This is a genomic window from Spirillospora sp. NPDC029432 (genome assembly GCF_040703975.1).
In the GTDB taxonomy this organism is placed as follows: Bacteria; Actinomycetota; Actinomycetes; order Streptosporangiales; family Streptosporangiaceae; genus Spirillospora.
Map to the genome: position 1 here is coordinate 57,070 of NZ_JBEZWH010000026.1, position 43,844 is coordinate 100,913.

Annotated in this window: 44 protein-coding genes and 1 tRNA gene (1 of these 45 running past the window's edge); 24 read left to right on the forward strand and 21 right to left on the reverse strand. The window is 71.3% G+C overall.

The window, feature by feature from the left end:
• From folP to dacB, 7 genes are all read right to left on the reverse strand, one after another.
• Positions 1-214 carry the 5' portion of a dihydropteroate synthase gene (gene folP, locus AB0881_RS21520; protein WP_366619210.1) on the reverse strand. 614 nt of this gene lie to the left of the window's left edge, so only the first 214 of its 828 coding nucleotides appear in the window; it begins with the start codon at positions 212-214; the stop codon falls past the left edge of the window.
• A gap of 128 nt (positions 215-342) precedes the next feature.
• A complete protein-coding gene (folE, locus tag AB0881_RS21525; RefSeq protein WP_366619126.1) occupies positions 343-978 on the reverse strand; it encodes a GTP cyclohydrolase I FolE in 636 nt (211 codons plus the stop codon).
• Between the two features lie 5 nt (positions 979-983).
• Positions 984-2,990, reverse strand: coding sequence for an ATP-dependent zinc metalloprotease FtsH (gene ftsH / locus AB0881_RS21530; protein WP_366619128.1), 2,007 nt, complete (start codon positions 2,988-2,990; stop codon positions 984-986).
• Positions 2,991-3,474: 484 nt separating this feature from the next.
• Positions 3,475-4,029 carry a hypoxanthine phosphoribosyltransferase gene (hpt, locus tag AB0881_RS21535; protein ID WP_366619130.1) on the reverse strand — a complete coding sequence of 185 codons (555 nt, stop codon included), beginning with the start codon at positions 4,027-4,029 and terminating at the stop codon, positions 3,475-3,477.
• Between the two features lie 36 nt (positions 4,030-4,065).
• Positions 4,066-5,076: a tRNA lysidine(34) synthetase TilS gene (tilS, locus tag AB0881_RS21540; RefSeq protein ID WP_366619132.1), complete on the reverse strand. Its 1,011-nt coding sequence runs from the start codon at positions 5,074-5,076 to the stop codon at positions 4,066-4,068.
• A gap of 77 nt (positions 5,077-5,153) precedes the next feature.
• A complete protein-coding gene (locus AB0881_RS21545; RefSeq protein WP_366619212.1) occupies positions 5,154-6,269 on the reverse strand; it encodes a zinc-dependent metalloprotease in 1,116 nt (371 codons plus the stop codon).
• Positions 6,270-6,452: 183 nt separating this feature from the next.
• Positions 6,453-7,859 carry a D-alanyl-D-alanine carboxypeptidase/D-alanyl-D-alanine-endopeptidase gene (dacB, locus tag AB0881_RS21550; protein ID WP_366619133.1) on the reverse strand — a complete coding sequence of 469 codons (1,407 nt, stop codon included), beginning with the start codon at positions 7,857-7,859 and terminating at the stop codon, positions 6,453-6,455.
• Between the two features lie 138 nt (positions 7,860-7,997).
• On the opposite strand from dacB, the gene AB0881_RS21555 reads away from it, so the two are divergent.
• Positions 7,998-8,489 carry an inorganic diphosphatase gene (locus tag AB0881_RS21555; protein WP_366619135.1) on the forward strand — a complete coding sequence of 164 codons (492 nt, stop codon included), beginning with the start codon at positions 7,998-8,000 and terminating at the stop codon, positions 8,487-8,489.
• Between the two features lie 96 nt (positions 8,490-8,585).
• Here the strand turns inward: AB0881_RS21555 and AB0881_RS21560 are convergent, their stop codons facing one another.
• The 3 genes from AB0881_RS21560 to AB0881_RS21570 all read right to left on the reverse strand — a co-directional run bounded on the left by AB0881_RS21560 (position 8,586) and on the right by AB0881_RS21570 (position 12,540).
• A complete protein-coding gene (locus AB0881_RS21560; protein WP_366619137.1) occupies positions 8,586-9,839 on the reverse strand; it encodes an NlpC/P60 family protein in 1,254 nt (417 codons plus the stop codon).
• A gap of 108 nt (positions 9,840-9,947) precedes the next feature.
• On the reverse strand, positions 9,948-11,636 hold the full coding sequence (locus AB0881_RS21565; protein WP_366619139.1) for a sigma-70 family RNA polymerase sigma factor: 1,689 nt from the start codon (positions 11,634-11,636) through the stop codon (positions 9,948-9,950).
• A gap of 169 nt (positions 11,637-11,805) precedes the next feature.
• Positions 11,806-12,540, reverse strand: a complete 735-nt coding sequence (locus AB0881_RS21570) for a nuclease-related domain-containing protein (RefSeq protein WP_366619141.1) — start codon at positions 12,538-12,540, stop codon at positions 11,806-11,808.
• A 141-nt stretch (positions 12,541-12,681) separates the two neighbouring features.
• Between AB0881_RS21570 and AB0881_RS21575 the strand changes: the two genes are divergently transcribed.
• Complete coding sequence (locus tag AB0881_RS21575; RefSeq protein ID WP_366619143.1) at positions 12,682-13,335, forward strand: MerR family transcriptional regulator; 654 nt, start codon at positions 12,682-12,684, stop codon at positions 13,333-13,335.
• The gene (locus AB0881_RS21580; protein ID WP_366619145.1) at positions 13,332-15,830 is read left to right on the forward strand and encodes a VIT domain-containing protein; all 2,499 of its coding nucleotides are present in this window, start codon (positions 13,332-13,334) and stop codon (positions 15,828-15,830) included. The genes AB0881_RS21575 and AB0881_RS21580 overlap by 4 nt, the downstream gene beginning before the upstream one ends.
• A gap of 55 nt (positions 15,831-15,885) precedes the next feature.
• On the opposite strand, the gene AB0881_RS21585 is transcribed toward AB0881_RS21580, so the two are convergent.
• On the reverse strand, positions 15,886-17,343 hold the full coding sequence (locus tag AB0881_RS21585; protein ID WP_366619147.1) for an MFS transporter: 1,458 nt from the start codon (positions 17,341-17,343) through the stop codon (positions 15,886-15,888).
• Between the two features lie 87 nt (positions 17,344-17,430).
• On the opposite strand from AB0881_RS21585, the gene AB0881_RS21590 reads away from it, so the two are divergent.
• Positions 17,431-17,808 (forward strand): MarR family transcriptional regulator, encoded by a 378-nt coding sequence (locus tag AB0881_RS21590; protein WP_366619149.1) that lies wholly within the window; start codon positions 17,431-17,433, stop codon positions 17,806-17,808.
• Between the two features lie 67 nt (positions 17,809-17,875).
• On the opposite strand, the gene AB0881_RS21595 is transcribed toward AB0881_RS21590, so the two are convergent.
• The gene (locus AB0881_RS21595) at positions 17,876-19,576 is read right to left on the reverse strand and encodes a hypothetical protein (RefSeq protein ID WP_366619150.1); all 1,701 of its coding nucleotides are present in this window, start codon (positions 19,574-19,576) and stop codon (positions 17,876-17,878) included.
• 68 nt (positions 19,577-19,644) lie between these two features.
• Here AB0881_RS21595 and AB0881_RS21600 point away from each other — a divergent pair, with 68 nt between their 5' ends.
• The gene (locus AB0881_RS21600; protein ID WP_366619152.1) at positions 19,645-20,289 is read left to right on the forward strand and encodes a TetR/AcrR family transcriptional regulator; all 645 of its coding nucleotides are present in this window, start codon (positions 19,645-19,647) and stop codon (positions 20,287-20,289) included.
• Here AB0881_RS21600 and AB0881_RS21605 read toward each other — a convergent pair.
• The 3 genes from AB0881_RS21605 to AB0881_RS21615 form a co-directional block, all read right to left on the reverse strand.
• Positions 20,269-20,607, reverse strand: coding sequence for a DUF4326 domain-containing protein (locus AB0881_RS21605; protein WP_366619154.1), 339 nt, complete (start codon positions 20,605-20,607; stop codon positions 20,269-20,271). The two genes, AB0881_RS21600 and AB0881_RS21605, sit on opposite strands and share 21 nt — an antisense overlap.
• 75 nt (positions 20,608-20,682) lie before the next feature.
• Positions 20,683-21,108: a hypothetical protein gene (locus tag AB0881_RS21610; RefSeq protein ID WP_366619156.1), complete on the reverse strand. Its 426-nt coding sequence runs from the start codon at positions 21,106-21,108 to the stop codon at positions 20,683-20,685.
• 56 nt (positions 21,109-21,164) lie between these two features.
• The gene (locus AB0881_RS21615; RefSeq protein WP_366619158.1) at positions 21,165-21,728 is read right to left on the reverse strand and encodes a TetR/AcrR family transcriptional regulator; all 564 of its coding nucleotides are present in this window, start codon (positions 21,726-21,728) and stop codon (positions 21,165-21,167) included.
• A 103-nt stretch (positions 21,729-21,831) separates the two neighbouring features.
• On the opposite strand from AB0881_RS21615, the gene AB0881_RS21620 reads away from it, so the two are divergent.
• From AB0881_RS21620 to AB0881_RS21630, 3 genes are all read left to right on the forward strand, one after another.
• Positions 21,832-22,440, forward strand: coding sequence for a DUF2867 domain-containing protein (locus AB0881_RS21620; RefSeq protein WP_366619160.1), 609 nt, complete (start codon positions 21,832-21,834; stop codon positions 22,438-22,440).
• 598 nt (positions 22,441-23,038) lie between these two features.
• A complete protein-coding gene (locus tag AB0881_RS21625; protein ID WP_366619162.1) occupies positions 23,039-23,563 on the forward strand; it encodes a hypothetical protein in 525 nt (174 codons plus the stop codon).
• 311 nt (positions 23,564-23,874) lie between these two features.
• Positions 23,875-24,867: a DUF6602 domain-containing protein gene (locus AB0881_RS21630; protein WP_366619164.1), complete on the forward strand. Its 993-nt coding sequence runs from the start codon at positions 23,875-23,877 to the stop codon at positions 24,865-24,867.
• Between the two features lie 195 nt (positions 24,868-25,062).
• Here AB0881_RS21630 and AB0881_RS21635 read toward each other — a convergent pair whose 3' ends face one another.
• Positions 25,063-25,995 carry an AAA family ATPase gene (locus AB0881_RS21635; RefSeq protein ID WP_366619165.1) on the reverse strand — a complete coding sequence of 311 codons (933 nt, stop codon included), beginning with the start codon at positions 25,993-25,995 and terminating at the stop codon, positions 25,063-25,065.
• A 157-nt stretch (positions 25,996-26,152) separates the two neighbouring features.
• On the opposite strand from AB0881_RS21635, the gene AB0881_RS21640 reads away from it, so the two are divergent.
• Together AB0881_RS21640 and AB0881_RS21645 are read left to right on the forward strand one after the other, a co-directional pair.
• Entirely contained in the window at positions 26,153-26,389 is a 237-nt protein-coding gene (locus tag AB0881_RS21640) for a hypothetical protein (RefSeq protein ID WP_366619167.1), read from the forward strand.
• A 475-nt stretch (positions 26,390-26,864) separates the two neighbouring features.
• Positions 26,865-27,044 carry a hypothetical protein gene (locus AB0881_RS21645; protein WP_366619169.1) on the forward strand — a complete coding sequence of 60 codons (180 nt, stop codon included), beginning with the start codon at positions 26,865-26,867 and terminating at the stop codon, positions 27,042-27,044.
• Positions 27,045-27,051: 7 nt separating this feature from the next.
• On the opposite strand, the gene AB0881_RS21650 is transcribed toward AB0881_RS21645, so the two are convergent.
• The 3 genes from AB0881_RS21650 to AB0881_RS21660 all read right to left on the reverse strand — a co-directional run bounded on the left by AB0881_RS21650 (position 27,052) and on the right by AB0881_RS21660 (position 29,306).
• Positions 27,052-27,603, reverse strand: coding sequence for a guanylate kinase (locus AB0881_RS21650; protein ID WP_366619171.1), 552 nt, complete (start codon positions 27,601-27,603; stop codon positions 27,052-27,054).
• A complete protein-coding gene (locus AB0881_RS21655; protein ID WP_366619173.1) occupies positions 27,600-28,640 on the reverse strand; it encodes an AAA family ATPase in 1,041 nt (346 codons plus the stop codon). The genes AB0881_RS21650 and AB0881_RS21655 overlap by 4 nt, the downstream gene beginning before the upstream one ends.
• 270 nt (positions 28,641-28,910) lie before the next feature.
• Complete coding sequence (locus tag AB0881_RS21660) at positions 28,911-29,306, reverse strand: winged helix-turn-helix domain-containing protein (RefSeq protein WP_366619175.1); 396 nt, start codon at positions 29,304-29,306, stop codon at positions 28,911-28,913.
• Between the two features lie 134 nt (positions 29,307-29,440).
• On the opposite strand from AB0881_RS21660, the gene AB0881_RS21665 reads away from it, so the two are divergent.
• The 9 genes from AB0881_RS21665 to AB0881_RS21705 all read left to right on the forward strand — a co-directional run bounded on the left by AB0881_RS21665 (position 29,441) and on the right by AB0881_RS21705 (position 36,032).
• Positions 29,441-29,803, forward strand: coding sequence for a hypothetical protein (locus tag AB0881_RS21665; protein WP_366619176.1), 363 nt, complete (start codon positions 29,441-29,443; stop codon positions 29,801-29,803).
• Between the two features lie 14 nt (positions 29,804-29,817).
• Positions 29,818-31,158, forward strand: coding sequence for an FtsK/SpoIIIE domain-containing protein (locus AB0881_RS21670; RefSeq protein WP_366619178.1), 1,341 nt, complete (start codon positions 29,818-29,820; stop codon positions 31,156-31,158).
• 104 nt (positions 31,159-31,262) lie between these two features.
• Positions 31,263-31,541 (forward strand): hypothetical protein, encoded by a 279-nt coding sequence (locus AB0881_RS21675; RefSeq protein WP_366619180.1) that lies wholly within the window; start codon positions 31,263-31,265, stop codon positions 31,539-31,541.
• Positions 31,541-32,356, forward strand: a complete 816-nt coding sequence (locus AB0881_RS21680; protein WP_366619182.1) for a DUF2637 domain-containing protein — start codon at positions 31,541-31,543, stop codon at positions 32,354-32,356. Before AB0881_RS21675 ends, AB0881_RS21680 begins: the two co-directional genes overlap by 1 nt.
• A gap of 28 nt (positions 32,357-32,384) precedes the next feature.
• On the forward strand, positions 32,385-32,789 hold the full coding sequence (locus AB0881_RS21685) for a hypothetical protein (protein ID WP_366619183.1): 405 nt from the start codon (positions 32,385-32,387) through the stop codon (positions 32,787-32,789).
• A 175-nt stretch (positions 32,790-32,964) separates the two neighbouring features.
• Positions 32,965-33,120 carry a hypothetical protein gene (locus AB0881_RS21690; protein ID WP_366619185.1) on the forward strand — a complete coding sequence of 52 codons (156 nt, stop codon included), beginning with the start codon at positions 32,965-32,967 and terminating at the stop codon, positions 33,118-33,120.
• A 118-nt stretch (positions 33,121-33,238) separates the two neighbouring features.
• The gene (locus AB0881_RS21695) at positions 33,239-34,612 is read left to right on the forward strand and encodes a replication initiator (RefSeq protein ID WP_366619187.1); all 1,374 of its coding nucleotides are present in this window, start codon (positions 33,239-33,241) and stop codon (positions 34,610-34,612) included.
• Positions 34,609-34,794, forward strand: coding sequence for a helix-turn-helix domain-containing protein (locus AB0881_RS21700; RefSeq protein WP_366619189.1), 186 nt, complete (start codon positions 34,609-34,611; stop codon positions 34,792-34,794). Before AB0881_RS21695 ends, AB0881_RS21700 begins: the two co-directional genes overlap by 4 nt.
• Positions 34,794-36,032 (forward strand): tyrosine-type recombinase/integrase, encoded by a 1,239-nt coding sequence (locus tag AB0881_RS21705; RefSeq protein WP_366619191.1) that lies wholly within the window; start codon positions 34,794-34,796, stop codon positions 36,030-36,032. Before AB0881_RS21700 ends, AB0881_RS21705 begins: the two co-directional genes overlap by 1 nt.
• Positions 36,033-36,096: 64 nt before the next feature.
• Here the strand turns inward: AB0881_RS21705 and AB0881_RS21710 are convergent.
• Positions 36,097-36,172 (reverse strand) — tRNA-Thr (locus tag AB0881_RS21710).
• Between the two features lie 56 nt (positions 36,173-36,228).
• Positions 36,229-37,746, reverse strand: a complete 1,518-nt coding sequence (locus AB0881_RS21715; protein WP_366619193.1) for an alpha/beta hydrolase — start codon at positions 37,744-37,746, stop codon at positions 36,229-36,231.
• 347 nt (positions 37,747-38,093) lie between these two features.
• Between AB0881_RS21715 and AB0881_RS21720 the strand changes: the two genes are divergently transcribed.
• The 5 genes from AB0881_RS21720 to AB0881_RS21740 all read left to right on the forward strand — a co-directional run.
• On the forward strand, positions 38,094-39,716 hold the full coding sequence (locus AB0881_RS21720) for a TlrC/CarA/OleB/SrmB family ABC-F type ribosomal protection protein (protein WP_366619195.1): 1,623 nt from the start codon (positions 38,094-38,096) through the stop codon (positions 39,714-39,716).
• 61 nt (positions 39,717-39,777) lie between these two features.
• Positions 39,778-40,473 carry a DUF427 domain-containing protein gene (locus AB0881_RS21725; protein ID WP_366619197.1) on the forward strand — a complete coding sequence of 232 codons (696 nt, stop codon included), beginning with the start codon at positions 39,778-39,780 and terminating at the stop codon, positions 40,471-40,473.
• A gap of 179 nt (positions 40,474-40,652) precedes the next feature.
• Positions 40,653-41,702, forward strand: coding sequence for a ferredoxin reductase (locus AB0881_RS21730; protein ID WP_366619198.1), 1,050 nt, complete (start codon positions 40,653-40,655; stop codon positions 41,700-41,702).
• A 14-nt stretch (positions 41,703-41,716) separates the two neighbouring features.
• On the forward strand, positions 41,717-42,826 hold the full coding sequence (locus AB0881_RS21735; RefSeq protein WP_366619200.1) for an acyl-CoA desaturase: 1,110 nt from the start codon (positions 41,717-41,719) through the stop codon (positions 42,824-42,826).
• A gap of 165 nt (positions 42,827-42,991) precedes the next feature.
• Positions 42,992-43,844: AfsR/SARP family transcriptional regulator (locus AB0881_RS21740; protein WP_366619202.1), on the forward strand; the 853-nt coding region annotated here is incomplete at its 3' end.

A 43,844-nucleotide genomic window follows, 5' to 3' on the forward strand; every position in this document is an offset into this window, starting at 1 on the left:
CGCCGGCCGCCAGCGCCTCGATCACCGGGACGACCCGCCGCAGCTCCTCCTCGCGGGAGACGCGCTGCGCGCCGGGACGGGTGGACTCGCCGCCCACGTCCACGATGTCGGCGCCCTCGGCGACCAGATCGAACCCGTGCCGGATCGCCTTCTCCTGGTCGAACCAGGCGCCCCCGTCGGAGAACGAGTCGGGCGTCACGTTCACCACGCCCATCACCAGGCAGCGCCCGGCCGCGGGCAGCCCGGGAACGGGCTGCGGCGGGAGCGGGCGCCGGACGGTCATGCACTCAAGCCTATGCCCCGCCCGCAACCGTCCCGCGCCCCGCCCCGGGCCCGCCGCGCTCAGCCGCGGCCCAGGATGAGGCCCATGGCCTCGGCCCGGGTCTCTGCGTAGTCGCGGAAGTCGCCGCGGACGGCCGAGGTCACGGTCTTGGCGCCGGGCTTGCGCACGCCGCGCATGGTCATGCACAGGTGCTCGGCCTCGATCACCACGATGACGCCGCGCGGTTCGAGGATGTTCATCACCGCGTCGGCCACCTGGCTGGTCAGCCGCTCCTGCACCTGCGGGCGCCGCGCGTACACGTCGACCAGCCGCGCCAGCTTGGACAGCCCGGTGATCTGCCCCTTCTTGTTGGGCGTGTACCCGACGTGCGCCAGGCCGTGGAACGGGACGAGGTGATGCTCGCAGGTGCTGTAGACCTCGATGTCCTTGACCAGGACCATCTCGTCGTGGTCAGCCTCGAACACCTTGTTGAGGGCGTCCTCGGGGGTCTGCCGCAGGCCGGCGAACTGCTCGGCGTACGCGCGGGCCACCCGGGACGGCGTGTCGCGGAGCCCGTCGCGGTCGGGGTCCTCGCCGATGGCGAACAGGATCTCGCGTACCGCCCGCTCGATGCGGGCGTTGTCGAAACCGGAACCGCCCGCGGGGGAGGGCTGGACGCCCTCCCCCGCGGCCGGCTCGTCGAACGAGTCGGTCAACGTGGTCAGCTTTCGCCCTTGGACACGTCGGGCGACTGCTCGGGAGCGGTCGACCCCTGCCCGTTGTTCTTGGTCAGGTCGGTGACGTCCTGCGGGCCCATCAGGGCCAGCTCCTTGGGCGTCAGCACCGGCGGGCGGTCGGACGGGAGCCGCTTGCCGTAGCCGGTGTAGGAGTTCTGGTGCGGCCGCTTGGTGATCGGCGCGAAGATCTCCAGCACCTGGTCCTTGGACAGGGTCTCCTTGTCCATGAGGTTGACCACGAGGTCGTCCAGGACGTCCCGGTACTCGACCAGGATCTCCCAGGCGGTGTCGTGCGCGGACTCGATGTAGCGGCGGACCTCGTCGTCGATCGCGGAGGCGATGTCCTCGGAGTAGTCGCGCTCGTGGCCCATGTCGCGGCCGAGGAACACCTCGCCGGCGCCGGTGCCGAACTTGCGCGCGCCCAGCCGCTCGCTCATGCCGTACTCGGTGACCATGTTGCGGGCGATCGAGGTGGCCTTCTCGATGTCGTTGGCCGCACCGGTGGTCGGCTCGTGGAAGACCAGCTCCTCGGCGGTACGGCCGCCCAGCAGCATCGCCAGCTGGTCGGACATCTCCGAACGGGTGGTGAGGAACTTGTCCTCCATCGGCAGCGTCATGGTGTAGCCCAGGGCGCGGCCGCGCGGCAGGATCGTCACCTTGTGCACGGGGTCGGAGTTCGGCAGCGCGTGCGCCACCAGCGCGTGCCCGCCCTCGTGGTAGGCGATGATCTTCTTTTCCTTCTCCGACATCACCCGGGTCTTGCGCTCCGGCCCGGCCATGACGCGGTCGATGGACTCCTCCAGGGTGTCCATGTCGATCAGCTTCTGGTCGAACCGGGCGGTCAGCAGCGCCGCCTCGTTGATCACGTTGGCCAGGTCGGCGCCGGTGAAGCCGGGGGTACGGCGGGCGATCACGTCCAGGTCGACGTCCGGCGCGAACGGCTTGCCGCGGCCGTGGACCCGCAGGATGCCCTTGCGGCCCTCCAGGTCGGGACGGTCCACGGTGACCTGCCGGTCGAACCGGCCCGGGCGCAGCAGCGCCGGGTCGAGGATGTCGGGACGGTTGGTCGCCGCGATCAGGATCACGCCGCCCTTGACGTCGAAGCCGTCCATCTCGACCAGCAGCTGGTTGAGGGTCTGCTCGCGCTCGTCGTGGCCGCCGCCGAGCCCGGCGCCGCGGTGCCGGCCGACAGCGTCGATCTCGTCGATGAAGATGATCGAGGGGGCGTTGGCCTTGGCCTGCTCGAACAGGTCGCGGACGCGGGACGCGCCGACGCCGACGAACATCTCGACGAAGTCCGAACCGGAGATCGAGTAGAAGGGGACCCCGGCCTCGCCGGCGACCGCGCGGGCCAGCAGCGTCTTGCCGGTGCCGGGCGGGCCGTACAGCAGCACGCCCTTGGGGATCTTGGCGCCGATGGACTGGAACTTGGCCGGGTTCTGCAGGAAGTCCTTGATCTCTTCCAGTTCCTCCAGGGCCTCGTCGGCCCCGGCCACGTCGGCGAAGGTGGTCTTGGGGGTGTCCTTGGTGATCAGCTTGGCCTTGGACTTGCCGAAGTTCATCACCCGCGAGCCGCCGCCCTGCATCTGGTTCATGATGAACAGGAAGATCAGCACGATGACGACGATGGGCAGCAGGCTGAACAGCAGGTTCAGGAAAACGCTCTGCTTGGGGACCTCGACGTTGTAGCCGCCGGGCAGCTTGCCCTGCTGGGCCTGCTGCTGCAGCTGCTCCTGCAGGCGGACTCCCTGGCCGTCGACCCAGGACGCCTGCTGCTGCTTGCCGTCCTTGAGGGTGACCTCGATCCGCTGGTCCTTGTCAATGATCTTGGCGGACTTCACCTGGCCCGCGGCGATCGACTGGACCACCTTGGAGGTGTCGGTCTTCTCGTAGGAACGGCCGGGGTTGACGCCCCACATGATGAGGGCGACCAAGAGGCCGAACAGCAGGATCCACAGCAGCGGCCCGCGAAAATAGCGCTTCACGTCCATTTATCCGGTTACCCCTTCGGGGCCCGTCCCTCCTGACCTTGCGATTCGCCCGTCCCGAGGGACGCGCGCCACTGTGAACCGGGTCCTTGCTCCGCGGGCTCCGCGGCCGGCTCGCCCGGCCGTCCGCGTGGATTCGTAAAGGTCCACCGTGACGGCCTCCTTAATGGCCTCCCGACACGAAGCCCGGGATATCGACGGTACACCGCAGGGCGCAGCGGACGCAGCCAGGCGGCTGGGCCCTGCTCGCCTTCGATGTACACGCATCTGATGTTCCCGCCGACGTTCCATGCAACGATCCGGTACGTCCCGTTGTTCCCTGAGGGTCACGTTCCCACGCTCCTGCCCCTTGCCAAACGGGACCAGGCCGCGCTAAGGGACGGTAGGCCCACGGTAGGGGACTGCGTCAAGTGCCCGGATCAGGCCGGAATGGGCGGCACCGGCCCGGGTGGGATCGGGCGGGGCCGGGAGCGGCCGGGGCGGCGGGTCAGCCGCCGTACACGTGCGGGGCCAGCGTGCCCACGAACGGCAGGTTCCGGTACTTCTCGGAGTAGTCGAGGCCGTACCCGACGACGAACTCGTTCGGGATGTCGAAACCGAGGTAGCGGCACTCGATCTCGGTCTTGACCGCCTCCGGCTTGCGCAGCAGCGCGCAGATCTCCAGCGACGCGGGCTTGCGCGAGAGCAGGTTGCTGACCAGCCAGGACAGCGTGAGGCCGGAGTCGATGATGTCCTCGACGATCAGCACGTGCCGGTCGAGGATGTCGGTGTCGAGGTCCTTGAGGATCCGCACCACGCCGGACGACTTGGTGCCCGAGCCGTACGACGACACGGCCATCCAGTCCATCGAGGCCGGGGTGTGCAGGTCCCGCGCCAGATCGGCCATGATCATGACGGCGCCCTTGAGGACGCCCACCAGCAGCAGGTCCTTGCCGGCGTAGTCGGCGTCGATCTGCTCGGCCAGCTCGCGCACCTTGGCCCGCAGCCGGTCCTCGGGGATCAGTACCTTCGCCAGGTCGGCGCCCAGGTCCTTCTCGTCCACGAATCCCACCCTCTTGTGACGGTCGCGGCCCGCGGATCACGCCGGGCCGAAGAGCAGCCTGCCATATCGCCGGAATGCCCTGACGCTCCCGGGCAGGTCGACGTGCCGCTGCCCCCGCCACGCCGTGACCAGCCGGTCCACTTCCTCCACATGGACCGCGGCGAGGGTACCCGGAGGGCTGCCCGCCTTGATCGCCGCCATGCGCAGCACCCGCGTGCGGACGGCGCGCGGCAGTGCGGCGAGGCGCTCCACGTCGAGCTCGCCGGGCGCGGTGGACGCCTCGGCGTAGGCGCCGGCGGCGAGGTCGTCCAGCGCGTCGGCGTCGTCGCGCAGCATCCTGCCCGTACGGGCGAGTGCCTCGGCGATGCCGGGTCCGAGGGCCTTCTCCAGGGCGGGCAGGGCCTCGTGTCGTACGCGCACGCGCGCGTAGGTCCGATCGTCGTTGTGGGGGTCGTCCCAGGGCTCCAGCCCCATCGCCTCGCACGCGCGCCGCGTCGTCGCCCTGTCGAGGTCGAGCAGCGGCCGCGCGTAGCGGACCTCCGCCCCCTCCTTGGCGGACCTCCGCACGAACGAGGGCGGCATCCCCGCCAGCGAGCGCGCCCCGGATCCCCTAGCGAGCCCCAGCAGGACGGTCTCGGCCTGGTCGTCCCGCGTGTGCCCGAGGAGGACGGCGGCGGCCCGCAGCCGTACGGCGGCGTCGTCCAGCGCCCCGTAGCGGGCCTCGCGCGCCGCGTTCTCCGGCCCGCCGCGTTCCCCGACGGTCACCGCGACCGAGCCGGCCGGGTCGAGCCCGAGGTCGGCCAGCGTCCGGACGACCCGGGCGGCGCGCGCGTCCGAGCCCTCCTGGAGTCCGTGGTCGACGGTGACGGCGCCGGCGGGCCGCCCGTCCGGGCCCGAGCGCGGCGCCTCGAACGCCAGCGCGCCCGCGAGCGCCAGCGAGTCGGCGCCGCCGCTGCACGCCGCGAGCACCATGGCGCCCGGCGGCAGCCCGTCCAGCACCCGCCGCACCGCACTCCGTACAAGGGCGACGGCCGGATCAGGCCCCATGGGCCCCCTCCGCCCGCGCCAGCCGCATGCCGTCGATCACCCGTCCATGCTGCCGTACCGGTGGGGGCGCGGGAAGGTCAGGCCTCCCCGGCGGCGGGCGGCGCGTCGATGGCGGGCGGGACGACGACCCGCGCGATCCACCGGGCGGGCTCCTTGATCTCGGCGTGGCTGGGGAGGCTCTCGGGCGACTCCCAGACCTTGTTGAAGCCGTCCATGCCGACCTCGGCGACGACGCGGCGGACGAAGCGCGAGCCCTCGGCGTACTGCTTCATCTTCAGGTCGATGCCGAGGAGCCGGCGGATGGTCTTGTCCATCCGGCCGCCGCCCTCACGGCGCCCCTGGAAGCGGGAGCGGATCTCCTGGACGGACGGGACGACCTCCGGGCCGACCGCGTCCATCACGTAGTCGCCGTGCCCCTCGACCAGCGTCATCACGGCGGTGAGGCGGTCGAGGATCTCGCGCTGCTCGGGTGACTGGATCGCGTCGATCAGGTTGCTGTCGCCGCCCCGGACGGCGTCCACGACGGCGTCGGCGGCCTCCTTGATCCGGTCGAGCATCGCTCCCGGGTCGAGGTCGGACGCCAGCAGGAACTGCGTCATCTGGTCCTGGACGTACTCGCGCAGCCACGGCACCGCGGTGAACTGGGTGCGGTGCGTCTCCTCGTGCAGGCAGACCCACAGGCGGAAGTCGCGGGCGTCCACGCCGAGCTCCTGCTCCACCTGGACGATGTTGGGCGCCACCAGCGTGAGCCGGCCGGTGGGGTTGCGGCCGGACGGGTCCGGCGGCAGGAACAGCTCGTACTGGCCGAGGACGCGCCCCGCCATGTACGCCAGCAGCGCGCCCACCTGCACGCCCGTCACGCGGGAGCCGACCGCCTGGACGACCACGCCGCCCGCGCCGCCGCCGAGCCCGCCGGAGCCGCGGCGGTCCTGCATCTGCTCCATCAGCGGTTCGAGCACCACGCGGAAGCCGTCCACGTTCGCGCGGATCCAGCCGGGCCGGTCGACGATCGTCGCCGGGGCCGGATCCTCCTCCGCCGACCGCATCCCGGTGAAGTCGCGGACGTGCCCCTGCGCGATCCGGGACAGCTCGCGGAGCTGCTCCACCACCGCGCGGGCCTCGTCCTGGGCGACCTGCGGACCGGGCCGGAGCAGCCGGGTGCCGGTCTGGACGGCCAGGTTCCAGTCGATCATTGAGGCGCTCATGTACTCCACCGTACGTTCGGGTCCCGGCGCCGGAGCGCCCGTGCTCGATCGTTCAACGAACGACTGTTCTGGTTATCTCCCGTACGGCGTTCGCCACACGCGGAGACGGGGCCGAACCAGCCCGAAGCAGCGATATCGCATATATGCGCAGGCGCCCCGCGCGGTGCGGTGTCAGCAGCCGCAGGAGGCGACCGCGGCGGCGAGCCGGTCGAGGTGCCCGGGGTCCACCGCGCCCTTGCCGTCGCCCATCATGAACGCGAACGCCAGCAGCCGGCCGTCGGCGTCGTACGCGACCCCGGCGAGCGTGCTCACCCCGGCCAGCGTCCCGGTCTTGGCCCGGACGACGCCGGCCCCGGCCCGGCTGGACGGGGACGTGTAGCGCGGCATGTTCAGCGTCCCGGAGAACCCGGCGACCGGCATCCCGGTGATCGCGGCGCGCAGCTCCGGTCGCGCGGCCGAGGCGGCCACGGAGATCACCTGGGCCAGCGCGGCCGGGGTGATCCGGTTGGCGGTCGACAGGCCGCTGCCGTCGTTCACCTGGATCCCGGACCGGACGCCGAGCCCGGCCAGCACCTCCATCACCGCCCGGGACGCACCGTCGAACGAGGCCGGCCGGCCCATCTTGATCGCGACCTGCCGGGCCATCGCCTCGGCCACGTCGTTGTCGCTCTCGGTCATCAGGTGCTCGACCAGCTCGGCGGCCGTCGGCGACCGCACCGCGCCCAGCTGCGCGGCCCCCTCCGGGGCCGTGACCTGGCGCCCCGCCTTCGCCTTCACGCCATTGCGAGAGAGCAGCCGCGCGAACGCGGCCGTCGCGGCCGCGGGCGGGTTCGCGACGCGCGTCGGGACCGTCGGGTCGCCCGGACTGACCCGGCCCTCGTCCACGGTCAGCGCGGACGGCGGCGCCAGCTCCCCGTCCGGCAGGTAGTTGGGCTTCCAGCCGGCGGCCGTGCGGGGGCCCTGGTACGCCGACACGTCGAAGTCCACCCGGGCCTCCCGGACGCCGGCCGCCTTCAGCGCCGCGGCGGTCTGCCGCGCCAGGTCGGGGAGGGAGGCGTACACCGGGCGTTCACCGTCCGTACCGTCGCCCGGTGCGGGCGCGGGGGACGCGGTCACGGTAGGATCCCCGCCGCCGACCAGCACCACGGCGCCGTCGCCGCCCCGGACCGTGCGGGTCGCGATCCGGTGGGCGGGACCGAGCATGGCCAGCGCCGCCACCGACGTGATCAGCTTGGTGGTGGAGGCGGGGGTCGCGGGCCGGCCGGCGTCCGCCGCGAACAGCGTGCGCCGGGTCTCGACGTCGGTCACCACCGCGCCGATCCGGGTGCGCGCGTCCCGTACCAGCGGGGTCAGCCGCCCGGCGAGCGTGCCGGGGTCGGGCATCGGCGCGCCGGCGGTGTACGGCGCGAGGCCGGTCGCCGCGGCGGCCCGTACCGGCTCCCGCCCGGCGACGGACGGGGGCTGCGGCGACAGATGCCGCGCCGGTGTGAGTTTCGCCACTGCCACCCCGGCGGAGGCGGTGAAGACGATGAGGAGGGACAGCGTGATCGTCAGCAGGCGGGTGGCCTGTTCCGGCACCTGACCGCCCCTCTCCCACTCACCACTCACCAACGTGCGACATCCTTATATATGGGAACACCCACCGTGAGGGTCGGCCTCACCCGCACGGACCCCGAAAGACTATGCACTGCGACCGCGCAGGGAGCGGAGGACACCTTGGATTTCGACGTCACCATTGAGATCCCGAAGGGCCAGCGGAACAAGTACGAGGTGGACCACGAGTCCGGTCGCATCCGGCTCGACCGGATGCTCTTCACCGCGACCCAGTATCCGGCCGACTACGGGTTCGTGGAGAACACCCTCGGCGAGGACGGCGACCCGCTGGACGCCCTGGTGCTGCTCCAGGAGCCGACGTTCCCCGGCTGCCTCATCCGCTGCCGCGCGGTCGGCATGTTCCGGATGACCGACGAGGCCGGCGGCGACGACAAGGTGCTGTGCGTCCCCGCGACCGACCCGCGCCAGGAGCACCTGCGCGACATCCACCACGTGCCGGAGTTCGACCGGCTGGAGATCCAGCACTTCTTCGAGGTCTACAAGGACCTGGAGCCCGGCAAGTCCGTCGAGGGCGCCAGCTGGGTCGGCCGCGTCGAGGCCGAGCTGGAGATCGAGCGCTCCCTCAAGCGAGCCGCCGAGCAGGGCGGCCACTGAGGCGTCCGGCGCGCTCCCCGCTCCCTGCCGTCCGGTGGGCCGGAACACTTCCGTACAGCATGGCCGTACGGAAGTGTTTCGCTTCCCGGGGCCGTTTCAGCCCGCCGGGCGGACGGCGCCGATGAGCCCGTCGCGCCAGATGCTCGACACGCGCACCCGCGCGCCCGTGTACGGCGCCTCGACCATGCGCCCCTTGCCGATGAAGATGCCGACGTGGTGGATCGTCGCCGGGTCCGCGGTGTTGCGGGCGAAGAAGACCAGGTCGCCCTTGCGGAGCCGGTTCAGCGGGACGCGCGGCCCGGACGTCCACTGCGTTCCCGTCCAGTGGTCCAGGCGTACGCCGGCCTTCGCCCACGCGTAGAGGGCCAGGCCGGAGCAGTCGAAGCCGTGGATGCGCGCGCCGTGCGCGATCCCGTAGCTGGGGCCGCTCGCGTTGCCGCCGCCCCAGGAGTAGGGCGTGCCGAGCCATCGGAGCGCGGCCCGTACGACGATCGAGCCGCGGCGCGTCGCCGCCACCGGACGGCTCGCGGTCCCGGAACCGGCCGCGGCCGCGGCCCCCGCTCCCTTGGACGCCTCCTGCGCGCGCCGGATCTCGGCCTTTTCGAGTGCCGCCTGGCGTTCCCGCTGTAGCCGCAGCGCGCGTGCCTGCGCCTTGCCCAGGCTCGCTTGCAGGCTCCGCTGCTCGGCTCCGATGCGCCGCACCGCGTCCCGCTGCTGCGAGACGGCGCGTTCGGCGGCCTTCCGGGCCTCGGCGGCGCGGATCGCGGCATCGCGGCGCTCGTCGAACGCCGCCCGCGCCTGCCGCTGGAAGAGGCCGGCGACGTTGCGGGCCGCCTCGGCCCGCTCGATGATCCCGGTCCGCTGCCGCGCGAGCGCCCGCACCATCCCGGCGCGGTCCATGAAGCCCTGCGGGCCGCCCGTACCCGCCACGACCGCGGGCAGGGACGGGCCGCCGATCCGGTACGCGTCGGCGGCGAACACGGCCAGTTCGGACCGGGCCTCCTCGGCGCGCCGCAGCGCCTCCTCCTGGCGGAGCCGGGCCTGCTCGTAGTCTGCCAGCGCCCGGCGCATCATGATGAGCTCGCCGTTGTAGCGCTCGACGGCCTGCGCGGTCGACGCGGCGAGGCGTTCCAGCTCGGCGCTCGCCTGCGCCAGCCGCGCCTTGGTACGGCCGACCTCGGCGGCCCGCTCCTGGACGCGTTCCTTACTCGCTGCCACGTCGCGGGCGCTGGGCGCCGGCTCCGCCGCCACCGGAGCCGCGGGCGCCGCGGGCGCCGCGGCGGTCAGCGCCGCCAGGCCCAGCGTGAGGGCGGCCAGGCGTGCCCCGGCGCCGGTTGTCCTCAGGACCACGGTCCCCCCTACCGCGTCGCACCGTACGCGAATGATCAAGTACTCAGAGTAGTCATCGCTCTACCCTGACCGCGGTCGAGGCACACCGCTTGATCGACTCGTGTTCGGTCAACCCGATCCGGAGGGGGCCGGCGTGCCGCCGGATCCGGGCGGGGGCGCCGGCTCGGACGCGTCCGGCGGCGTGGAGGGCGGCGGGCTCGACGGTTCCGCCGGCGGCCGGGTGGGCGAGGGAGTGGGTGTCGGCGTGGGCGTCGGCTCCGGCGCGGGAGTCGTCGGCGTCGGGTCGGGCGAGGGCCCCGGGCCGGGAGCGGGCCGCCAGGTGACGCGGACCTCCGCGCCGCCCGGCGTGAACGCGATCCCGCCCTCCCCCTGGGAACGGGCCGAACGGGACACGCGCACGGCGATCCTGGCCGTCTCGCCGGCCTCCAGGCGCCCGGACGTGCGGCTCGCCCGTACCGGACCCCAGGTCCTGGCCCGCCAGTCGACCGGGCCGCCGCCGGCGCGCAGCTCGACCGTGCCGTCCGAGCCGCCCGCGAGGTCGAGGAAGAGCGGGGAGACCGCGAGCGCGCCCTCGCCGGGAGGCGGCGCGTGCTCCCCACCGCCGGTGCCGCCGCCGGGCGGCGGTGACGGCAGCGCGGTCGGCGGCGCGGACGGGACCAGCGCCCCGAGCGGGAACGTCGCCGAGACCGGGACGCCCGGCCCCCCGGCGGACCGGCCGGGCCGGGCCGAGGACCCGCCGTCCGGCGGCCTCAGGTCGCCGGTGACGACCGCCTGGGGGTGCCCGGTCCCGCGCCCGTCCAGCCGGAGCAGGGCCGCGCCCGAGCTGAGCAGCAGCGCGGCCGCGACCGCTCCCACCGCCAGCCACGCGACCGAGCGGCGCCGCCCGGAGTCGTCCGGGAGCGGCACCTCGGGCCGCCGGCCGGGATCCCGGCGCCTGGAGCGCCGGTCCCGGCGGGACCTCTCCGTGGCCGCGGCGGCCCTTCCCCGGCGGGGGCGCAGGGGGAAGCCGCTCGGGCCCAGCCCGTCCACGCGCGTCGCCACGAACAGCCGGTAGCCGACCAGGTCGGGGTCCATGAACGCGCTCATCACGCGCACCCGCAGCTCGGGCGGCAGGTCCGCGCACGGCAGCAGCCCGAACACCTTGGCCGCCGAGACGGTGCGGGGCAGCAGCTCCGCGCACGTGCCGCAGTCGCGCGCGTGCCCGGCCAGCCGCTCGCGCAGCTCCCGGTCGAGCTCGCCGCGCCGCTCGCGCAGGAGCCGGCCGCGCTCGTCGCAGCCGTACGGGCCGCTGTGCGCGACGATCTCGGCGGTCAGCGCCGTCTCCAGCGCGGCGTGCGCGGCGTCGAGCGCGTCCTGCGCGTCCTTGACGGGCAGGTCCTGGACGGCCGCCAGGTCGGGCACCGACAGCTGGTGCCGGACCCGCAGCTCCAGCAGCTCCCGCTCGTCGGGGGCCAGGCCGAGCACCGCCTGCCAGGCCATCATCCGCTGGTCGACGTCGTCCTGGTCGTGGCTGGCGACGGGCAGGTCGGGCTCCTGGCCGGGGCGCGGCGGCCGCCGGGCGCACTCCAGCCGGGCCAGCGCGTACAGCCACGGCCCGAACCGGTCGGGATCGCGCAGCTTTCCGGCGTGCGCCTCGGCCACGATGAACGTGTCGCGCAGGGCCACCTGGGCCGCGTCCCGGCAGCGCAGCTGGAACCAGCAGTACGCGTACAGCCGGTCGGCGTAGGCGTCGTAGACGGCACCCGCCGCGCCGGGGTCGCGGGCACGCAGGGCCTCGACCAGTAGGTGGTCGTCCATGGAAAGAAAACTAAAGGGTCGACGGCCGCTTGACAGCCAATTTCACAGATTCGAACTCAAGACGCCGTGCCGTTATGAGGCCGTTCCCGGAAACGGATTGTGGATTGTGCTATTTATTCGCTCTTGTCGTACTACGTCCGGCCGTGTCCACGCCCACAATTACCCGGAGTCAGAAAGGGATCATGGGCGGCAGCGCCCGCTCGGCGGCGGCAGCGATGGTCGTGACCTGGGCACTCGTGAAGATCACCGGACGTCCTGCGATACCGCCCGGAAGGGAACGGGCCGAACGCAATTCCACTTCTCCGTGCCGGAGCCCTTCCCGCGGCACCCGCGCCCCATGGACGGCCACGACCGCCTCGACCGCGACCGCATGGCCGAGTTCGTCCGCCAGGAGTTTCTCCACCAGGGTCGCGGCGTGCGCCGCCACGTCCACGCCCGCCGCGGGCCTGCCCCCGGCCCACAACCGCCCCTGCTCCGACCGCAGCCGGACGCCCCGGCGCCACCGCCGACTGGCGATCGCGTACACCCCGGTGAGCCCGATGACGAGATGGTCGAGATTGCTCCTGGAGTCGGGCAGCACCCGGTCGTGCAGGACGTGGAAGGCCGCCGGGTCCAGGCGGGCCAGCCGGCGGCCCGTACGGCGCTCGGCCTGCGCGCCCCGCCGCCACTCGGTCGCCGCACCCGGCCGCACCCGCCCGTACACCACCTGCCCGGCGAAGACCGCGGCGGCGACGGCGATCCCCGCCCACCACACCGCGACCCCGGCCGCCACGACCCCGGCCCCGGCCGCCAGCACGGACCGGACGACCAACCGCTCGCGCCGGTCCCGGCCGGCGAGCGCGCGGTAGCGCGACCAAGCGGAGTCGCCGGCGCCGGACGTGCCGCCACCCGCGTCGCTGCGCACCGAAAGCCCCTTCCCTCCCACCACTCCCGGCCACCGCACATCCCGGCCCCTGCAAGCGTGCGCCGATGCTCCGCCGCGTTCAAGGGCTTCGCTAGAGTTGCGACGTTGACACTGTCATCATGACAGTGTCACTATCGGGGCATGGAGAGCACGTGGACCATCGCGGAACTGGCGGAGCGGGCCGTCGAGGCCCTCTCGGCCGGCGATCCCGTGCAGGTCAACGGCCGGGTGCGGGACATGCCGAACGAACGGCTGATCCGCTGGTACACCACCATCGGGCTCGTCGACCCGCCCCTGGGCCGCCGCGGCCGCACCGCCCTGTACGGCCCGCGCCACCTCCGCCAGCTCGTCGCCGTCAAGCGCCGCCAGGCCGAGGGCCGCACCATCGCCCAGATCCAGGCGGAGCTGGCGGGGGCGACCGACACCCATCTGAGCCGGATAGCCGACCTTCCCGCGCCCGCACCCGCGCCAGCCGCGGCGCCCGCCGCGCGTTCCCGCTTCTGGGCCCCCGCGACGGCCGCCGCCGCACCGGCGCCCGACGGCGGCGGTGCCGTACCCCGGCCGCCGGTCGTCCAAGGGGTGCGGCTCGCAAACGGGCTCACGCTCCTGCTGGACGTCCCCGCGCTCGGCGACGACGACCTCACCGCCATCGCGGCGGCCGCCGGGCCGCTGCTGGAGGAGCTGCGGCGGCGCGGCCTGATCGAGCGCGTTCCTCCCGCACCGACCGACAGCCCGTCCCCTGACGGCCCGCCCCTCGACACAACGCCCGCCGACCCATCCGGGAGGTCCCAGTGACCGTTCGCATCGACCCTCTTCCCGAGACCGCCGTGCCGCCGGGCCCCGACGAGGGCGGGCTGGGCGCGCTGAGCACCGGGCGGGGCAACCTGCCCCTCGACAGCGTCGACGTCCGCGCCTCCATCGCCGGCCTAGCCGCCGGGATCGAGGTGGAGCAGGGGTTCCGCAACCCGTACGACGAGCCGCTGGAGGCGACCTACATCTTCCCGCTGCCGGACCGCGCGGCCGTGACCGCGCTCCGGATGGAGGCGGCCGACCGGGTGATCGACGGCGTCCTGAAGGAGCGCGGCCAGGCCCGCCAGGACTACGACACCGCCATCGCCGCCGGGCGGCGGGCCGCCATCGCCGAGGAGGACCGGCCCGACGTCTTCACGATGCGGGTGGGCAACATCCTGCCGGGCGAGCGGGTGACGGTACGGCTCACGCTGAACCAGCCGCTGCCGTACGAGGACGGCGCGGCCACGTTCCGGTTCCCGCTGGTCGTGGCGCCGCGCTACGTACCGGGCGCGCTGATCGACGGCGAGCAGGCCGGGGCGGGCGTGCAGGCCGACACCGACGCGGTGCCGGACGCCTCGCGGATCAGCCCGCCGGTGCTGCTGCCGGGGTTCCCCGACCCGGTACGGCTGTCGATCGCCGTGGACGTCGACCCGGCGGGCCTGGAGCTCACCGGGATCCGGTCGGCCCTCCACGTCGTGGCCGAGGACGCCAAGGAGACCGGGGGCGGGCGCACGACCATCCGGCTGCACCCCGGCGAGCGGCTGAACCGCGACTTCATCCTGCGGCTCGCGTACGCCTCCCCGGACGCTCCCGCCCTGGCCGTCACCCCGGACGCGGAAGGGGACGAGGGAACGTTCACCCTGACCCTCCTCCCCGGCGGCGAGAGCCGCCCCGCCCCGCGCGACGTCGTGCTGATCCTCGACCGCTCCGGCAGCATGCACGGCTGGAAGATGGTCGCGGCGCGGCGGGCCGCCGGGCGGATCGTCGACACGCTGACCGGCGCGGACCGGTTCGCGGTGCTGTCGTTCGACACCGTCGTCGAGCGCCCCCGCGACCTCGGGCACGGGCTCGCCGAGGGCACCGACCGCAACCGGTTCCGGGCGGTCGAGCACCTCGCCGGGCTGGGCGCGCGCGGCGGCACCGAGATGCTCGCGCCGCTGGAGGAGGCGTGCGGGCTGCTCGCCGACCCCGGCCGCGACCGGGTGCTCGTACTGATCACCGACGGCCAGGTCGCGAACGAGGACCACATCCTGTCCCGCCTCCAGCCGCGCCTGCACGGCGTGCGCGTGCACACGGTAGGCATCGACCGCGCCGTGAACGCCGGGTTCCTGCGCCGCCTGGCCGAGGCCGGGAACGGGCGCTGCGAGCTGGTCGAGTCCGAGGACCGGCTGGACGAGGCCATGGAGGCCATCCACCACCGCATCGGGTCCCCGCTGGTCACCGGGCTGCGGCTGGCACCGGCGGGGCTGGAGATCGTTCCGGACACGGTGGCGCCGCGCCGCATCGGCGCCCTGTACCCGGGCGTTCCGCTCGTCGTCTCCGGCCGCTACCGCGGCGCCCCGTCCGGCGGCGTCGTCGTCCAGGGATCCGCCGGTGGCACCGGCTGGGAGCGGCAGGCCACCGCCACGCGGACGGACTCCCCCGCCGCGGGCGCCGTCTGGGCCCGCGCGCACCTCCGCGACCTGGAGGACCGGTACGCGACCGGCGGCCCGGCCGACCTGGAGCAGCGGATCGTCGACACCTCGCTGCGCTTCGGCGTCCTGTGCCGCTTCACCGCGTTCGTCGCCGTGGACAGCCGGGTCGTCGCCGAGGGCGGGCGGCCCCACCAGGTCGTCCAGCCGGTCGAGACCCCGGACGGCTGGGGCGCGGCCCCCGCCTCCGCCGCGGCCCCGGCCGGCGGCTACGGCGCCGCGCCCGCGGCGATGCCGATGGCGGCCCGCGCCGCGTCCTTCCCCGCGCCCGCCGCCTACGGTGCCCGGCCGCCGGAGCCGGGCGGCGCGGCGGACGACCTCGACGTCCCGGACTTCCTGGGCGGCCCGCCGGAGCGCGCCGCCGCGCCCCGGGGCACCGCCCGTCCCGGCGGTCCCGGCGGCAGGCCGGGCGGCCCGGTGCGGCGGCGCCGCCCGCGGCCCGCGCCGCAGGACGATCCCCGCGACGCGCTGCGCGTCCTCCTCCAGGACCTTCAGGCCGGACGCCTGGGACGGCACCGCGACCGTGTCGACTTCCTGACCGCGTCGGCACTGCCCACCCTGACCGAGGCCCTCCGCAGCCTGGAGTCCGCCGGCACCGCCGCCTCGGCGCTCGTTCCGCTCCGCGCCCTGACGCAGGAGCTCCAGGAACTGCGCGAAACGATCGGCACCGCCGTCGCCCGTCCCGCCGACCGGGCCGACGACCTGTGGGAGCGCGCGATCCAGGTGCTGGCCACGTTCCTGGGCGACGGCACCGGCCCCGAGCAGCAGAGGGGAACGACTCGGCGAGCGTTCTGGAAGCGCTCCTAGGAAAACGGCGAGGGCGCCCTTCCACGGCGGAAGGGCGCCCTCGTTCAGGTTGCGGTCAGGCGGCGTGCTGCGGGCGGCGACGGCGGCCCAGGAGCGGGACGACGTTCAGCGCCAGGCCGACCACGGCGATGGCGGTGACCAGGTTGACGCCGGGGTGGAACGGGCCGAAGTCCGTCCCGCCGCCCGTGCCGGTGTGGGAGCCGCCCGCGACCAGGGCCGTGACCAGGGCCAGCACCAGCGCGGCGCCGGCCTGGGCGGAGGTGTGCACCAGCCCGGAGGCCAGGCCCTGCTCGGAGTCGTCGATACCGTCGGTGGCCTGCGCCATGATGGAGCTGAACCCGAACGCGAACCCGCCGCCGAGCAGCAGCATCGCGGGCAGGATCGTGACCGTGTAGTCCGGCGTGTTCCCGGCGGTGGCGAGGAACCACACGTACCCGAGGCTCAGCGACGCCATCGAGGCGAGGATCAGGCGCGGCGTCCCGTACCGGTCGATCAGCCGGCCGACGAACGGGGACGCGAACGCCACCAGCAGCCCGGCCGGGAGCAGGCCGAGGGCCATCTTCAGCGGCGACCAGTGCAGGACGTCCTGCAGGTAGAGGGTCATCATGAACTGGAAGCTGAGGTACGACCCGAACAGCGCGATGATGCTCAGGTTGGCCCGGACGATCGAGCCCGCCCGCAGGATGCCGAGGCGGACCAGCGGGTGCGCGACCCGCTTCTCGGTGGCGACGAAACCGGCGAGCAGCGCGACGGCCAGCACCATCGAGCCCACGGTGAGCGGGTCGAGCCAGCCGCGTTCGGGCGCGGAGACGACGGTGTAGACGGCCAGCAGCATGCCGCCGGTGAGGGTGACGGCGCCGACCAGGTCGTGGCCGCCACCGGCGGCGGGACGGTCCCGCGGGATCAGCGCGTAGCCCGCGACCAGCGCGAGGATCGCCAGCGGCACGGGGGTGAGGAACGTCCAGCGCCAGCCGAAGCTGGTGAGCAGCCCGCCCAGGATCAGCCCGGACGAGTAGCCGCTGGCGCCGAAGACGGAGAAGACCGAGAGCGCCCGGTTGCGGGCCGGTCCCTCGTGGAACGTGGTGGTCAGGATGGACAGGGCGGTCGGCGCGGTGAACGCGGCGGCCAGTCCCTTGATGAAACGGGTGGCGATGAGCAGCGGGCCGTTGTCGACCAGCCCTCCGATGAGGGAGGCGATCGCGAACACGGCCAAGGCGATCAGGAAGACGCGGCGCCGCCCGAGCAGGTCGGCGGTGCGGCCGCCGAGGAGCAGCAGGCCGCCGTACCCGAGGACGTAGCCGTTCACGATCCACTGCAGCGCGGTGGTCGACAGGCCGAGTTCGGCGCCGATGGACGGCAGCGCGACGCCCACCATGGACACGTCGAGCCCGTCCAGGAACAGCACGGCGCACAGCACGGCCAGGACGCCCCAGAGGCGCGGCGTCCACGTCTGCTCGTGCTTTCCGGTCGGCTGGGCGATCGCTGAGGCGGGTGGGGTCTCGGTGATAGTCACGGCGGAGGACATTACATGCACACGCATCCAATGTCCACGCACTTAATGCAGATGCATCTAATGCTGGCGCATGTTAGAATCCGCGCCATGGAGTTGGTGGACCGGTGGCGGTCGCTGCTGACCTGCTACAACGAGATCGCGTGCCATCTGGACCGCGAGCTTCAGGCGGCCTACGGCATCACGATGAGCGAGTTCGAGACCCTCGACCGGCTCGTCGAGACCGACTGCGACGACTGCCGCATGCAGGACCTCCAGTCCGGCATGTACCTCAGCCAGAGCGCCCTCTCCCGCACGGTCGCCCGCCTGGAGAAGCACGGGCTGGCCGAGCGCACGATGTGCGCGGCCGACCGGCGCGGCGTGTTCGTCAAGATCACCGAGGCGGGCCGCGACCTGCACGCGCGGGCCCGCGTGACCCACCACGCCATCCTCGCCGAGCACCTCGACAAGGCACCGGCCGAAGTCTGAGCGGAAGTGCGGAGGGCGCGAGCGACGGGGCCGCACGCGGGCTCGCGCCCTCCGCACGCCGTGCCGGTCAGCCGGCGGCGAAGGCCGCCAGCTCGACCGAGATCCGTTCCGGCCGCCCGCCGTTCTGGACGGCCGCGGCGGTCAGCACGTCGAGGTGCTGGTAACCGGGCGCGACCACCTGCTTCACGCCCTCCTGGGGCTCCGGCGGCGGCAGCACGCCCTCCCCGGCCAGCAGCAGGATCGTCGGGTTCGCCGCGATCCCCCCGGCGTGCACCGCGTCCTCGTGATCACCGAGGGCGATGTCGGTGACCAGCCGGGTCGGGAAGTAGTCCTCGGTGAAGTCCAGCGGATGCTCCGCGAGGCTCCGCGCCAGCTGGCCGATGTCGGTCACCTCGTCGGAAGCCGTCGTGAACGGCTTCCCGTCCCTGCCCTTGTGGACCGGATCGTCCGGGGCGCCCACGCGGTCGTAGTTGCGCCACGTGTAGAGCGGCCCGCCCGGCTCGTCCGGGATCGCCTTCTTGCCGGTGCCGACCAGGCGCTTCAGCGGCTCCAGCGGCGGCAGCCCGGCCAGGTCGTTCGGCAGCGGGAAGTCCTTGTCGGTGATCCGCCCGCCGTCGAAGAACCCCACGCTCGTCTGGACGAACCCCAGCGGCACCGAGTTGTCGTCCATCAGCCCGCCCAGCGCCGCCTCGTTGCTGAACCGGAAGTCGCGCACGGTCGGCGTCCCCCTGAGGAACGTCGCGTAGTCCTTGGAGAACAGCAGCCGGTACGTGGTGTCCTGGTTGAAGCCCGCCGGGATGTACGAGGACAGGCGGGACTCCCCGTCCGGATCGTTGCGCGCCGCCAGGCCGGCGATGGCCAGCAGGTTCATGGTCTCCGCGTTGATCACCGCGGGCGCCGAGAGGGTCCGCGGGATGATCCCCAGCTCCAGCCCGAGCCGGATCAGGTCCGGGGTCGTCCCCTCCTCGGGGAGCACATTGGACGGCACGAGCCGTTCCAGCCCGATCCCGCCCGCCTGGATCCGGCTGTCGAGCGCGAAATACCCCGAGCACTGGTTGTAGCCCGCGTCGGCCGTCGTCGAATGGTTCCCGTCGAAATCCCAGACGGCGAAATACCCGGTCACCATGCCGCCCAGGGAATGGCCGCCGCACAGTACCTTCTCCCTGCGGACGGCCGGGTCGGGGAGTTCCCTGCGCATCAACTCGTACTGGTCGCGGACGGTCCGTTCGATCCCGACGTCCTGCAGGAAACGGACCTGATCGTTGCTGAGGTAACCGGCGAACGTCCGTCCGCCCACCGCCTTCTTCCGATAGTAGTAATCGACCGCCAGATGGGCGTCGCGGGCCGCGAGTCCCGCCCGTACACCGGTGTTGTCCTCCAGGCAGTTGGAACGGCGGTCCAGCGCCCAGAACTCCACGTACCGGCCCTTCCCGGCCGCCTCCACGATCGTGTTGCGCGCGACGCCGTCGAACGCCGCGGCGCCTTCCAGCACGCCGGGCTGCGCGATGAGGATCCGGTCCGCGCGGGCGGACTCCGCGGGCCCGTTCCGATGCCGGAACCGGAGGTAGGAGACCCAGTCGCACTCCGGCGGGTGGCCGGTCCCCGGGAGCGGCAGCCTCAGCCGCACGACCGACTCCACCACCTCCCGGACCGGTGAGGTGGTGGCGACCGGCGCCTCCACCCGCGTCGCCGCGTGCCCGGGCACCGCCAGGCCCGCGACGGTCAGCACGACCGCGCCGGCCAGGATGATCCATCTTCGAGGGGCCATGGCCGTCCCTCCCGCTCGACGGAGCTTTACCGAGAAGTAAAGCTGGTCCGGCCCCTAGGGTTAACCGCGTGGGTGACAAACTTCAGGCCCGTACTCCACGGCGAAGCACACGTTCGCGACCCACCGACGGGCAACTCCTGGACGCGGCCCGCGCCGTCTTCGCCGAGCACGGGTACCAGCGCGCCACCATGGGCACGATCGCCGCGCGCGCCGACTCCACCAAACCCACCCTGTACGCGCATTTCGGCGACAAGGCCGCCCTGTACCGCGCCACCCTGGCCCGCGAAGGCGACCGCCTCCGCACCTGGGTCACCGGCGCCTACGCCTCAGCCGCCGGCCGGCCCGTGAACCGGCGCGTCCACACCTACGTGATGGCACTGTTCACGTTCGCCGCCGCCCACCCCGAGGGCTTCCGGATCCTCTTCGACGACCACGCCCCCGGCGACCTCGGCCCCGTACGGGAGCAGATCGCCGGCACCATCACCGAGGCCGTCGCCGGCCAGATCCGCGACCACCTCGCCGCCGAGGGCCGCCCGCCCGGCCCCAGCGCCGGCCTCCTCGCCGCCATGCTCGTCGGCATGACCGGCAAGGCCGCCGCCCACGCCCTCCGCGCGGACCTCGACCCGCTCGCGTCCGGCGAGCTCACCGCCCGCGTCGTCATGGCCGCCCTCCAGCACCTCGACCCCGGCGCCCTAGACCTCGTCGACACCTGACGCGATCTTCAGCAGCACCGCCGCGTGGCAGACGTCCGGCCGCCCCTCCTCCGGCAGCGGGCACCAGCACGCCAGATCCCGGCCCTTCAGCTCGCGCCGGATCTCCTCGTCCGCCGGATAGCCGATCTTGTCGGTCCAGCCGTCCGGCGGATCCCGCCGCACCCGGATGTACTCCGTGAACCGCGCGACCGACTCCTCCCGCGTCATCCCCTTGCCGATCCGCCACGGGTTGCCCCACCGGGACGGCCGCGCCACCACGACGGCCCCTTCGGGCTTGCGCCAGCCCTTCTTCCGCTGCAGCCGGATCCGCTCAGCCACCGCACACCTCCCCGAACCCCCTCGTACCCACCGACCCCGGGAAGCTCACGCCGTGACGACCAGCGAAACCATCCCCTACTTACCCTCCGCCAGCAGACCCCGGGCTTCCGAGACGATCTGCCCCGCCAGCTCCCCCCTCTGAGCCGGAAACTCCGCATACAGATTCGCCAGGTAGTCGAACACAGCGAGCTCTCCCGGCCATCCGAGCCCACCACCATGCCGGACGATCCCCAACACGCCCTCGTACGGCGCGATCGAGCCGTCCGCAATGCGCCCGGCCAACACCCGAACCCGCTCCCACAGGACCTCGTCCGCGTCGGGTATCTCCAGCCCCAGTTCCTCCATGGCGGCGAGATAGAGGTCCTGGACCTCCCGGGCATCCGAACCATCGCACCCGGCCAGCTCCCGCAGTGCCGACGAATCCACCCCACGCGTCAGAGCCTCGGCCGCCACCATAGGCAGCCCCTCGGGATACAACCCGCCGACCACGAACTCCCGCACGGCCCACCGCAAGATCTCCACAAAGGAAGAACTACACCCCCAACGGGGCCGACCGGTTATTTCCGGGGAACGCGGTCGAGCAGCAGATCAGCGGCGCGAGCGAGCACCTCGGCCCTGGAACGCCCCTCGTGGTCGGCGGTGATCGAGTGGTGGCCGATCGCCACGCAGAACGCGATCAGGCCGCGCGCCTCGACCTCGTCGGGATCGGAGCAGAACGTGCCGATCATCTCCCGCAGCAGGTCCATCCGCCGGTTGTCCACCCGCCGCAGGCGCTCGGCGACCGCCTCGTCCCGCCGCGCCCAGACCCGTACCGCGAGGTCGATGGGAAGGAGCCGGTCGCCGGAGAACGTGAGCATCCCCGCCCGGTGGATCTTGGCCTTCGCGTCGCCGCCCTCGCGCTCGACCTGCTCGATCACGCCGTCGGTGCTCTCCCGTTCCCAGGTGTCGAGCATCGCCTCCAGCAGCGCGTCCCGATCGGCGAAATACCCGTAGAACCCGCCCTTGGTGACACCGAGCCGCTTCGCCAGCACCTCGACCCGGACGGCGTCCGGCCCACCGTCGGCCAGCACCCGCAGGCCTTCCTCCACCCACCTGTCGCGCGGTACGCGAGCGGCTCCCACGTTGTGTCCCACCTCACTCCGCCACTGAATATACGGAACCGTATATCCGTTCTACCCTCGCCTTATACGCCAGCGTATAGAACGCCCAGGAAAGGCGGCGGCCATGAAGCTTCCTCGCACGGCCCACACCGATCGGCCGTGGCGGATCCACGACCTCGCCCGCGACTTCGAGACCGAGGACGTGTGGTCCTTCCGCACCCCCGGCGCCGGCCCGGACGACTTCCCCGTGATGCTCGACGCGATGCGCACCGGCGGCAGCTTCGCCAACCAGAGCCGCCCAGTCCGCTTCCTGTTCGCGGTGCGCTGGAAACTCGGCGCCCTGCTCGGCTGGGACAAGGACAGGGCCGGCCTCGGAACGCGCGTCCGCCCGCTGCGCGACCGCACCCCGCCCGACCTCCGCGCGACCGTCGAGGACACCTCGGACGGCAGCCCGTTCACCCCGGTCTACGAACTCCACGACGAGGCCGCCCGCGAACTGGCCAACAGGACCGTCCACACCATCATGCACCTGGGCTGGGTCCCGTCCGCCAACGGCGACCACGAACTCCGGATGGCCGTCCTGGTCAAGCCGAACGGCCGCTTCGGCCGCCTCTACATGGCCCTCATCGCCCCGTTCCGCTACCTGATCGTCTACCCCGCCCTGACCCGCCAATGGGAACGAGCCTGGCGCGACCGCACCAACAACTCAAAAGACGACCGGGCACGGCTCTAGCCGCTCAGCCGGTGACCCACACGACACCAAAGGGCCCCTCCCGAATACGGAAGGGGCCCTTCACGGTGGAGCCGCCTATCGGAATCGAACCGATGACCTGTTCATTACGAGTCTCACGAACAAGATCCACACCCGTCCAGGCCCGTCCCTTGACCTGCTGTGCAGCCCTCTCCGCCACCTGCCGGTGCCACTCGCGTCCAGGCTCGTCCAGACCCGCCGTTAGCACCCGCGTTAGCAACCCGCCCCCAAGGCATGCGCTCACCCTGAGGGCAAACTGATTCCGGACACAGGTCCGACCGCGGCTCGAACACCGGGAGCCGTTGCGGCAGCGATCGCCCACAACCATCTGACTGTCTGGCAGTTGCAAACTCCAATGCCCTTAAAAGGCAATACTCCGCCATATTGCCAGAACCAAAACTAAGCTTGGCGAATCCAATTCGTCGCACAACCTATCCTAGAGCGCAAAACAATATAATCTACCCTAGCTCTCGGCCGCGATAGGAACGCAATGACTTCAGCGGAGTTTCTAGGTGCGATCATTGGCCCACTCGTCACAGCCCTGCTTGCGGGCTGCGGATTCCTATGTAAAGAGTACTTGGTGCGACGCAGTCGGCAACGAAGGCTGTCCGAGGCACAAGAGCGCATCGCCCTAATCGAACAGTATTTGAACGTCAACAAGCAGGCGAGCTTCAACACCCCCAACAAAGAAATGATAGATAGGGCAGCACGAGATCTGGAGCAGGCATACCTATCAGTATCAAACATTGAGCGAAAAAAACGATTTTCGCGTAAGTTTTCCCTAGAAACATCGAAGGCTTTTCTGCTCCTTGGACGGGTGCACTCACGCCCAGGAAGCACGCTTAGAGTGGCATACTACGCGGTGCTTTTTTGGGCTTTCGTTGGCGCGGCAGCCTTGTGGGCAATAACCTTCGAGCAAGGATTGAACTTCTCGAACGTTGCCACCTCAATCCTCACCCTCCTCCTGGTCGGCATCCTCCCCGCGTGGGCAGTTTATGCTTTAACACTCAAAGTTGATCGGGTTTTCATGCAACGCAAACGACGATACCAAAACCTAAAAGGTGCTTCCAAGGAGTCGACGCCCGATCTACCTTCTGATCCGTAGCAAAATCGACGGTGTCCACACCCGTCCCCCGACCGGCCCGCGCCCCTCCCGGACGTCCACCGCCATCCAGCCCGATCCCGCGCCATTGTTAGCACCCGCGTTAGCACGCGCGCCCGTCCCGGAGGGTGCGCCCGCGCGAACGACGAGACGCTGTGAAAGACCGCTCCGCGCGGGCGTGCCCTCCGGCCCGCGGGGGGCTGGGGGCCGCGAGGCCCCCGCTTCACGCTCGCCCAGCGTCCTTATCTGGTCAACTGGGCCTTATTCTCGCTGACTAGCTCTCTGGAGTGCCCGATTGCTGTCAAACTACAACCATGCAGCCTCATGAACTTCACATGTTCTTTGACCAGGTGGCTTCCGAGATGCGGTCCGAGTACAGCCGCATCTATCGGCGGTCCAGGGAGGACCCAGGGACAGCTGGCGATGAAGGAGAAAGCAACTGGGCGGCTCTTCTGGCTGACTGGATTCCTGCTGATATTCACGTAGCAACTAAAGGCCGAATACTGGGGGCAGACGGTACAGCTAGCCCTCAGCTCGATGTAGTTCTTCTTTCCGGTGACTATCCGCGCAAGCTGCGAGAGAAAAAGCTATATCTCGCCGGAGGCGTTATAGCAGCCTTCGAATGTAAGAACACCCTCCGGAAACAGCATATATCCAAACTCTTCTCAAATGCTGCAGCTATCAGGAAGCTCAGCACACCCAATGATGGGAACTTTTACGGCGAAGTTTTCGGAACAATTACCTATGGCCTGCTTGCGCATAGTCACGAGTGGTCGCCCGAGCGCGGCGCACAGGCAGTTGACACAGAAATTCGTCGTCTCCATGCGGAGGCCAAGCATCCCGGCGAACTCCCGGCCATGATTTGCGTCAGTGATCTCCACACATGGCAGCACATGTATATGCCATTGGAACCAAGGTCGCACGCAAATCCCATAGAAGAAGAATATTTTTCGATGACGAATCGAGGAAAGTGGAGTTATTTCACCAGGAGCGACTTTATGAGATGGATGCCGTTGGAGAAAGATTTCAAGCCTGGTGAAGGACCTCAAATCTCCAAGGAAAGGCCGAATCCTATTGGGGAACTGATTCTCTGCCTCCTCCGCCATCTATCCCACAGGGATTCCGGGAGAGAGCAGCTAACTCAGTACTATCAGAAAGTCGGCCTTTCTGGTGGTGTCGGCAACATATCCACCGCCCATTGGGATCCTCCGGAAGTCTACAGTGAAAGACTCATGTCAATTCTTAAGTCTGAAGACTGGTCACAATTGGAACGACTCGGAAACAAGCACGTAGGTCATCTCCCCTAGCCGTACTCATGTCTACAGCGAGGGTATGCGTCAGCGGGCGCGCGGCCCGGCGCGGCGGGACCGGACGGGACAGGCCGCATGCCCGGCGCGCCGGGCCGGGCGGCCGCCGGCGGCGCGGAGCGGCGCCCTTGAAACCGTAGAGAAAGTTCTCATCCGGTGACCTGGCTGGCTCTGGCTGTTCGGTGTTTCCGCTGGTCAGTTCACGAGTCGGCGGAGAGTCTCACGGGTCTGGTCGGCGAGGCTGGTGGCTGCGCCTAGGCGGTTGTCGATGGTGTGGTGGACGCCTGGGGGCGGGTCGTCGGTGTTGAGGGTGCTGGTGTACTCGTCCCAGTGGTTGAGCTTCCAGTGATCGCGGGGAGCGTCGCGGACCTCGATGTACTCGTGCATGGTGTCGATGTCGCTGTGGACCCAGATCGCGGCGACCTCGACGCCGTGGCCCTGGCATCGGTGGCTGAGGCGGGGTAGCCATCCGGCGGTGTTCAGCTCGGCGATGAACGGGGCGGCGAGGATGATCGACACTCCGGCCTCGATGTTGCCGTAGGCGCTGCTCATCAACGCCCGGTACTCGTGCGGGCGTACCTCGCGCTTGTAGAGGTCGGTGTGCCGGTCGTGGGGATCGGCGGCCATCGACACTAGGAGGCGCTCGGTCATGCGGCGGGTGAGAGCGTCCTTGTCCAGGAACGCCCACCCGGTCAAGTGGGACAGGAAGCGGGCGAACTCAGTCTTCCCCGACCCGGCATAGCCGCCTACCAGGACCAGCACGGGGCCGCCGGCAGCGTTGGCGACGTTGCGGGAGTGCCAGGCGTTGGTGATGCGCGACTTCAGCTCGTCGGCTCCAGGGAAGAACTCCGCCAGGTCGAACGGAGCACGTTCGGGGCCGGGCTCGTCGCCGCGGGCGTGGGCGGCCATCCGCTCCAGGACGGCGAGCGGAACATTGTGCGCGCGGGCGATGAACGGCAACCAGTCCTCGGGGACGCGTCCACCGCGTTCCCATCGGGACACCTCGTTGCGAGTGAGCGTGCTGGACCCGGACAGCTCGCACAGCAGCGCGGCTTGCGCGCGCTGGGACCTGGTGCCGCGCAGGCGGGCGAGGTAGCGGCCGAACTCTCTGCGTCGCTCGGTGGTCACGGTGTCCACCTCCTGTGTTCGAGTCTGGCCCCCTCCTGGCCCCCTGTCAGGCGCCTTTGCCGAACGGACATGCGCGGGAATTTGGAACGGCTCGATTCCTGCCCACGGATCCGGCGGTGAGCGGCTGGGTTCGTGCTCGAACGTGAGGTCTCCCGTGATGCAAAAGTGGGCGAACGCCGACGATCAGGCGCTTATCCGGCTACGCGTGGATTTTCCCGGTCATCGCATCTGGCGGTCGGTCCGCTATGACGGACGGCTCGGCGATTGGGTGGCGACTCTGCGCGATCCGGCGGCCGGCCTCGACCCGACGGTGATCCGCGCGGACCCTGCGGCGTTGCGGGAGGCCCTGGCAGCAGAGCGGAAGCTGGCCGTGCAGAGCACTCGGGCCCGGTGATGGAGAGCGATAGCGCCCGCATTCCATCACCGGCTGGGGCCGTGTTCTTTGGGACGGCCCCAGAGGGGAGGGAGGCGGCGCGGTCGGTGGGGTTCCCCCCGGACACACCGGCCGCGTCGTCCTTCACTCGCCGATGGCTTCACGCCTGGGCCTGCCGCCGTCTGGATCGGCTCACGCGAGACCTGCGGCGGGAAGGCTGGGCGACCCGGCAACGGTACGACCGGGATCCGCCGATGTTGCACGTGTTCGCGGCGTGCGCGCCTTCGGTGGGCGAGAGCGTGACGGTCGTACGCGGGCACAAGCTGTGGTGGTACCGGTCGGGCACGGGCGCATGGCTCGGGCCCTGCCATGAGCCCTGGCGGGCTGCCGGGACGGTGAGCGCGCTCCTGGGCATGTGGGGCATAACGACAAGGCGCCGTTGGGCTCCGCGATGACGGGTGAGCGTGATGCCCTCGGGGCGTCGGCTGACTTGGCGGTGGGGCTGCTGCGAGAGCAGTTCCCGGGCGCGGTGCTGTGGTTCGGCCACCACACCGGGCGGTTCTGGGCGCTGGTCCGCCTACCGGGGTTCTGGCGCCTGGTGGAGGCGATAACTCCGGAGGAACTGGCGCTGGCGCTGAGGGAGCCGTGGGCCTGGCCCTGGCCGCCGCCGCGGTGAGCTACGGTCAGGGCTTCACAGCTTCGATGATCTGGCGGGCCGCCTCGGCGGGCTCAGCCTGGTCGGTGTGAACGGTCAGGTCGAACGGTGACGGGCCGCTGACGGCGTCGAGATCCGCGCTCGTCTCGTCCCATGCCCGCAGACGTTCCGGGCTGTCGGCGTCCCCTCGCCGGCCGGAGCGCTCTGCGCACACCTCGCGCGGGATCCACAGGAGTACGGCCGTCCACTCCAGCGGGATCGCGGCGCGTAGGCGCTCCAGATCGGCCAGGTTGCCCATGTGCACGACGGGGACGCGTCCGGACGCGGTCAGGTCCTCGACGTCCTGGCGGTCGACGGCGTACCGGTTGCCGTAGCGCTCGGTCTCGACCACCAGGCGCCCGGCCTCGCGCAACGTGGTGAGGTCCTCGATGCAGACCGGGCGGTAGCCGGCGGTGCGGCCGCTCCCGGCTTTCAGCTTGGCCACCAGGGCGAACCGGTCGTCCTGACGGGCCAGCTCGGCCGTGATGGTGTCCTTGCCGCTGGTGGGCGGGCCGTAGAGGATGACGCCTTGCCTGGTCACCCCAGGATCTTACGGAGAGCCTCGCGGGTCTGGTCGGCGATGCTGATTGCGGCGCCCTGGCGGTTGTCGATAGTGAGGTGAACGCCCGGCGGGCTGCTGTCGGTGTTGAGCCCCTGGATGTACTCCTCCCAGTGGGCGAGCTTCCACGCGTCGCGGGGCGCGTCGCGGAACTCGATGTACTCGCGCATGGAGTCGACATCGCACCGGACCCAGATCGCGGCGACCTCCACGCCCTTGGCCCTGCATCGGTTGGTGAGGCGGCTCAGCCACGCCGGGTCGTTCAGTTCCGAGATGAACGGGGCAGCGAGAATGGTGGAAATGCCGCAATCGATGTTGTCGTTCGCGGTGTCCATCAGGCACTTGTACTCAAGTGGCCTGATCTCTTTCAGGTAGAGGTCACTGTGGCGGTCATTGGCGTCGCCTCCCATGGAGGTCAGGAGGCGCTCGACCAGGCGCCGGGTGAGGGAGTCCTTGTCAAGGAACGCCCAACCCGACACGTCACCCAGGAAGCGGGCGAACTCGGTCTTGCCTGATCCGGCGTACCCGCCGACCAGGACGAGGACGGGCTTGGTGAGTCCGTCGGTGAGGGCTCGGCCTCGCCACGCGTTGACGACCCTGTCCTTGAGCGCTTCGCCGGCCAGGGGGTCGCGTCCCTGGGTCGCGTCGGTGACCCTGTCCAGGCCACGGGAGATCGTCCCGGCGGCCTCCTCGGTCACCGCCGGACTGGCGTCCGGGGCGGGCATCGGCAAGGCGGCCACCTGGTCGACCTCCTCACCTGGCAGCGGGAGGCGGAAGCCGAGATCGGGCTCTGTGGACTGGTACATGAGGCAGTACGCGCGCCGGTAGTGCGGGCCCGGGTAGCTCGTCCCGCTCTCGTGGCCCCACAGCGTCTGGAAGTTGGCGGCCACGCGCAACGCGGCCCGGTCGGCGACCTGACGAAGCTTGTCCCCGGCCGCCTCCAGACTCAGCCCGTGCGCTTCGCGGTGCTCGCGCAACCTGAGGGGCTGCCAGCCGGGGCGCTGCTTCGTCGCGGTCATGCGTTCGACCTCTCCGTTCACTGTAGAAAGCGGCACAAAAGCGGATGCCTTGACGGTCTACATGGGGGCTGTGAAAGCGGATGTGTAAGCGTTCGTGAACGCTTCCGATGACTGATTAGTGATGGGCTTCACACGCCTCCCGCGATGGAATCTCGGTGAACCGAAGAAGGCACTGAGCGTGACGGGAGGCGATCCGGATGGTGGCGGAGGGCGAGCAGCAGGGGACTCCAGGGGAGCTGCTGGCGCAGATACTCGCGGAACTGGACGAACTCACTTGCCGGATCGACGCGCTTTCTGAGGCTCTGGGTACACGCTCGCCTCAAGGCGGGCCACCCGCTCCCCCAGCTCGCGGACCGCGCCGAGAACCTCCGTCAACTGCGCCATGACGGTGCTCTCCTCTGCGGCCTGGGCGGACTGGGCCGGCGGCTCGCCCGTCCCGCTGCGGTCCCGGATGAACACGCCCTTGCCCTGCTGGCCGACCACGACGCCCTCTGTGCGCAACACGCTGATGGCGGCTTTCACCACGCCGGCGGACACGTCGTACTGCTCGCGCAGCTGCGCCGTCGACGGCAAGGCGTCGCCGGGGGCAAGGCGGCCGTCGGCGACCTGTTGCCGCAGGTCATCCGCAATCTGTAGGTACCCCGGCCGTCCTGATCTCTGGACCATCGTCCGCCTTCCGTCATGGCTGCGCACTCAAGTTCAGCACAGGCGACCGGCCAAGGGAACCTTGGCGTCCTTGACAACTTAGCTATCTAAGTCGACTATGTTGTCCAAGCAGTCAACGAACCTCAGGAGTGCGCATGCGCAACATCCCGGTGGACATCTCGGCTCTGACGTTCGTGTGCGTGTCGGCGCCGCGTCCGCGCGTGCTGGACCAGGAGACGGGGGAGGTGAAGGTGGACCGTAACGGGCAGACGATGTTCACGGTGGGGCTGTCGGCGGCGAACCCGATGGGTCGGGTGGAGCTGCTGAACGTGTCGGTGACCGGCGACCAGGACGTCACCATCGGGCAGATCGTTTCGCCGGTGGGGCTGGTGGCGTTCCCGTGGGAGCAGATCCGCAACGGCGAGAAGCGGTGGGGCATCGCCTACCGCGCCGATCGCATCGTCCTGGCCGGTCCGGCGGGCGGCCCCGCGTCCCAGGCGTCCGCCGGCGCGGCCTGAACGGGGCGCACGTCATGACTGACACTTACCTCGCGCTCGTCGCCCTGGCCGCCTTCGTCGGGGGGCTGTGGGCCTGGCGGCGGTGGCACCCGGCCTCGTTCTGGTACGGCGTCGCGTTCCCGGCTCGGGCGGTGCTGGTGTACCTGTCGTGGCATCACGTCGCGGTCGGCTGCAAGCTGGGTCGGCATCGTCGTCGCTGGCGCCTCACCCTCGACGCGGTCCCGGTGCTGGGGCCGGCGGCTCGCTCGACTGCGGGGGTGATGCAGCAGAAGCGGCGGGTGCGGCGGGTGGACGTGGAGCGCGCGCCGCGCCTGGGTGTGCTGCGGCCGACTGCGTTGGGGTGGCGGGTGCGGGTGCGGCTGCATGACGGCCAGGTCCCCGCCGACTACGAACGCGCCGCCGAAGGCATCGCGCACGCCTGGCGCGTCCACACCGTCCGCGTCGTCGACGTCGCCCCCGGCCGAGTGACGCTGTGGGCGACCATGCGCGACCCGCTGACGGCCGTCGACACCGTCCCGGCCACCGGTGAGCTGCTGACGGTACGTCCCGGCAAGCTGGAGAACGGCCGTGACTGGGTGATCGACCTGCGCACCGTGCCGCACTGGCTCAACGCCGGGGCGACGCAGTCAGGCAAGTCGAACTGGGCCAACGCTGTCATCGCGGGCCTGGCCCCGCAACCGGTGGCGCTGGTCGGGTTCGACCTCAAGGGCGGGGTGGAGTTCACTCCCTACGCGCCGCGGCTGTCGGCGCTGGCCACCACCCGCAAAGAGTGCGTCGACCTGCTGACCGACCTGGTCGGCGAACTGGAAGCGCGGATGGCGACGTGCCGCGCGCACGGCGCCCGCAACGTGTGGAACCTGCCCGAAGCGCTCCAGCCGGTTCCGATCGTGCTGCTGATCGACGAGGTGGCCGAACTGTTCCTGATGGCCGACAAGTCGGAGAAGGACGAGGTGGCGCGCACCGGCACCGCGCTGCTGCGGGTCGCCCAGCTCGGACGGGCGTTCGCCGTCTACCTGATCGTGTGCGGCCAGCGCATCGGCTCCGACCTCGGCCCCGGCGTCACCGCCCTGCGCTCCCAGCTCTCCGGGCGGGTCTGCCACCGCGTCAACGACCCCGAAACCGCCAACATGACGCTCGGCGACATGGACCCCGCCGCCCTGGACGCCGCTCGGGCCATCGCGGCCGAGACGCCGGGGGTGTGCGTGGTGGCCGGCCAGGACGGCTCCTGGCACCGCGCCCGCTCCGTGTACGTCTCCGAACACACCGCCGAGCAAGCCGCCCGCGACCACGCCCATCTCACTCCCGCCTGGGAGGCCCTGATCGGGTCGGCCCCGGCCATCGACACCGCCGCCTGACCGCCGGGCGGCTCTCCCCCATCTCCTGCGGCTCGGTGTGAGCCCTGATCACGCCACGTCCCTACCCGACCCATGCCCAAAACCGTCCCCTGGGAGGTTCCCCAATGGTCGCCCGCGTCCTGGCCCTGCGTCCCCGTCACGTCCTCGTCCCGGTGCCCCGTCCCCGCTCGTCCGGGTCGCCGTCCTGCTCGTCCTCGGCCGTCCCGGCGGTCACGGTCGGCTGGGACGGGCTCCGGTCCTTGCACACCGCGCGTTGCGGACGGTGCGCCGACGCGCTGGCCTCGCGGTCCCTGAGCGACGTGGACGACTGGGCGACCGCGCACCGTTGTGACGCTGAGCTGGCCGCGCTGCTGGCCGACCTCGACCCGCGACGGGCGGCCTGATGCGCCGCCTGGCCGGGGTGGCGGCCGACTCCGGGCCCGTCCTGGTGCTCGCCGGGATTGCGGCGGCCGGGTCGTTCACCCACATCCGCGACACCGCTTCGGAACATGGCCAGGGCGGGTGGATGGCCTGGGCCATCGCAGTGTGCATCGACCTCACCTGCGTGATGGCGGCCCGTGAGCGCCAGCGCGACAAGCGCACCGGCCGCGCGACCGGGCGGCTGTCGTGGCCGACGCTGGTCCTGGTCGGCGGCATCCTGCTGTCCCTGGCGGCCAACCTCGCCCAAGCGGATCCGACTGCCTGGGGCTGGATCACCGCGGGGACTCCGGCGGCGGCGTTCCTGGTCGCGGTCTCCATGCTCGAACGCCGCGCCACCGCCCACCCTGCCGATGCCTCGAACCGGTCGGCGTCCTCCTCGTCCTCAGCCGGGGTGATGACCGCGCCTCCGTCCTTCGGCGACCTGACGGCCGACCCGTCCCCGTCCGTGGTGCCGCCCGGCTCGTCCCCGGCGTCCCAGATCCAGGACGAGGTTCGTCCCGAGATCGCGGCCGCCGTCCCCGCCCGTCCGGACGAGCAGGACGGCGCGCACGCCCAGACCACCATCCCCGTCCCCGCCCCGACGTCGGCGCCCTCCGGTCAGGAGCGGGGCCCCTCCTCGGCGGCGGGGCCGTTGGTGGAGTTCGCCCGCCGCGTCGCAGCCGAACACGCCAGCGAGCACGGGCGGCCGATCACCCGTGACGCACTGCGCGGGCGGCTGGGGGTGTCCAACCAGCTCGCCTCCGACCTGCTCCGCCAGATCCGCAACCAAACCGCCTGACACCCGACCCGAGCAAGGGAGCTTCGCCATGACCACCCACGGCACCGGCCCGATCGTTCCCGGCGACCTGTTCGCCCGCCACCAGACCATCACCGGACTGCGCGCCCTGGCCGACTTCCTGGAAGCCAACCCCAACGTGCCGGTCAACGAGTACGGCGAGACCTTCACCGTCTACACCCGCCATCTCGCCGACGACGACCCGGCCGCCGTCGCCCTCGTCGACCGCACCGCCGCTCTCCTGGGAGTCGACGTCGGCGACCGGCGCGACCACGGCGACCATTACACCGCCGCCCGCTCCTTCGGACGCATCCGCTACCAGGTCGTCCACATCCCCGCCCGGGTGATGGACGACTTCCACGCCCGCACCAGCTACGAGAACAACGTCATCACCGACACCCCCGCCGGCGGCGACTCGACCGGCCGGGCTGCTTGATGACCACCCCTGCCCCGGTCCCGGACGCTCCGCCCGCCCCGGCTCCGACCTCGCCGGGCGGGTGGGCGTGCTGCCACTGCGGCACCACCGGCCTGACCGGCGACGGCGACACCTGTCCCTACTGCGACGGCACCGGCCACACCCACTAACCCCTCGGCAGAACGGGAGTCCGCCCGTGTTCCTGCGCCGCTGCGGCTTCGCCGCCTTCTGGCTCGTCCTGGCCCTCTACGCCCTGCGCCACCCCACCAACGCCGCCAGCTCGGTCACCGCCATCTTCGGCGCCCTGGCCGCTCTCGCCGACGCACTGGCCGCCTTCGTCACCGCCCTCTAGATCCGCCTCATCCGCTCACCGTTCCTACGGCTCCCGCTCGACGGATAGGAGATCAGCGCTCGTGCACGACTCCGCACCCGCTTCTACTGCTTCCGCCTCCTCGCCGGTGGTCTCGCCGGTGGCGGCGCGGGACATGGCGGCCCGCTTCAACCGGCGCGACTTCGGCGCTTGGGCCGCGCGCACTCGACGGATGGGCGGGTGTGCGCAACCGGTGCATCTGCGGGGGCGGGTGCACTACCTCGACCCGCTCACCGGCGAGATCCTGCACCACTACTCGACCGCGCGGGAGCCGGGCGGGGTGCTGCGGGTGGCGTGCAAGACCCGCCGCGCCTCCCGCTGCCCCTCCTGCGCCGAGATCTACCGCGCCGACACCTACCAACTGGTGCGCGCGGGCCTGACCGGCGGCAAGGGCGTCCCCGCCACCGTCACCCAGCATCCGGCCGCGTTCGTCACCCTCACCGCCCCTTCCTTCGGGCCGGTGCATGCGCGTCGAGAGAAGCCAGGAGGGGCGGTGGCGCCGTGCCACCCTCGGCGCAACGCGGGGACGTGTCCGCATGGCCGGGCGCTGTCGTGCACCGTCCGGCACGCTGCCGATGACGGGCGACTCGGCCAACCGCTGTGCAGCGAGTGCTACGACTACGCCGGGTCGGTGCTGTTCAACGCCCTCGCCCCGGAACTGTGGCGGCGTTTCACCATGGCGCTGCGGCGGCGCCTGGCCAAAGCCGCCGGCCTCACCCTCAAAGACCTTGGCGAGACACTGACCGTGTCGTTCGCCAAGGTCGCCGAATACCAGCGGCGCGGCGTCGTGCACTTCCACGCCGTGATCCGCCTCGACGGACCCGGCGGCCCCGACACGCCCCCGCCCGGCTGGGCCACCGGCGACGTCCTGGCCGACGCCGTCCGCGCCGCTGCCGGGGCGGTCACCGTGCAGAGTCCGGCCGCGCCGGGTGTCCCCGCCCGGTCCCTGGCGTGGGGCGACCAGGTCGACATTCGCGCCATCACCGCCTCGGGCAAGCTCACCGATCAGGCCGTGGCGGGCTACATCGCCAAGTACGCCACCAAGGCGGCTGAGTGCGTCGGCACCCTCGACCGCCGGGTGCGCGCCACCGACGACGTTGACGATCTGCCGGTGACCGCGCACGCGCGGCGGCTCATCGCCGAATGCCTGCGCCTGGGCGCCCTGGAAGAGATGGCCGAACTGCGGCTGACCGACTGGGCACACATGCTCGGCTTCCGCGGCCACTTCTCCACCAAATCCCGCCGCTACTCCACCACCCTCGGCGCCCTCCGCCAAGCACGCATCGACCACAACCGACGCGACCACGGCATCACCACCGGACGCCTACCCCTCACCGAAGAAGACGAGGTCCTGGTCGTCGCGCACTGGCGCTACCTCGGACAAGGACTCACCCCCGGCGAAGCACTCCTCACCGCCGCACTCACAGGCAGGACGCTCCCACCCATCAGCACCTATGAAGGGACGCCTACATGACCCGACTGCTGCTGACCGTGCCGGAAGCCGCCAAGGCACTCGCGATCTCCCGCAGCAAGCTCTACCAACTCCTCGCCACCGGCGACATCCGCTCGATCCGCATCGACGGCTCCCGCCGCGTTCCCCTCGACGCCCTGAACGCCTACATCAACGCCCTCATGGACACGGAGAAGGCCGCCTGATGACCGCTGTCAACGCCACACCGGACGAGCCGCGCAAGCCCAAGAAGAGCACCCCCAAGCTTCGCGACGGTGTCATGAAGCGGGGCAAGACCTGGTCCTACGTCATCCGCGTCACCGACCCCGAAACCGGCCTATCAAAGCCCAAGTGGGTGAGCGGGTTCGCCACTGAGGACGACGCCAAGGCCGCTCGCGACGAGGCTCGCGTGAAGGCTCGGCGCGGTGAGTACATCGACCGGAACGCCATCACCGTGAGCGACTACCTGGACCAGTGGATCGAGTCGCACGCGGTGGAGATCCGCCCTCGAACGCTGGCCAGCTACCGGACCATGATCCGGCTCTACATCAAGCCGCACATCGGCCCCATGCGGCTCCAGGCCGTTCGGCCCGCACGGATCGCCAAGCTTTACCGCGATCTCCTCGCCGCCGGCGGAGAGGGCGGCAAGCCGCTCGGCATCTCGACGGTGTCCCGGACGCACGCCATCCTCCGTAAGGCGTTCCAAGACGCCGTCCTGGTGGACGAACTGATCCCGAGCAACCCTGTAGAGCGCGCCAAGCGTCCCAAGGCGGTGCTCGGGGAGCCGGGGCAGGTCTGGACGACTGCGCAGCTACAGACCTTCCTGAAGGCCGTTAAGCCGCATCGGCTGTACGCCTTCTACCACCTGGCCGCGTACTCCGGCGCTCGGCGCGGGGAGCTGCTCCACCTGCGGTGGTCGAACATCGACTTCGACGGCAAGCAGATCACGATCACCGGATCCACCGGGGTGATCAATGGTGAGCGGATCGAGGGAGCCACCAAGAGCGGCCGGTCGCGGGGCGTTTCCATCGACGAGGAGACGGTGGCCGTTCTCCGAGAGCACAGGAAGGCTCAGGCCGCCGAGAAGCTCCAGGTGGGCGAGAAGTGGCGCGGCGCGGCCGACGGGTACGTGTTCGCGACCGGCTGGGGCGAGCCGATCCATCCCGACTCGGTCGGCTGGCTGATGGCGAAGACCATCCGGGCCTACAACGCGCCCAAGGAAGGGCCTCGGCCGGCGAAGCCGCTTCCCCGCGCGCGGGTTCACGATCTTCGGCACGTCCACGCCACCACGCTGCTCCTGGCGGGCGTTCCCGTCCACGTGGTCGCCGCGCGGCTGGGGCACGCCGACCCGGCGATCACGCTGCGGGTCTACGCGCACGTGATCAGGTCGGCCGAGGTGGCGGCGGCCGAGGTGTTCGCCCGGGTCATGGGCGAGGTCGCCTGAACGCTGCTGTTAGCAAGCCTGTTAGCAAAAGGCCCCCTCCGGAGATCGGAGGGGGCCTTTGAGCTGGAGCCGCCTATCGGAATCGAACCGATGACCTGTTCATTACGAGTGAACCGCTCTGCCGACTGAGCTAAGGCGGCGTTCGCCGTACGAGGACGGCGGGCAGCAGTCTACCGGGTCTTGGGGAGTGCGTGCATCAGCGGCAGACGGTGCCGTTCGCGGGGGGCTTCGCGGTGACGAGGTAGCGGTCGGTGGCCTGGCTGATGCAGGGGTTGGCCTGGAGGTAGGCGGTGTGGCCGTCGCCCTCCAGGGTGAGGAGGACGCCCGAGTCCAGCTGGGAGGCGAGGCTCTGGGACCACTTGTACGGGGTGGCCGGGTCGCGGGTGGTGCCGATCACGAGGATGGGGGCCGCGCCCTTGGCGGTGGTGGCCTTGGGCTGTTCCTTGGTCTGGACGGGCCAGTAGACGCAGGGGAGGCCGCCCCAGACGACGAAGGGGCCGAACTGCGGGGAGGTCTTCTTGGCGGTGTCCACGTACTTCTGGTAGCCGGCCAGGTCCGCGGGGTTGGGCTTGTCCACGCAGTTGACGGCCATGTTGGCGGCGGTCTGGTTGCTGTACGAGCCGTCCTCTTTGCGTTCGACCATCTGGTCGGCGAGGACCATGAGGAGGGTGCCGTCGTTCTGCTGGGCGGCCTGGACGATGGCCTGGCGCAGGAGGGTCCAGGTCTCCTTGGCGTAGAGGGCGGTCGCGATGCCCATGGCGGCCCAGGACTCGGTGACCTTGCGGCTGTCGCGGCGCTGCGGCAGGGGTGTCTTGTCCAGTTTCGCGAGGAAGTCCGAGATGTATTTGACGGCTTCGTCCTCGGATTTGCCCAGGGGGCAGTCGGCGCGCTTGACGCAGTCGGCGGCGAACGCGCGGAACGCGGTCTCGAAGCCCTTGGCCTGCTCGACGAGGGTCTGCGTCGAGGACACCTTGGGGTCGACGGCGCCGTCCAGGACGAGCGCGCGGACGTTCTTGGGGAACTGCTCCGCGTAGAAGGCACCGAGGTACGTGCCGTAGGAGGCGCCGTAGTACGTCATCTTCGCGTCGCCTACGGCCGCGCGCAGGATGTCCATGTCGCGGGCGGCGTTCAGGGTGCCGACGTACGGGAGGCTGCCGGACGAGTTGCTCTGGCACGCCTGCGCGAAGTTCCTGCTCTCCGCGGCGAGCGCTTCGACCTCCTGCTGGTCGTCAGGGGACGAGTCGGTGCTGAGGTACTTGTCGAGGCGCGGGCCGTCCATGCATTTGACGGGGTCGCTGGCGCCCACGCCGCGGGGGTCGAAGCCCACGATGTCGAAGCGTTCCCGCAGGTCCTTGCCGAAACTGGGGGCGGCCTGCCGGATGAAGTCGACGCCGGAGCCTCCCGGGCCGCCCGGGTTGGTGAACAGCGATCCGATGCGTTGGGACTTGTTCTTGGCGGGCATGCGGATGAGGGCGATGCGCATCTTCCCGCCGGCGGGCTTGGTGTAGTCCAGCGGGACTTCGGCCTTGGCGCATTGGAAGCCGCCTCCGCAGTCGGACCAAGAGAGTCGCTGCTTGTAGAACGCGTCCGTTCCCGTTGGGGATCCGGCCGGTGGCGTCTTGGGGGCCGCCTCGGGCCGTTCGGCGGCGTCGCTGCAGCCCATGGCGGCCAGCGTCAGCGCCATCGTCACGCTGATCACACTCGTTGCGCGCACCTGGTCGTCCCGTCTGTCGTTCCCGGCAGTAGGCCCACGCTACGTCTCGGCGTGAGGCGTATTCCAGCGGCGCTCCGGTCACCGCCCGTATTCGCGTTCGATACCGTCCAGGAGCCACGCGCGAGAAGAAGGTTGACGTGCGGGCAAGTTGATCTATACAGTCACCGCTGATGAGTTTCTACCTGTGATGAGTCGGCGCGCTGCCGCGTTGAGCCCCGCTCCGCCCCAGTCGCGCCCTATCCGCGCACTCGCCCTTCAGTAGCCCGTTACGGGACGTCTCTGGCGTGCGCGGATTCGCCTCCATCGTTCGTTCTGACGGCTTGGCCGAGAACAGGAGGGCGCCCTTCATGCGCACTCGTCAACTAGCACTCACCGAGATCACCAAGCGGTACGACGAGCAGGTCGTACTCGACCGCGTCTCGTTCACCGTGAAGCCCGGCGAGAAGGTCGGCGTCATCGGCGACAACGGCTCCGGAAAGTCCACGCTGCTGAAGGTCATCGCGGGGCGGGTCGAGCCGGACGGCGGGGAGGCGGCCGTCGTCGCGCCCGGCGGGATCGGGTATCTGGCGCAGACGCTGGAGCTCCCGCCCACCGCGACCGTCGCCGACGCGATCGACGCCGCCCTGGCGGACCTCCGCGATCTTGAGGCGCGGATGCGGCGGGCCGAGGCCGACCTCTCCGGGGAGGACCTGGAGATGTACGGCGAGCTCGTCGCACGGTTCGAGGCCCGCGGCGGGTACGAGGCGGACGCGCGGGTCGACATCGCCCTGCACGGCCTCGGGCTGCCCGGCCTCGACCGGGAACGGCCGCTCGGAACGCTGTCCGGGGGCGAGCGGTCGCGGCTGGCGCTGGCGGCCACGCTCGCCTCGTCCCCGGAACTGCTCCTGCTCGACGAGCCGACCAACGACCTGGACGACCAGGCCGTCGGCTGGCTCGAACGGCACCTCAGGGCGCACCGGGGCACCGTCATCGCGATCACCCACGACCGGGTGTTCCTCGAACGGATCACCTCGACGATCCTGGAGGTCGACTCCGGTTCGGTGGCGCGCTTCGGCAACGGCTACGACGGCTACCTCGCCGCCAAGGCCGCCGACCGCCGACGGCGCCTGCGGGAGTACGAGGACTGGCGGAACGATCTGGCGCGCAACCGGCGCCTCGTGGAGGCCAACGTCGTGCGCCTGGACGCCATCCCGCGCAAGCTGCCGCTGGCGTGCTTCGCGGCCGGCCCGTTCCGCGCGCGGAGCCGGGGGCATGGCGCGATGAGCAGGATCCGCAACGCCAAGCAGCGTGTCGAGCGCCTGACCGGCGCGCCTGTCCCGCCGCCGCCCGACCCGCTGCGGTTCGACCCGGAACTGGCGTCCGCGCAGGCCGAGGGCGCGGGCGTTCTGCGGGCCGAACTCGACGGCGTACGAGTGAACGGCCGCCTCGACATCCCCGGCCTGCGCATCAAGGCCGGGGAACGGCTGCTCGTCACCGGGCCGAACGGCGCCGGGAAGACCACGCTCATGCGCGTCCTGGCGGGCGAGCTCCGCCCGGACGCGGGTGACGTGCGGGTCGCCGGGCGGGTCGGCTACCTGCGCCAGGAGGAGTCCGCGTGGAGTCCCGAGCTGACCGTGCTGCGGGCGTTCGCCGCGGGGCGTCCCGGCGTACCCGAGGAGCACGCGGAGGAGCTGCTGTCGCTGGGCCTGTTCCGGCCCGGCGATCTGCGGCGGCGGATCGGCGCGCTGTCGTACGGGCAGCGGCGCCGGGTCGAGCTGGCCCGCCTGGTCAGCGGGCCGGTCGATCTGCTGCTGCTCGACGAGCCGACCAATCACCTCTCGCCGGCGCTGGTGGAGGAGATGGAGGAGGCCCTGGCGGTCTACGAGGGGGCGCTGGTGGTGGTCACCCATGACCGCCGGATGCGCGACCGCTTCACCGGCTCCCGCCTGGAGCTCCGGGGCGGCCACCCGTTCGAGGCGGCCGCGGCGTAGCGCGGACCGGGCTCCTCGGCCGTTGAAGGATGAGGGAGCGCGCCGATGTTGTTCACCTCACATGGGTTCCACACATCGGCGCGTCGAGCAGAGCGCCAAGAGGGTCCGGGCCTACCTGGGCGGCCGCCTGGTGGCCGACACCACGCGGCCGTCCCTGGTCTGGGAGATCCCCTACTACCCCGTGTACTACGTGCCGGTCGCCGACATCCGGGCGGAGCTGGCGGACGAGCGCAAGGACGGGGACGACACCGTCTACACGGTCAGGGTGGACGGCGCGGAGGCGGTGGGTGCGGCGCGCCGGACCGCCGCGCTCCCCGAGCTGGTCCGGCTGGACTGGGACGCGATGGAGTCCTGGTTCGAGGAGGACGAGGAGGTGTTCGCCCATCCGCGCAGCCCGCATCACCGGGTCGACGTGCTGGCCTCGTCCCGGCATGTACGGATCGAGGTGGACGGCGTGACGGTGGCGGAGTCGAGCAGCCCGCGCCTGCTGTTCGAGACGGGCCTGCCGGTGCGGTACTACCTGCCCAAGACGCATGTCCGGATGGACCTGCTGGAGCCGACGGACTCGGTGACGCGCTGCCCGTACAAGGGCGAGGCCCGCTACTGGTCGGTCCTCGGGAAGAAGGATCTGGCCTGGTCGTACCCGGCGCCGCTGCCCGAGAGCCTGAACGCGGCGGGCCTGGTGTGCTTCTACGACGAGAAGGTGGACGTCTTCGTGGACGGCGTGCGGCAGGAGCGGCCGGTCACCCCGTTCTGACGCTGGTCACCCCGTTCTGACAAAACCCGGTCCCCGCTTTATCAACGGGCATTACACCGCGCATTGTTACATCGTGCGATGGTGTGATGCCCGTCGCTTTTGCCCGGGTCCCCTTCCGATGGCACCTACGCGACCGTAGGTTACGGAAGCGTAAGTTACCGCGCCCCGGGGAGGCCCTGATGACCACTCCGATGCGGCGGCTGGCGGGCGCCGCGCGCCGCCTCACCACCCCGCTGCTGCCCGAGGACTACCTCACGCTGATCAACCCGCTCTGGTCGGCCGCCGACCCGCGCGGCCGGATCGAGGCCGTCAGGCACGAGGCGCCCGGCGCGGCATCCCTGCTGATCAGACCGGGTACGGGCTGGCCAGGGCACCGTCCGGGACAGTGGCTGAAGATCGGGGTGGACATCGGCGGCGTACGGCACTGGCGGACGTTCTCGCTGTCCTCGCCGCCCCGCCCTGACGGGCGGCTGACCATCACGGTCAAGGCGGCCGGCCGGGTGTCCGGGCACCTGGTGCACGCGATCCGGCCCGGAACGATCGTCCGCATCGCGCCCGCCGACGGCGACTTCGTCCTGCCCGATCCCGTCCCGGAGCGGCTGCTGTTCCTGACGGCCGGCAGCGGGATCACGCCGGTGATGGCGATGCTCCGCCACCTCGCCCGCGGCACCATGCCCGACACGGTCCTGATCCACTCGGCGAGGACCGAGGACGACGTGATCTTCGGCGCCGAGCTGCGCGAGCTGGCCCGGAGCCGGCCCGCCTTCCGGCTGCACGAGCGCCACACCGCCGTCGACGGCCGCGTCAAGCCCGCCGAGCTGGACGACCTGTGCCCCGGCTGGACCGACCGCGAGACCTGGGCGTGCGGGCCCGCCGCGATGCTGGACGAGATCGCGGCGCACTGGCCCGCGGACGCCCGCCGCCTTCACGTCGAGCGCTTCCAGCCCGTGCTGAACGCCGCCGAGGGTGCGGAGGGCGGCCGCGTCCGGTTCACCGCCAGTGGCGTCGAGACCGACGCGGGCGGCGCGACCCCGCTGCTGGAGGCCGGGGAGGGCGCGGGCGCGCTGCTGCCGAGCGGCTGCCGGATGGGCATCTGCCACAGCTGCGTCGGCCGCCTGCGTTCCGGTCGGGTGCGCGACCTGCGTACCGGCCGGGTGCACGGCGAGGAAGGCGACATCATCCAGACCTGCGTCTCGGCCGCCGCCGGCGCCGTGGAGATCGAACTCTGAACCAGGGGGACGACATGACCGACATCTCGCATCTCACCGCGGCCGACTACGAGGCGATCGGCCGCGAGCTGGACGCCCTCCGCGACGAGGTCTTCGCCGACCTCGGCGAGGCCGACGCCGCGTACATCCGGCGGGTCATCCGCTGGCAGCGCGGGCTGGAGATCGGCGGCCGGGCGCTGCTGATGGCCTCCTCGCTGCCGCCCGCCTGGATCGCCGGGACCGCGACGCTGGCCGTCGCGAAGATCCTGGAGAACATGGAGATCGGCCACAACGTCATGCACGGCCAGTGGGACTGGATGCGCGATCCGAAGATCCACTCGACCACGTGGGAGTGGGACAACGTCTCGCCGGCCGAGCAGTGGAAGCACTCCCACAACGTCGTGCACCACACGTTCACGAACATCCTCGGCATGGACAAGGACGTCGGGTACGGCATCCTGCGCGTCGCGCCCGAGCAGGCGTGGCACCCGGCGAACCTGCCGCAGCCGATCTACAACGTGCTGCTGGCGATGTTCTTCGAGTACGGCGTCGCGGTGCACGACCTGGAGATCGACAAGATCATGGCGGGCGAGAACGACCCCGAGGAGACGAAGGAGAAGCTGCGCGCGATCGGCCGCAAGATCCGCCGCCAGTGGGGCAAGGACTACCTCGCGTTCCCGCTGCTGAGCGGCCCCCAGTTCGCGCATACGCTCGCCGCCAACTTCACCGCCAACGTCGTCCGCAACGTGTGGGCGCACATGATCATCTTCTGCGGCCACTTCCCCGGCGACGTGGAGGTCTTCGGGGAGGAGCGACTCGACGGCGAGACCAGGGGCGAATGGTACGTCCGGCAGCTGCTGGGCTCGGTCGACATCAGCGGCGGCAGGGTGCTGCACCTGATGAGCGGCAACCTCAGCCACCAGATCGAGCACCACCTGTTCCCCGACATGCCCAGCAACCGGCACGCCCAGATCGCGCCGCGCGTCCGGGCCCTGTGCGAGAAGTACGGCCTCCCGTACCACACCGGCCCCCTGACCAGGCAGGTCGGCAGCACCTGGAAGAAGATCGTCCGGTACGCGTTCCCCGGCCCGCGCGGCGTCGTCCCGGCCCCGCGCCCGAAGGCGAAGCCTCCCGTCGCGGCCTGACCCCGGCCGCCGCGAAGTTTTTACCAACCGGGCGGCCCGCCGAGCGAACTACTCGCCGTCACCGGTGTCTAACAATCTGCGGGTATCGCGGGCGCCGGTATCCGGTACGACGCCCCGCGCTAGCGCCGAGGACAGGACACCGCCACGGAGAGGGTGACGGACGGGGTGACCGATCAGGTGCTGTTTCAGATGCTGGGCCCGCTGCGCGCCGGAACGGGGCGGGGGCCGGTGGACATCGGCGGGGGCCGGGCCAGGGCGGTGCTGGCGGCGCTGCTGCTGGAGCCGGGACGGATCGTGCCGGTCGAGCGGCTGGTGGACGCGGTGTGGGACGAGCGGCCGCCCGCCTCCGCGCGCACGCAGGTCGCGATCGCCGTGTCGGGGCTGCGGCGGGCGTTCCGGGACGCGGGCTGCGCGCATCCGGTGATCGAGACCGTTCGGCCCGGGTACCGGATCCCGGCCGGCGCGGGGACGATCGACGCGCTGGAGGCCGAGCGCGAGGTGCGGCGGGCGCGGGAGGCCGCGCGGGCCGGGCGGCGGGAGGAGGCGGCGCGGCGGTTCCGCGCCGCGCTGGCGCTCTGGGACGGGCCCGTGCTGGCGGGCCTGGACCACGCCGCCATCGCGGCGGGCGCGCTGCGCTGGGAGGAGCTGCGGCTGGCGGCCGTCGAGGAGGCGGCCGAGGTCGAGCTGGCCCTCGGCCGCCACCACGAGCTCGTCGGCGCGCTCATGGGGCCGGTCGCCGCGCACCCGTACCGGGAGCGGCTGCGGGCCATGCTGATGACGGCGCTGGTACGGGCGGGCCGCCAGGGCGAGGCCCTCGGCGTCTACCGCGACGGGCGGCGGGTCCTGGCCGAGGAGCTGGGCCTGGAGCCGGGGCGCGAGCTGCGCGAGCTGCACGAGGCGATCCTGCGCGCCGATCCGGCGGTGTACGCCCGGAACGTTCCGGTGCCGGCGCGGCCCGTCCGGGCGGGGCGCTGCACCGGCGGCCGGACGCGGCCCTGCTCCTGGTGGGCGGCGGGCC

Excerpts from the sequence above, each read along its gene's own strand:
- ftsH (WP_366619128.1), bottom strand. The coding sequence starts at position 2,990 with ATGGACGTGAAGCGCTATTTTCGCGGGCCGCTGCTGTGGATCCTGCTG.
- tilS (WP_366619132.1), bottom strand. The coding sequence starts at position 5,076 with ATGGGGCCTGATCCGGCCGTCGCCCTTGTACGGAGTGCGGTGCGGCGG.
- AB0881_RS21545 (WP_366619212.1), bottom strand. The coding sequence starts at position 6,269 with ATGATCGACTGGAACCTGGCCGTCCAGACCGGCACCCGGCTGCTCCGG.
- AB0881_RS21565 (WP_366619139.1), bottom strand. The coding sequence starts at position 11,636 with ATGGACGACCACCTACTGGTCGAGGCCCTGCGTGCCCGCGACCCCGGC.
- AB0881_RS21575 (WP_366619143.1), top strand. The coding sequence starts at position 12,682 with ATGGAGAGCACGTGGACCATCGCGGAACTGGCGGAGCGGGCCGTCGAG.
- AB0881_RS21590 (WP_366619149.1), top strand. The coding sequence starts at position 17,431 with ATGGAGTTGGTGGACCGGTGGCGGTCGCTGCTGACCTGCTACAACGAG.
- AB0881_RS21595 (WP_366619150.1), bottom strand. The coding sequence starts at position 19,576 with ATGGCCCCTCGAAGATGGATCATCCTGGCCGGCGCGGTCGTGCTGACC.
- AB0881_RS21620 (WP_366619160.1), top strand. The coding sequence starts at position 21,832 with ATGAAGCTTCCTCGCACGGCCCACACCGATCGGCCGTGGCGGATCCAC.
- AB0881_RS21630 (WP_366619164.1), top strand. The coding sequence starts at position 23,875 with ATGCAGCCTCATGAACTTCACATGTTCTTTGACCAGGTGGCTTCCGAG.
- AB0881_RS21640 (WP_366619167.1), top strand. The coding sequence starts at position 26,153 with ATGCAAAAGTGGGCGAACGCCGACGATCAGGCGCTTATCCGGCTACGC.
- AB0881_RS21655 (WP_366619173.1), bottom strand. The coding sequence starts at position 28,640 with ATGACCGCGACGAAGCAGCGCCCCGGCTGGCAGCCCCTCAGGTTGCGC.
- AB0881_RS21660 (WP_366619175.1), bottom strand. The coding sequence starts at position 29,306 with ATGGTCCAGAGATCAGGACGGCCGGGGTACCTACAGATTGCGGATGAC.
- AB0881_RS21665 (WP_366619176.1), top strand. The coding sequence starts at position 29,441 with ATGCGCAACATCCCGGTGGACATCTCGGCTCTGACGTTCGTGTGCGTG.
- AB0881_RS21670 (WP_366619178.1), top strand. The coding sequence starts at position 29,818 with ATGACTGACACTTACCTCGCGCTCGTCGCCCTGGCCGCCTTCGTCGGG.
- AB0881_RS21675 (WP_366619180.1), top strand. The coding sequence starts at position 31,263 with ATGGTCGCCCGCGTCCTGGCCCTGCGTCCCCGTCACGTCCTCGTCCCG.
- AB0881_RS21680 (WP_366619182.1), top strand. The coding sequence starts at position 31,541 with ATGCGCCGCCTGGCCGGGGTGGCGGCCGACTCCGGGCCCGTCCTGGTG.
- AB0881_RS21685 (WP_366619183.1), top strand. The coding sequence starts at position 32,385 with ATGACCACCCACGGCACCGGCCCGATCGTTCCCGGCGACCTGTTCGCC.
- AB0881_RS21700 (WP_366619189.1), top strand. The coding sequence starts at position 34,609 with ATGACCCGACTGCTGCTGACCGTGCCGGAAGCCGCCAAGGCACTCGCG.
- AB0881_RS21705 (WP_366619191.1), top strand. The coding sequence starts at position 34,794 with ATGACCGCTGTCAACGCCACACCGGACGAGCCGCGCAAGCCCAAGAAG.
- AB0881_RS21720 (WP_366619195.1), top strand. The coding sequence starts at position 38,094 with ATGCGCACTCGTCAACTAGCACTCACCGAGATCACCAAGCGGTACGAC.
- AB0881_RS21725 (WP_366619197.1), top strand. The coding sequence starts at position 39,778 with ATGGGTTCCACACATCGGCGCGTCGAGCAGAGCGCCAAGAGGGTCCGG.
- AB0881_RS21730 (WP_366619198.1), top strand. The coding sequence starts at position 40,653 with ATGACCACTCCGATGCGGCGGCTGGCGGGCGCCGCGCGCCGCCTCACC.
- AB0881_RS21735 (WP_366619200.1), top strand. The coding sequence starts at position 41,717 with ATGACCGACATCTCGCATCTCACCGCGGCCGACTACGAGGCGATCGGC.